The organism is Micromonospora andamanensis, from assembly GCF_016863495.1.
Lineage (GTDB): Bacteria > Actinomycetota > Actinomycetes > Mycobacteriales > Micromonosporaceae > Micromonospora > Micromonospora andamanensis.
Map to the genome: position 1 here is coordinate 1 of NZ_BOOZ01000036.1, position 56,136 is coordinate 56,136.

Sequence of the window (56,136 nt, forward strand, 5' to 3'; positions counted from 1 at the left end):
AGGGATAGTGCGGCCTCCGGGTGCGTCGAGGCGACACTATCCCCGAAGTTGCTCACGGCACGGCACGGCACGGCACGGCCCGGCGGGGTGGGCGGGGTGGGTCAGGCGGCGGCGGACCAGATGGCGCGGAAGGCGGCGGCCTCGCCGGCGAGCCAGCGTTCGATCTCGTCGGGCTTGGCGTTGTCGGGCATCCGGTGGGTGATGCCCCGGCGTACGTCGACCAGGACCGGCTCGGCGTGCGGCAGGACTGCGTCCATGTGCCGGGCGGTCAGATGCAGGGCGGCCAGCAGCGCTTCCTCGCTGGGCGGGGCCTCGTCGAAGTGCAGGCGTACCGCCTCGGCGCGGCCGTCGGCGTACCGGATGCCGAAGTGGGGGTTGATCTTGATGGGAAGGTCACCGAGCATGGCCAGTGCGTCGCGGGTCTGGGCGAGCTCGACGCCGGCCGGCTCGCCGAGCGAGTGCAGCCACGCCGTCGCGCCGGGCACGAGCGCCTGGTAGAGCGGGCGCCACCGGGGCTTGACCACGTCGACCACCTGCGCCAGGTGGGTGCCGCCGGTGTGGAAGGCGATGTCGGCCTTGAGTGCCTTGACGAACTGGCCGTGCGGGTTGAACCCGGAACGGCTGGCCCGCTGTCGACGCAGGCCGCCGACGAAGCTGGCCTTGGTCGGGCCGGTGCGGTCGACGTACCTGGTGAAACCGAGGAGGGTGGCGTACGGCGTGAGGGGGGCGGAGATGGGTGCGGTCACGAGCATCCTCCCAGGTCAGGAACTCGATTAGTACATACATTCTAATCGACGACCCTGACATCGCCCAGGGCACGAAAGGGGCCGCCCGGGCATCCCGGACGGCCCCCGTAGGAAAATTCTCAGAGCTGACCGACGTCGGTGATCCGCACGATGGCGGCGCCCGCCTCGTCGGAGGCGGCCAGGTCGATCTCGGCGCTGATGCCCCAGTCGTGGTCACCCTCCGGGTCGTCCAGAATCTGCCGCACCGTCCAACGCTCCCGACCCTGCTCGATCATCAGCAGCGCCGGGCCGCGGGCGTCCGGGCCGGTCCCGATCCCGTCGTACGACTCGAAGTAGGGCTCCAGCGCGTCGGCCCAGGCGTCGGCGTGCCAGCCCGATTCCGCGTCCAACTCGCCGAGCGCGTCCCACTGCCGTAGCGCGGCCAGCTCGACCCGCCGGAACAGGGCGTTGCGCACCAGTACCCGGAACGCCCGCAGGTTGCGGGTGACCGCCGCCGGTCGGTCGTCCAGCGCGGCGGCGACCTCGGGCAGATCGGTGGGGTTGCGCAGCCGTTCCCACTCGTCGATGAGGCTGGAGTCGACCTGGCGCACCAGTTCGCCGAGCCACTCGATCAGGTCGACGAGTTCCTCGGTCTTGGCCTCCTCGGGCACCGTCTGCCGCAGCGTCTTGTACGCGTCGGCGAGGTAGCGCAGCACCAGGCCCTCCGAGCGGGACAGCCCGTAGAACTGCACGTACTCGGTGAAGGTCATCGCCCGCTCGTACATGTCCCGGACCACGGACTTGGGGGAGAGCTGGTGGTCGGCCACCCAGGGGTGTCCCCGCCGGTACATCTCGTAGGCGTTGCCCAGCAGTTCGGCGAGCGGCTTGGGCCAGGTCACCTCGTCGAGCAGTTCGAGGCGGGCCTCGTACTCGATGCCCTCGGCCTTCATCGCGGCGACCGCCTCGCCACGGGCCTTGAACTGCTGCGCGGAGAGCACCTGGCGCGGGTCGTCGAGGATCGACTCGATCACCGACAGCACATCCAGGGCGTACGACGGCGATTCACTGTCCAGCAGCTCGATGGTGGCCAGCGCGAGCGGTGACAGGGGCTGGTTGAGCGCGAAGTCGAGTTGCAGGTCGACGGTGAGCCGGACCCGCCGCCCGGTCTCGTCCGGCTCGGGCAGTTCCTCGACCACACCGCCGGCCCGCAACGCCCGGTAGATGGCGATGGCCCGGCGGATGTGCCGGCGCTGGGCGGCGGCGTCCTCGTGGTTGTCGGTGAGCAGGTGCCGCATGGCCGCGAACGCGTCGCCGGGGCGGCCGATGACGTTGAGCAGCATCGAGTGGCTGACCTGGAAGCTGGAGGTCAGCGGCTCCGGCTCGGCATCCACCAGCCGGTCGAATGTGGGTTTGCCCCAGCCGATCGAGCCCTCCGGCGGCTTCTTGCGCACCACCTTGCGCCGCTTCTTCGGGTCGTCGCCGGCCTTGGCGAGCGCCTTCTCGTTGTCGATGACGTGTTCGGGGGCCTGCACGACGACCCGGCCGAGGGTGTCGAACCCGGCCCGCCCGGCCCGGCCGGCGATCTGGTGGAACTCGCGGGCCTTGAGCAGCCGGGTGCGTACCCCGTCGTACTTGGACAGGCCGGTGAACAGCACGGTGCGGATCGGCACGTTGATGCCGACGCCGAGGGTGTCGGTACCGCAGATGACCTTGAGTAGCCCGGCCTGGGCGAGGGTCTCCACCAGCCGGCGGTACTTGGGCAGCATCCCCGCGTGGTGCACGCCGATGCCGTGCCGGACCAGTCGGGACAGGGTCTTGCCGAAGCCGGAGGTGAACCGGAACCCGCCGATCGCCGCCGCGATCATGTCCTTCTCGGCCCGGGTGCAGACGTTGACGCTCATCAGCGCCTGGGCGCGTTCCAGGGCGGCGGCCTGGGTGAAGTGCACCACGTACACCGGGGCCTGCTTGGTCTCCAGCAGTTCTTCGAGGGTCTCGTGCAGCGGCGTCATCGCGTACGAGAAGAGCAGCGGGACCGGCCGCTCGGCCGTGCGCACGACGGCTGTCGCCCGGCCGGTGCGCCGGCTCAGGTCGTCGACGAACCGGGTGGTGTCGCCGAGCGTCGCCGACATCAGCACGAACTGCGCCTGCGGCAGCTCGATCAACGGCACCTGCCAGGCCCAGCCCCGGTCCGGTTCGGCGTAGAAGTGGAACTCATCCATGATCACCTGGCCGACGTCGGCCCGGCTGCCCTCGCGCAGCGCCAGGTTGGCCAGGATCTCCGCGGTGCAGCAGATGATCGGGGCGTCGGCGTTGACGCTGGCGTCGCCGGTCAGCATGCCGACGTTCTCGGCGCCGAAGACCTCACACAGCGCGAAGAACTTCTCCGACACCAGCGCCTTGATCGGCGCGGTGTAGAAGGTCGTCCGGCTGTCCGCCAGGGCGGCGAAGTGGGCGGCGATGGCGACCAGGCTCTTGCCCGAGCCGGTCGGCGTATTCATGATCACGTTGGCCCCGGAGACGATCTCGATGACCGCCTCCTCCTGGTGGGGGTAGAGGTCCAGGCCGCGCTCGGACGCCCAACTGGCGAACGCGTCGTAGAGGGTGTCGGGGTCGGCGGTCTTCGGCAGCGCGGCGGTGAGTGTCATGGCCGGTCCATGGTGCCTGGGTCACGCGCCGGGACGCCAACCGGGGAGGGCCGGGCAGCGGCCAGCCGGGCATCGTCGGGCGGTTGGCGCGTGCCGGCCTGCCGGCGACGCACCACCTCAGCGGCGGCGGTAGATCAGGTCGGCGACCGGGCGGCCGGCGCGCAGCGCCCGCCGTTCGAACCGGGTCACCGGCCGGTACGCCGGCCGGGGAGCGTACCCGTCGTACGCGTTGACCAGGCCCGGGTCGGCGTCCAGGGTGGTCCGCATCGACTCGGCGTACTCCGCCCAGTCGGTGGCGCAGTGCAGCGTGCCGCCGACGGCCAGCCGGGAACGCAACCGGGCGACGTGCGTCGGCTGGATCAGCCGCCGCTTGTGGTGACGGGACTTCGGCCACGGGTCCGGGAAGAAGACGTGCACCGCGTCCAGCGAGGCGGGCGGCAGCAGATCGAGCAACTCCATCGCGTCGCCCTCGACGATCCGGACATTGCCCAGGTCACGAAGGTGGATCAGGTCCAGCAGGTTCGCGATTCCCGGGGTGTGCACCTCGACCGCCAGATAATCTCGATCCGGGTCGGCGGCGGCCATCTCGGCGGTCGCGTCGCCCATGCCGGAACCGATCTCGACCACCAGCGGGGCCCGGCGGCCGAAGAGGCCGACGGGGTCGAACGGGTCGGCGTCGGCGACGCGCAGGCCGTACCTCGGCCAGAGCTGCTCCAACGCCGCCACCTGCCGGCCGCTCATCCGGCCGCGCCGTGGGTGGTAGGTGCGGATCGCCCGCGCCAGGTACGGCGCGGCGACGGCGGGAGTCGGGTCGGTGGAGGTCACCACCAACCGAGCCTACGCGAGCACCGCGCCGGACCGGATGTGATGTACGCCCGGTGGTGAGAACATCATCGGTGGAAGCAGTACCGGGTGTCCGGCAGTGCCCGGCTACCGCACCGGCGCACCGGGAGGGGGGCATCGTGTCAGCAGCGACCCAGACTCGTCAGGCCCTGTCCGTCGCTCCGCTGCGTACCCTCGTGGCCGTCGCGCCGCTGCTCGCGATCGCCCTCGCCACGCCGCTGCTGACGGCGGCGCCGGCCGTCGCGGCACCCCCGCCGGCCGGCGCGGAGTCGGTGGCTTCCGCGCTTACCGCCGTCGCGCCGGTCGTCGCCGGGCAACCCGGCGGTGGGCAGCCAGCTCCGCCGCAGGGCGCGCCGCAGCCGGGCCCGACCGTGTTCGTCGAGGTCTCGCCGAGCATCGTCGAACCGGGCCACCTGGTCGGCCTGCGGGCCAGCTGCCACGACAACTCGGTGGGGGCGATAGTCGTCTCGGACGCGTTCGGCCGGGTCGCCGTGCAGCCCCAGCGCGGCCTGCTCACCGGGACAGCGATGGTGAAGGACCGGGTGCTCCCCGGTAACTACCGGGTCAAGCTGGAGTGCCGGGGCGGTGAGACCGCCTCCACCATGATCCAGGTGGTACGCCACATGAAGCCCAGCCGGGGCCCGGCGACCGGCTTCGGTGGTAGCGCCGGTGCCGTCACCTCCAACCTGCTGCTTCCCGGCGGGCTGGCGTTGACAGTCACCGGAATGGTCCTCTGGGTCACCGCGACGCGCCGTCGCGGTACCCGACGGTGAGCCGTCATGTCCGCCGCCCGCGCACCCCGCCCCAGCGGCTCGGCCGGTACGCCCGGACGCACCGGCGTCGGCCGGGCCACCCCGCGAACCGGCGCCGGCCTACCGGCCCGCCCCGCCGGTAGCCCACCCCGCCCCAGCTATCGACAAGACCTGTTCGTACCGCAGGACAGCCCGCCCCCGCATCCCGGCGACCGTAGGGCCGGAGCCGGCTCCATGCCACGTCCCGGCGACGGTGCGGCGGGCTCTGGTTCCGGGTCGGGTCGCGGCGGCCGTGCGACGGGCTACGGCTCGAAGCCGCTCCCGCACGGGTGGGCGGCCGTACCCGGCACCGGCTCGCGCCGTGCCCGCGCCGTAGCACCGTTCACCGATCGGCGCCGGGCGCCGAGGAATGCCGGAGCGTCCGGCCGCCCACCGCGCTCCGGGCGCAGCCCGTGGTCGCTGCCGCTCGCGGTGGTGCTCGTGCTGGCCGGCGTCTTCGCCACCGGCGCTGGGCTGGGGCACACCGTCGGAGGACCGCTGGACTGGGCGACCACCGGTGGCGAAGGGGGCTCCAGCGGAGCGTCGACAGTGCCCGTCGGGCGCACCGCCGCGCGGCCGGTGAGCCTGTCCATCCCGTCGATCGACGTCTCGGCACCTGTGAAACCGGTGGGCGACGCACCGGACGGCTCGATCGCCGTGCCGCCGCTGAGTCGGCACGAGGAAACCGGCTGGTACGACCGTGGGCCCGCGCCGGGTGACCCGGGTCCGGCGGTCATCGTCGGCCACGTGGACACGAAGAGCGGCCCGTCGGTCTTCTACGACCTCGGCAAACTGAAGGTGGGAGACACCGTCGAGGTGGCCCGGGAGGACGACTCGGTGGCCGTGTTCACCGTCAACTCGGTGGAACACTTCCCGAAGGAACGGCTGCCCGCCGACCGGGTCTACGGCCACGAGGGCCCGCCCGGGCTGCGGCTGATCACCTGCGGCGGCGAGTGGCTCGGCGGCGGTACCGGCTACGCCGACAACGTCATCGCCTTCGCCACCCTCACCACCACCCGACCCGCCTGACCACCCGCCGCCCCTGCTCTCCGCCGGCGGTGGCCGGGTGACCGTCAGGGGACCTGCTGGACCACCTCGAACTCCAGGAGGGTGGCGCCGGAGGCGACGGGTGGCCGCCGCTCGGCGCCGGGCGGGGTGGCGTGGGCGGCTCGGGCGGGCCCGGCGGCCCAGTCCTGGTACGCCTGCTCGGTCTCCCACCGGGTGTAGACGAAGTAGCGGTTCTCACCGGCCACCGGGCGCAGCAGTTCGAAGCCGAGGAAACCGGGGGAGTTCTCCACCGCGCGGGCCCGGGCGGCGAACCGCTTCTCCAACTCCTCGCCACCACCGGGCGGAACGTCGATCGCGTTGATCTTCACGACTGCCATGGCCTCACCCTAGCCCGTGACCTCCCCACCAGGGCGGGCACCGGCGCGGACGCCGGTGGTCGCCGGCCGGGGTCGCCGGTTGCGGTAAGTGGGGCTTTCCGGGCGGCGGGAAAGCCCGAGTTGCGGCATCTCGTGAGGCTGGGCGAGTGCGCCGGGTGGGCTAGCGCGCCGGGTGGGCGAGTGCGCGGGGTGGGCGAGCGTGCCGGGTGGGCGAGCGTGTGGGGCGGGTCGGCGTGCAGGTCAGAAGGACTCGACGGCGGGGACGAGGTCGGCGTCGACCACGACGGGGGCGTGGTCGGAGGGGCCCATGCCCTTGCGGGCCTCCCGGTCCACGTACGCCGACCGGACGGCGCGGGCCAGCGGGGCCGAGGCGTACACCAGGTCGATGCGCATGCCCTTGTTCTGGTGGAACATGCCGGCCCGGTAGTCCCAGTAGGTGAACGGGTGCGGGCCCTTCATCGGGGTGGGCACCACGTCGGTGAGACCGAGATCGCGCAGCGCCGCCAGGGCGGCCCGTTCGGGCGGGGTGACGTGGGTGGAGTTGACGAACAGCGCCGGATCCCACACGTCGTCGTCGGTGGGGGCCACGTTGAAGTCGCCGCAGACGGCCAGCGGCGCGCGTTTCGTCAGTTCGGTGTCCAGCGCGTCCCGCAGCCCCGCCAGCCAGGCCAGCTTGTACGCGTAGTGCGGGTCGTCGGGCGTGCGGCCGTTCGGCACGTACACCGACCAGACCCGCAGCCCGCCGCAGGTGGCCGAGATCGCCCGGGCCTCCGGGTCGGGGAAGCCGGGCTCTCCGGGGAACCCGACGGTGACGTCGGCCAGACCGACCCGGGACAGGATGGCGACCCCGTTCCAGCGGCCGTCGCTGTGACTGGCCACCGTGTACCCCAGTTCACCCACCTCGGTCGCCGGGAAGGCGCCGTCGGGGCACTTGGTCTCCTGGAGGCAGACCACGTCCGGCGCGGTGCCGGCCAGCCAGTCGAGCAGCCGGGGCAGCCGGGCCTTCACCGAGTTCACGTTCCACGTCGCCAGGCGCATGCTGACCAGCCTGCCCCATCTCGGCCGGCTCCGCGCGCATCGGCGTGCCGTGGTGGCCCAGGGCCGCCGACACCACCGTGCCGGCTCTGGAGACCTCGGCCACCGGGAACGCCGCCGGGCGGCCCCGGTGCGTCAGGTGCGGCCGGCCGCCTCGCCGAGTACCCGGCCGAGCAGGGCCGCCAGTTCCTCGGCGCCGGGATCCTCGATGCAGGCGTGGCTGGCGCCGTGCAGCGTCACGATCTCGGTGGGACCGGCGATGCGGTCCAGAAAGGGGCGGCTGATCTCCAGCGGCGTCCAGGTGTCGGTGTCAGGCTGGGCGAGGATCACCGGACAGCTCTGGAACCGCTCCGGCGGCACCGCCGGTTCGGACTGGAGGAACGTGCGGATCCAGCCGGCCGGCATCCAGGTGCCGCCGCCGTACGGATCGGCGGCGATGCTGTCGGCCAGCTTCGGATCGGCGGCGATGGCGTTTATCGGCGCGACGAACCGCATCGGAACGCCGAGCCGGTCGGTGAGCCGGGCGGTCCGGCGCAGCAACGGCTCCGCCAGCCGACCGATCAGGGCGGTACGCGAGATCTGCTGACGCACCTCGGGCCGCGACGGGTCGAGCAGGCACGAGGCGACGACCGCGGCGATGTCACCGCGACGACCGGCGACGTCGTAGGCGAGCATCCCACCCATGCTCAGCCCGAGCAGGACCACCGGGCGCGGATCGTTCGCCGTCTCGTGCTCGACAAGTGCGGTGGCTGTCTCGGCCCAGTCGGAGTAACGCAGCCCGCGCCGGTCCGGTACCTGGGTGCGGCCGTACCCGGGCAGGTCCGGCAGCACCGCCTCGTAGCCCTGCCGCTGCACCATCACCCCGAACGGGGAGAGGAAGCCGCCGTGCGTGCCGCCGCCGTGCAGCACGATCACCCGGGCCGGTGCCGGCCGATCCGGCAGGTAACGGTCGAGGTGGAGGAGGGCCGCACCGACAGGTAGCCACTCCTCCTTCGGCGGGTTCGCGGGATCGACCCGCAGGCGTGGCGGCACGAAGGCCTGCACCGGACGCCAGTGACCGGACCAGGGCGACGCTCCAGCGGACACGGGCTCCGCTCAACTCCCCGGGGTGTCGTTGTTCGGGCGGGTCTGTTCGGCGAGGAACCGCTCCAACTCGGCACCGAGTTCCTCCGCCGTGGGCAGGGGACCGTTCTCCGCGGCGAGCAGGTTCTTCTCACCCCGACCCCGGGCGTACGCGTCGTACTGCTCCTCGAGCGCCTGGACCAGGGTGGTGGCCTCGTCGCTCTGGGCGACCTGCCTGTCGATCTCCACCCGCACCACCTCGGCGGCCGAGCGCAGCCCGTCCCGGGGCAGCAGCAGCCCGGTGCTGCGGGACACCGACGCCAGCAGCACCTCGGCGGCGGCCGGGTACTCGGCCTGCGCCACGTAGTGCGGCACGTGCGCGGCGAAGCCGAGCGCGTCCCGGCCGGCCTCGCCGAGGCGGAACTCCAGCAGGTGACCCACGCTGCCGGGGACCTGTACCCGTTGCAGCCACGGTTCGTAGCCGGCGATCAGATCACGTCGGGTGGCGTGCGCGGTCACGCCTGTCGGCCGGGTGTGCGGCACCGCCATCGGGATCGCGTTGAGCCCGACGGTGAGCCGTACGTCCAGTCGGGCGGCGAGCCCGGCGACGGCGGCGGTGAACCGTTCCCACTGAAGGTCGGGCTCCGGCCCGGTGAGCAGCAGAAACGGGGTCTCGTCGTCGTCGTGGAGCAGGTGCAGCTCCAGCACCGGATCGTCGTAGCTCTCCCAGTGGTCCTCGACGAAGGTCATCACCGGACGGCGGGAGCGGTAGTCGAAGAGCTGGTCCAGGTCGAACCGGGCGACCGGGCGGGACTCCAGCGATGTGAGCAGCTGCTCGCGGGCGAGCCGGCTCGCGTTACCGGCGTCGACGAAACCGGTGAGCGCCTGGATCAGGACCGGTTGACCGAGGTCGGGCAGATCGTCGGTGAGTTCGTAGAGCTCGTGTGGGTCGAGCACCGGTGCGGCCTCCCTGCAAGTGCGTAACGGGTCACCGGAATGACAGCGACCCGATCGCCAGAACGTACCTGCCATCCTCGTGCATTCCTGTCGCGCCGGTCCGCCCGGGCCGACGTCGTCGGCTGATCGGCCGACGGTACGCCGTTGCCACAGCGGGGTACACATGGATGGGCCCCACCGAGAGGAGAGGTGATGAGCGATCCCGTGCCCGCCGAGGGCCAGCCCGTCACCCCGGCCCCGCCCGCCCCGGGCGGCCGGGTTGCCGAAGCGCCACCGGCCACGCTCTGGGACCGGATGCGCCAGGACCCGCAGTACGCTCCCGAACATCTGGCCCTGGAGGCGGTGCGCCGGCTCGGACCGGAGGCCGCGCAGTGGGCGCAGCGGATCCGCGCCGCCCAGCCCGGGATCAGCGCCGAGGTCCTGGCCGAGCAGGCGGTACGTCGGTTCGTCAACCAGGCCCGGCTCTCCGGTGCGGTCTCCGGTGCGGCCGGACTGCCCGGCGCGGTGATCGACGTGGGCGTGCTGGCCTGGACCCAGTCCCGCATGGTCCTGCACGTCGCCGCCGCGTACGGCGTCGACCCGACGCATGCCGACCGTGCTACCGACCTGCTCGTGCTGCAGAAGGTGCACAAGGTCGCCGCGAGCGCCCGGGTGGCGCTCGGCGTGGCGGCCGGGCGGGAACGGGCGGGTGCGCTGTTCGGCGGCGGTGGGCAGGCCCCGCTCGGCCGGGTGATGCTGCACCTCGGGGTGCGCCTCGCCCAGATGGCCGGGGTACGCGCGGCGAAGCGACTCTTCGCCAAGGTGGTCCCCGGGGCGGCGATCGTCCTCGGCACCTGGGCGAACTCCTCGGCCACCAAGAAGGTCGCCGAACGCTCCCGGGCGCTCTACCGCCAGCAGAGCGGGCCCCACATTCCGTCGCCACGTCGTCCCGACGAGCCGGGCGATCAGTCGGCGTAGCCGGAGGAGCGCCAGGTCACCTCGGCGAGCCGGGACTGACCGGCGGTGTTGGGGTGGAAGTAGTCGAGCGCGTTGACCAGATCCAGGTCGAAGCGGACCCGGTGCGCGGCGCCGCCGTCGTAGCGGCATCGGGAGCCGTACGCCCGGCACGCCGCCTTCAACTGCCCGTTGTACGCGGAGACCCGTTCCCGGAAGGCCGCGCGGCGGCTCCGATCCGCGGGTGCGGTGGATGTCGCCTCGGCCAGCAGGGCCGGACACACACCCCGTCGCCAGGCGCGTACCGCCCGGGGCTCGTCGTGGCCGACCTCCCAGAGCCGGTACAGGTTGGGGATGCTGACGACCAGGACCCGCGCCTTCGGACGCCCCTCGCGCAGCACCCGCAGCCCTCTGTCGATCTCGGCGCGGAACTCGGTCACCGGGGTCATCGCCTCGATCGTGGCGCGGCAGGCGTCGTTGGCGCCGACGAGCACCGTTACGTAGTCGGCTCGGTCGCGTACCGCCGCCTCCGCCTGCCCGGCCAGCGCACCGGCCCGGGCCCCCGGCCGGGCGTGGTTGTGGGCCTTGCCGCGCAGCGCCGGGTTGCGGTCGAGCAGGCGACGGTAGTGGCTCTCCACCCGCAGGCCGTCCCCCGTCGACCAGGAGTTGCGCTGGCATGAGCTGAGCAGCAGGCACGACCCGAAGCCCGTGGTGATGGAGTCGCCGAGGGCGGCGACGACCCGGGGGGAGCCGGGCTGGGCCGTGCCACCCGACGGTCGGGGCGCCGCGTCCCCGCCCGCCTCGCAGGCCAACGCGACGAGGGCGAGCAGGCAGACGGCGGCGGTGGTCCAGCGTCCAGGCATGACTTCCCCAGCCTCACAGCGCAGAGCGACGGCACGGTGACTCTACGCGCGTAGGCCGTGCTGGTCACGCGCTGCTGTCGGAGATGCGGCAGTGCCCTGTCGTACCACTCGCCGCCGTGCTATACGGCCCGGCCGCTCGCTACCGGTGCCAGGGTGTCCGCTGGCCGTGCAGCCACCAGTGCAGCGCCCGGGTGATCCGGGGCAGCACCAGGTAGGTCATCAGCGGTGTCAGGGTGAGTGTCATGAGAAGTACCCGCGCCGCCGTCGGCAGTCCGGGCAGGAGTTGGCCGGTGAGCAGGGTGGCGGTCAGGCTGAGCGGGAAGAACGCCAGCCAGATCGTCACCGCCTGCTTCCAACGGGGAGGCGACGGAGGCACTGTCGGTTCCGCGTCGAGCGGCTCGATGTCCGCCGCGCGCGGCGGATCGAACCAGCCCTCGATGCCGGTCCGTCGCTCGACGTGGGTGTGCTCGACGATGCCCTGCGCCGACGTCAGCCACCAGTGTCGCTGCGGCGATTCCTCCCAGCGGCGCAGAGTGTCCGGGTCGGCGAACCGGTAGAGCATGTGCCAGTCGCCGGATCCGGGGGCGCGGCGCACCCAGCCCGCCCCCAGGAAACCCGGGAACGCCTCGGCCAGCGCCGTGCCGGCCCGCATCCACGCCACCATCTCGTCGGTACGGGCGGGGTCGGCGCGTCGGGCGACGGCGACGGTCACCGGCTCGGCCTGGCTCACGGTCATGGGTCCATGTTCCCCGCCGATGCCCGGATCGGCCGGGTCTGGCCGGGCCGGTGTAACGCAACGCACGGCCGGAACCGATGGGCTCGGGCGGCTGGCGGCGGCGGGCCATTGTCACAGGCGGCTGCTCGACTGGACGGATGACGACCCAGGACATGATTCTCGTGCTCGGCGCCACCGGTACGACAGGTAGGCCGCGTCGTCCGCCGGCTGCGGGACGCCGGCCACGCGGTCCGGCCCGCCTCCCGTTCCGGAGAGCCGCGCTTCGACTGGACCGATCCGAGCTCCTGGCGGGCGTCCCTCGCCGGGGTCACCGCGATGTATCTGATGGCGCCGCACGACCGGCCGGTCGAGTCCGATTTCGTCCGGCTGGCCGTGGAGCACGGCGTGGGCCGGGTGGTGCTGCTCTCCAGCCGGGCGATCGAGGCGATGGGCGACGCCCGCCAGTGCTTCGTCGACGCCGACGACATCGCAGATGTAGCGGTCGCCGCCCTCACCGGTGCCGGACACGCCGGCCGGACGTACGAGATCACCGGCCCGGAGGCGCTCTCCTTCGGCGATGCCGCGGAGATCCTCACCGAAACCGTCGGCCGCCCGGTGCGTCACCTCGGTACGGCCGACGACTACCGGGCGGTGATGCTCGCGCTGGGGGTACCGGCGGAGCAGGTGGCGGGCGAGATCGCCGCGTTCGGGGCACTACGCGACCTGGGCGACGGGCAGCCGACCGGGACGGTGCGGCTGGTCACCGGCCACGACCCGAAGAGCTTCGCCGCGTACGCCGCCGACGCGGCCGCCCGTGGCGCCTGGCGTTCCTGATCGGCCGGTACCGGAACCCCCGGGCGACGGTTAGCTCCGGCGGCGCGGGGTAGGTGGAGGTGATGACGAGATCACAGCCCCGGCGTGCCCGTGGCACGGTCGGTCACGCGTACAGCGCGCTGAACCTGCGGCTGGCGCTGGCCAGCTTCGGGCTCGTCACCATGATCGTTTTTGCGGTGTTGGCGTTCCGTGCCGACGTGGCCTGGTTGGGCGTCGTCTGTGCCGTGTTCGCGGTGGTCGCCGTCGTCGACCTGATCGTCATCCAACGTCGTCGCGCCGCCCGCCGTCGGGAGGAGCCCGGCGTGCGGCACTCACTCTTCGAGTGACGGGAGTAACCCTGATGACCATCGCCACCACCAATCCGGTGACCGGCCAGGTGCTCAAGACGTACGAGGCGATGTCCGACGAGCAGATCGACGGCGCGATCGAGCGGACCGACCTGGCGTACCGGCAGCTGCGCGGCACCACGATCGAGCAGCGCGGGCGGTGGCTGAACGTGGCGGCGGACCTGCTGGAGGCGGAACGGGACGAGATCGCCAGGCTGATGACCACCGAGATGGGCAAGACGCTCGCCGCCGCCAAGGCCGAGGTCACCAAGTGCGCCACCGCCTGCCGCTTCTACGCCGGCCGGGCCGCCGAGTTCCTCGCCGACGAGCCGGCCGACGCCGCGGCGGTCTCGGCGACCCGGGCGTTCGTCCGCTACCAGCCGATCGGGCCGGTGCTGGCGGTGATGCCGTGGAACTTCCCCCTCTGGCAGGTGATGCGGTTCGCCGCGCCGGCCCTGATGGCCGGCAACACCGGGCTGCTCAAGCACGCCTCCAACGTGCCGCAGACCGCGCTGCTGCTGGAGGACCTGTTCCGGCGGGCCGGTTTCCCCGAGGGCGCGTTCACCACCCTGCTTGTCGGCTCCGAGGCGGTGGACCGGATCCTCAGCGATCCCCGGGTACGCGCCGCCACGCTCACGGGCAGCGAGGTCGCCGGCCGGTCGATCGCGCAGATCGCCGGCCGGGAGTTGAAGAAGACAGTGCTGGAACTGGGTGGCAGCGACCCGTTCGTGGTGATGCCCTCCGCCGACGTGGACCTGGCCGCGCAGGTGGCCACCACCGCCCGCTGCCAGAACAACGGCCAGTCCTGCATCGCGGCCAAGCGTTTCATCGTGCACACCGACGTCTACGACGCCTTCGCCGAGGCGTTCGCGCGGCACATGTCGGCGCTGCGGGTGGGTGACCCGATGGACGACGGCACCGACGTCGGCCCGCTGGCCTCCGAGCGGGGCCGCGACGAGGTCGACGCGCAGGTCCGCGACGCCGTCGACAAGGGCGCCACGGTGCTCTGCGGTGGCGAGAAGCCAGCCGGGGCGGGCTGGTTCTACCCGCCGACGGTGGTGACGGATCTGAACCCGGGCATGCGGATGTGGGCCGAGGAGGTGTTCGGGCCGGTCGCCGGGTTGTACCGGGCCTCGTCGTACGACGAGGCGATCGAGCTGGCCAACGGCACCAGCTTCGGGCTCGGCTCGAACGCCTGGACCCGCGATCCGCAGGAGCAGCAGCGGTTCGCCACCGACCTGGAGGCCGGCGCGGTCTTCATCAACGGGATGACGACGTCCTACCCCGAGTTGCCCTTCGGCGGGGTGAAGAACTCCGGCTACGGCCGGGAACTTTCCGCCCAGGGCATGCACGAGTTCTGCAACGTCAAGACGGTCTGGGTGGGGGAGGGCGTGGCCACCGCCGGCGCCGGCGCCCACGCCGAGTAGCAGCTGCTTACAACGCTGCCCGGCTGGGTAGTGAAGCGCGGCATGACGGCGATCGCGTTTCACGCTTCCCACGAGCAGATCCACCCGGGTGAGCTGCTGGAGGCGGTGGTCCACGCCGAGCAGGTCGGCTTCGACGCCGCCATGTGCTCGGACCACTTCGCCCCCTGGAGCGAGCGCCAGGGTCACTCCGGATTCGCCTGGTCCTGGCTCGGGTCGGCGTTGCAGGCCACCGGCCTGTCGTTCGGGGTGGTCAACGCGCCCGGGCAGCGCTACCACCCGGCGATCATCGCGCAGGCGATCGGCACCCTCGCCGCCATGTATCCGGGCCGGTTCTGGGCGGCCCTGGGCTCCGGTGAGGCCGCGAACGAGCACATCACCGGGGAGGTGTGGCCGCGCAAGGACGTCCGCAACGCCCGGCTGCGCGAGTGCGTGGACGTCATCCGGGCCCTGCTCGCCGGCGAGGAGGTCAGCCACGACGGTCTGGTCCGGGTGGACCGGGCGAAGCTGTGGAGCCGCCCGGAACAGCCGCCGGCACTCGTCGGCGCCGCGGTAAGCGTCGCCACGGCCCGCTGGTGCGCCGAGTGGGCGGACGGCCTGATCACTGTCAACGCGCCGACCGACCACCTGCGTCGCATGATCGACGCCTACCGGGACGCCGGCGGTCGTGGACCGGTGCACCTACAGGTGCACCTGAGCTGGGCACCCGCTCAGGCGGAGGCCGAGGCGATCGCCTACGACCAGTGGCGCAGCAACGTCTTCGCCCCGCCGGTCTGCTGGGATCTGGCCACCCCGGAGCACTTCGACGTGGTCTCCGCCGAGGTGCCGATGGCCCGGCTCGCGGAGGTGGTCAACATCTCCGCCGACCTGGGCCGGCACGTCGGCTGGCTGGAGGAGTACGTCGACCTCGGCTTCGACCAGATCGCCCTGCACCACGTAGGCCAGGACCAAATCCCCTTCCTGGACACCTTCGCCGACCAGGTCCTCCCCAAACTCCGCCCCTGACCCGCCCGACCCCGACAGGCCCGTTGATCATGAGGTTAGCGGCACCCTTAAGATCGACAACTGCCGCTAACCTCATGATCAACGCGAGCGGGGTGGGGACTGGGGGTGGGGGTGGATGGGGCGGGTGAGGATCTGGCCGGGCCAGGGCTGACGGTTGGGGCGGGGCACGGTGAACGGGTCGGTGGGGGTGAAGCCCTGGCGTTCGTACCAGCGCACCAGCGCGCCGTCGTCGCCGGCGTAGCAGTCCACCCGCAGCAGCCCGACCCCGCGTTCCCGGGCCAGGTCGGCGGCGTGCGCCAGTAGCCGCCCACCGATTCCCCGCCCGGCGGACGCCCGGTCGGTGACCAGCAGGTTCACGTACAGCTCGGGTTCGGTCGCGGGTGGCACGTACTCGGTGGCAGACCCCACCACCAGCGCGCCGACCGGACGTCCGTCCACCTCGGCCAGCCACAGCCCGCCGCCGGTGGCCCACACGTCGGCCTGGGCGATGCGGCGGGGATCCGTCGAGGCGGGATCCGCGCCCCACTGTCCGGTCCGACCCTGCCTCACCAGCCAGGCGGTCGCGTCGTCGAGCAGCCGCAGCACCGCCGCCGCGTCCGCCTTCCCACCGCTGCGCACCACCACCCCGTCGAGATCATCCACCACCCCATCCTCCCGCACGCCGCCGGACCAGCCAGCCCCGACGATCAAGAAGTTCTGGTCCGGATCCTGACGGAACCGGACCAGAACTTCTTGAACATTTCGTGGGTTGGGGGCCGGGTGGGGCGCCGGTCGCCGACGGCACCCCACCCGGGGTTCAGGACACGGTGCAGGCTGCGCCGTTGACCGTGACCAGGTTGGGGGCGGGGTTGGCGCCGCCGCCGGTGGTGGCGTTGAAGCCGAACATCACCGAGCCGCCCGGGTTGATCCGCGAGTTGTACGACTCGCTCTTCGCGGTCACCGTGGCGCCGGACTGCGTCACGGTGGCCATCCACGCGTCGCGCACCTTGGCGTCACCGGTGAAGGCGAACCGGGCGGTCCAGCCGTTCACCGCGGCGGTGCCGGTGTTGCGGATGTTCACCTGGGCGGTGAAGCCGGTACCGCCCTGCCACGAGCCGTAGTTGGTGTACGACACCGAGCAGGTGGGTGCCGGCACCGCGCCGGAATCGCCCTGGTCGGCCAGGAACGAGGAGAGCCAGGCCAGCGCCGAGTTCCAGTTGATGGCCACCTCGTTCGTGGAGTACGAGGCGATGTCGTCGACGAAGCAGAACATCGGCGCGCAGCCCTCGAGCAACTGCTCCACGAACGGGTCCTGGAGGGCGGCGTTCGGTCCGCCGGCGATCGAGCCGGCGGGCGGCTTCGGCATGCTCGGGTCGAGCTGGAAGCCGAAGATCCGGCTGTGCTGGTTCTCCGCCGCGTGCTCGCCCCACCCGGTGACGTACGAGATGTTCAGCGCGTTGCGGCCGAGGATGTAGTCCATCGTCTGCACCGCGCCGTCGCGGTACTTCGCCGCTCCGGTCAGGTCGAACGCGGTGGCCAGCACGACGGCGTTGTTGATGATGGCGCCGTTGCCGCCCCAGAAGTAGCTGTTCGGGTCACCGGGCATGGGCAGCCCGTACGCCTGCCGGCCGATCTCGGCGAGGTACCTGTCGGCGGCGGCGGTGACCGAAGCGCGGATCCGGGTCAGCTCGGCCGCCGGCAGCCCGCTCGGCACGGTCGCCAGGTCGAGGCGGCCCAGCGCCGCCACGCTCTGCCAGCCGAAGCCACGGGGGTCGAAGACGTCACCGGTGTGGTGCGGCGAGGCGGTCAGGTCGGTCAGGTAGGTGCGTTCGCCGGTGGTCAGGTACAGCTCGGCGGCCGCCCAGTAGAACTCGTCGGTGACGTTCGTGTCGTCGTACGGGCCACCGCCGTTGCCTGTCGACGGGGCGTACCGGGCCGGGTTGGCCTTGGCCGCCGCGTAGGCGGTCTTCGCCGCCTTGCCGCAGCGCTGCGCGAACTCCTTGTCGTACGGAGCGAACAGTCGGGCGCACTGGGCGGCCGTGGCGGCGAGGTTCAACGTGGCGGCGGTGGACGGCGGGTGCAGCTCGCGCGGCTCCGGGTCGTCCTCGGGCTGCATCGGCAGGCCGGTCCAGTTCCGGTCGTGGATCTTGTGGTGGGCCATTCCGGCCAGCGGCTTGCCGGCCGGCACCTGCATGCGCAGCAGGAACTCCAGCTCCCAGCGGGCCTCGTCGAGGATGTCCGGCACCCCGTTGTCGCGCTCGGGCAGCCGCAGCGTGCCGTCAGCGAGGTCGGCGCCGAATCCGCCGGTGGCGGCGTTCTTGGTCCGCTCGAAGCTGTTCAGCAGCTGGTAGGTGGCGATGCCGCCGTTGACCACGTACTTGCCGTGGTCACCCGCGTCGTACCAGCCGCCGCGCACGTCGAGTCGGTAGTCGCAGGTCCCGGCGACACAGGGCACGTCGGTGTCACCCTGGTTCGGCGCGACGCCCAGGTGTCCGGCGGGGCGTGCGTACTCCTCGCCGACCAGGTCACCGTCGATCTCGATGCCGCTGCGCTGGATGTAGAAGAACTGCAACGCGTCCGACCGCAACTGGTCGTAGAGCGTGCCGGAGATGTCGAACGGGTGGCTGACCTCGCCGTCGACGGCCAGCGTCAGCCCCTGCCCCGGCGTGCGGTACGAGGAGAAGTCCACCGAGTGCACGTTCTGTGCCGACGCCTCGTCGACCCCGCGGGGAGTGGTGGTGCCGCTGGCCAGCACGGCACCGGAGGCGGAGTGCAGCTGCCAGGGCAGCGCCTCGGTGGCCTCGGTGACCACCGTGGCGTTCTTCGGCCCGCCCGGCAGGTAGCCGACCTGGTTCACCCGGACCCGGGGGCCGGTGTCCGGCACGTACGGCTCGGGCGGGTTGCCGCCGCGCAGCGAGATGTTGTCCAGGCAGACGGTCCGCGCCTCGGCGCTACCGCCGATCTGGAAGATCAGCTGGGCGCGGCTGTCGTCGGTCGGGGCGACGAAGGTGCGCTCGACGCGCTGCTGGGTCGGAGTCGCGGCGGCGGTGACCGAGTAGTAGCCGGTGTAGGGCTCGCTGCCGAGTTGCAGCACGGCGGCCACCGGGCCACCGGGGGCGGAGGTGACGTCGAAGCCGAGGGTGTACTCGGCGCCGGCGATCAGCGGAAGCGCGTCGTGACCGATGCCGGCGTCCCAGGGGTTGGCCAGGCCGGCGGACACAGTGGCGCAGAGCTGGCCGTCGACCACATCGAGGGAGTTGGTGCCGTAGGAGAACCAGGGCGACGATCCCTCGCTGAAGTCACCGTTGCGGATCTGTTCGGGGGCGTCTGCGGGTGGATCGGCGAAAGCGGTGCCGGCACTAACACCGACCAGCGCCACGGCGGTCGCTGCGGCGAGCACCGCGAGGCGACGTCGGGATGGCGTCACGGGGGAGTCCTTCCGACGAGCGGGACGGAACTGGCGAAGTGGGGGTACGAACCTGGGAGCGCTCCCAGGTATCGGGCATGTTTCCAGGGCTCGCAGGACATGTCAATCGATCGCATCCGATGAGAATTCATGTTCACCGTCAGTGAGATTCACCGCGCCACGCCGGCTGGTCCTGATCTCCTAGAGACAACCGCGCCCTACTCCTGGCAGGCTGCGTGCCATGACCCTGAAGCTGCGTTCCGCCGGGACGAGCGACCGTGGGCTGATCCGTAGCGGAAACCAGGACGCGTTGCACTCCGGCACCTGGCTGGTCGCCGTCGCCGACGGCATGGGCGGCATGGCCGCCGGGGATCTGGCCAGCGCCATCGCCATCGGGGCGGTGGCGCCGCTGGACGTGGAGACGCCGGAGGACGTGCTGGTCGCCGCGCTGCAGAACGGCATCCGGCTGGCCACCGAGCGGATCCGCCAGGCGGTCGCCGAGGATCCCCAGCGGCAGGGGATGGGCACCACGCTCACCGCACTGCTGTTCGCGCGTACCGGCAGCTGCCTGGCGCTGGCCCACGTCGGTGACTCCCGGGCCTACCTGTTCCGGGACGGGGTGCTCAAGCAGATCACCCGGGACGACACCTTCGTGCAGATGCTCGTCGACCAGGGGCTGATCACTCCCGACCAGGCCGGCAGCCATCCCCGCCGGGCCGTGGTGACTCAGGCGTTGCAGGGCGACGACGTCTCCCCGACGTACGCGACGATGGTGCCCCGGGCCGGCGACCGCTGGCTGCTGTGCAGCGACGGGTTGTCAAACGTCGTCCGCGCCGACACCCTGGCCGAGGTACTGGCCAGCCAGCCGGAGCGGGACGCCTGCGGGCGCAGACTCATCGATCTGGCGTTGCAGGCCGGGGGACCGGACAACATCACAGTCGTCATCGCCGACGTGGTCGACGAGCCGTGAGCACTCAGGAGCGCCGCCCGGCCCGCCGGGTCGGCGCGGCAGTGGTGGGGTCCTCCGGCCAGGGGTGGCGCGGATAGCGTCCGCGCAGCTCGGCGCGGACCTGGCGGTAGCCGGAGCGCCAGAACGAGGCGAGGTCGGCGGTGACCGCCACCGGTCGTCCCGCCGGGGAGAGCAGGTGCAGCAGCACCGGCACCCGCCCACCACCGACCCGGGGCGCCTCCGGCCAACCGAAGGTCTCCTGAAGCCGGACCGCGAGGACCGGCGCGGTCGGGTCGGCGTAGTCGACCCGGATCCGCGAACCGCTGGGCACCGTGATTCGCTCCGGCGCCAGTTCGTCCAGCCGTCCGGCCAGCGGCCAGGGCAGCAGCCGGCGTAGCGCACCGGCCACGTCGATCCGGGCCAGGTCGGCCCGGCGTCGGGCGTGTGCCAGCTCCGGCCCCAGCCAGTGCGGCGCGCCGGCCAGCAGCGCCTCGTCGGAGACGTCGGGCCAGTCGTCGCCGAGTGCGTACCGGCAGAACGCCAGCCGCTCCCGCAGCGCACTGGCGCCCGGCGTCCAGGTCAGCAGATCGAGGCCGGTGTCGCGCAGCCCGGTCAGCAGGGCGGCGGCCACCTCGTCCCGGTCGGGTCGAGCCAGTGGTCGGTCGGTCAGCCCGATGGCGCCCAACCGGAGCACCTCCCGGGCCACCACGTCCCCACCCGACCACCCGATCTCCCGCTGAGTGCGGAGCAACGGGCCGGCCACCTCGCGGGCGGTCGCCTCGTCGATGACAGCGGCGAGCCGGATCCGGGCGGCCGGTGCGCCCGGAGCACGGTCGGCCACCGCGATGGCCAACCATTCGACGCCCACCAGCCCCGACCCGGGCGGCAGCTCCGCCGCGGTCCCGCCGCTCATCAGGTACGCCGAACCGCCCGCCCGGCGCGCCCGGGCCAGCCGTTCCGGGTACGCCAACCCGACCAGCAGCCCCGCGGCGAGGTCATCGGGCAACCATGCTTGCTGATCGCCGACCGGCCGATGCCCACGCCGTCCATTCCGCTCGTCTGGTTCGCCTGGCCCCTCGGGGCGCTGCGGTCGGTCGGGCAGGGCGGCGCGCAGCCGGCGTACCTCCGCTCGCCAGCGGGCGGTGGCGCCCGGGTCGGTGCCGGCGCGCAACCGACGCCAGGCGGCAGCGAGATCGTCGCCGGCCCCGACAACCGTCGACTCGGCGAGCAACGCCATCACCTGCGCGGCGCGGTCGGCACCCACCCGGTCGGCCCCGTCGAGCAGGGCGCGGGCGAGCCGGGGATGCGCTCCGGCGGCGACGACGGCCCGGCCCCGCTCGGTGATCCGCCCGTCCGCGTCGATCGCGCCGAGTGCGCTCAGGGTCTCGGACGCCACAGCCATCGCCGCCGCCGGAGGCGGATCGGGAAGCGCGAGCCCGGCTCCGCCGGGTGCGCCCCAGGCGGCGAGTTCCAGGGCGAAGCCGGTCAGGTCAGCGGTGGCGATTTCCGGTTCCGGCTGCGCGGGCAGCCGCTCGTGCACTCCCGGCGACCAGCAGCGGTACACCTGACCCGACGCCTCCCGACCGGCCCGGCCGGCTCGCTGCGTCGCCGCCGCGCGGGACACCGGCACGGTGACCAGCGCGCCCAGCCCTCGAGCCAGGTCCAGCCGAGCGACCCGGGACAGGCCCGCGTCCACCACCGTCCGTACGCCCGGCACGGTCAGGCTGCTCTCCGCCACCGCCGTGGCCAGCACGACCCGCCGGCGTTCTCCCGCCCGCAGCGCGGCGTCCTGCTCAGCGCCGCTCTGGCGGCCGTGCAGGCGTAGCACGTCGACGCTGTCGCGCAGGTCTACCAGCCGGCCGGCGACGGCGGTGATCTCACCCACGCCGGGCAGGAAGACCAGCAGATCACCGTCCTGCTCGCGCAGCGCCCGCCGGACGGTGGCCGCGACGTGGTCGAGCAGTACCCGGTCCACCGGTCCCGCGCCGGGCGGTGGCACGGGCCGGGTCGGTGGTGCCCAGATGCGAGTCACCGGATGCAGCGCCGACGACGCCCGAACCACGGGCGCCGGCGCCGGACCGCCGATCAGGGCGGCGAAACGGTCCGCCTCCGGCGTCGCCGACATGGCCAGCAGCCACAACTCGGGACGCAGCGCGGCCCGGGACTCCACACTGAAGGCGAGCGCCAGATCGGCGTCGAGCTGACGTTCATGGATCTCGTCGAGCAGCACCGCGTCGACGCCGGCCAACTCCGGGTCGTGGTGCAACCGGCGGACCAGCAGACCGGTGGTCACCACCTCCACCCGGGTACGGGGTCCGGCCCGCCGCTCACCCCGGACCGCGTAGCCGATCCGACCACCGACCGGCTCGCCGAGCAGGTCCGCCATCCGTCGGGCGGCCGCCCGGGCTGCCACCCGACGGGGCTGGGCGACGATCACCCGCCCGGCCACCGCCTCGGCCACGGCGAGCGGGGCGAGGGTGGTCTTACCGGTGCCCGGCGGGGCGACCAGGACCGCGCTGCCCGCCGAGCGCAGCGCCGCCACAAGCGTCGGCAGCACCGGCCGGACCGGCAGGTCAATTGCCACCTCGGAGAGCACGCCTCCAGTCTCGCACCGCGCCTGCTCCGCCCCGTGCCCCTGTCCCTGTGCGCTGCCGCCAGGTGCGCTCGGCCGTCGTTGGCCCAGGTACGCCGTCACATCTCGTAGCCGCGCGGGGGTCCAACCATGAACTCCCTCGCCACCTTTGCTCTGCTTCAACCCACGCAACGGTTACGTTCCGCGACAGTCGGTCTGCCGATGCGTCGGGCAGACGTCAGTACCTCAGCAGCTCAGAGGGGGAGTGCGTGGGTTGAAGCAGAGCAAAGCGCGGAGGGAGGGAACGAGGGTGGGAGGTATCGTGGTCGCGGACAGTAACCTGCCGTGGGTGGATCTGTAGGTCACAGATGGTGACGGGTCTGAGGGGAGCTCTGGAGGTCGTGCCGGGAGAACCGGTCGCGACTGTGGACGCTGGCGACGAAGCTGCGCCAGGTCGACGGGGGGAAGGTCAGCACGGGGCCGCGACGGTCCTTGCTGTCCCGTACCGCGACTCCACAGTCGACGGTGGCCACCTCGACGCAGTTGCCATTGCCCACACTGCGCGTGCTGGTGCGCCACTCCGCCCGGGACAGGTCGAGCGCGGTCATCGCGATCCCTTCGTCGATACCGACAGTGACCGCGATGCAGCGGTCACGTAAAGTAGCGAGAAGCTTCCTTCAGGCGGATCAGGGACGCCGCTGGATCGAGTGCCAGACTGCACAGCCTCTCGTGCACAAGGCTATACGAGCGCACTTGCGCGGCCTCCTCCAGTGCCAGGCCGGTGGAGAGATTTTCCAGGTAGACGACGGCCGCGTCGGCCGCGTCGGCGAAGGTGAGGAGCACGTACGGCGAGTTCATCGCCGGATGCCCGCCGACGTTGAAGGGAAGTACCTGGATAGTGACGTTCGGTAGTTGAGCGATGGTCTCCAGGTGGGCCGTCTGCCCCGCCATGACGCTGCGGTCGCTGACAGGGCGTAGTAATACCGCCTCGTTCAGCACGACCGACAGCTCCACCGGATCGTCGCCGCGCAGCACATCCTGCCGGCGTAGCCGGGCAGCCACCTTGCGGTCCAGATCGTCCTCGCCGGCGGTGAGCCGGTACACCTCACGGGCGTACGCCTCGGTCTGCAACAGACCTGGCACCGCCTCGGCTTCGTACGTGCGCAGGGTGGCGGCCTCGGCCTCCAGTCCGACGTAGAACTCGAACCAGTCCGGGAGCACGTCGCTGTAGTGCTGCCACCAGCCACGTTGCTGGGCGCCCCGGGCGATCTCGATGAGCGCCTCGGCGTCGTTCCCAGTGACCTGGTACAGCGCGAGCGCGGCTCGGACATCGCGGGGCTTGATGCCGATCTGCGCGTTCTCGATGCGCGACAGGTTGCTCTTGGACATGTCCAGCTGCCGGGCGGCGACATCCAGGGTCATCCCGGCACGTTCCCGCAACTGGCGTAGTTCGCGGGCGATACGGCGGCGTCGGACGGTGGGGCTCGCGGTCACCCTCCGAGTCTGTCACGGGAAAAGGCGCAGGTCGCACCACCACGGAGTGCAACTGCCGAAAACGGGAGTTGCGTTGCAGTTGCGCTCGGTGCATCCTTTCCCGGTTAGCGATCACTGTGGACGGCCGGCTCGGGAGGACGTGTGCTCACCGCCGACGAGTTCTTTCTGATCGCGCACAACGACACCCGGGGCAAGGCGAAGCTGCACCCGGCGGCGACCAGCCTCGGGCTGGCCGGGGGACTCCTCGGCGAGCTGATCCTCTATGGACACATCACGGTCACCGCCGGCCAGGTCGGCGTGATCGACCGTCGACCTCCGGCTGACGCGTTGGCGCACACCGTGTTGGACCAGTTGGTCGGCGAGGCACAGCACCAGTCGGTACGGACCTGGCTCAGCTTCCTCGCCCAGACCTCGGTGACCTCGGTCGGGGAACGGCTGTCCCGGGCCGGCGTGCTGCGGCGGCAGGAGAGCCGGCGGCTGCTCCGGACCAGCGTCACCTACCAGCCGATCGACCTCAACGTGGTGGCCTGGCCGGCCACCCGGCTGCGGGCGCTGCTGGAGCGGGCCGAGCCGCCGAGCGTGCCCGACGGGACGCTGCTCGGGCTGGTCGCCGCCGCCGGGCTGACCCGAGAGGTGCTGTGGAGCGCTGGTCCGCGCGCACACCACCGACTCAATCTGATCATCCCGGCTCTGCCGGCCCCGCTGAAGGAACTCGTGGCGCACACCGAGGCCGCCGTCGGTGCGGCGGTGCTGCGCGGCGCCCCCTGACCCGGTACACCCCCTTCCCCTCAGACCGGAGCAGTACATGTCCTCGACAGCGACAACCGAACGACCGAGCAACGTCTCCGAGGCGCTGGCCCGTGGCCGGCTCGGCGTACCCTCGGTGATCTTCTTCGTCCTCTCCGCGGCGGCCCCGCTGACAGTGGTCGCCGGTGTGGTCACCACCGGCTACGGGGTCATCGGAGTGCTCGGCATTCCGCTTGCCTTCCTGGCGGTGGCCGCGGTCCTCGCGGTGTTCTCCGTCGGCTACGTGGCGATGGCCCGTCGGATGGCCAACGCCGGTGCCTTCTACGCGTACGTGGCCCGTGGGCTGGGCCGCCCGGCCGGGGTGGGCACGGCCTGGGTGGCTCTGATCGCCTACAACGCCCTTCAGGTCGGGCTCTACGGCACCATCGGCGCGGCGGCGGCACCGGTGCTGGACCGGCTGTTCGGGATCACCCCGCAGTGGTGGGTCGTGGCGCTTGTGGCCTGGGCGCTGGTGGCGATGCTGGGCCTGCTCCGGGTGGACATCAACGGCATGGTGCTGGCGGCGCTGCTCTGCGCCGAGATCGCCATCATCGTGGTGTTCGACCTCGGCCAGTTGGGCAACCCGGCCGCCGGCGGCATGAGCTTCGCCGCGTTCTCGCCGGAGAACTTCTTCGTGCCGGGGCTCGGCGCGGTGCTGGTGCTGGCGATCCTCGGCTTCGTCGGTTTCGAGGCAGCTGTGGTGTTCAGCGAGGAGAGCAAGGACCCCAGGCGTACGGTGCCGATGGCCACGTACCTGTCCGTGGCGATCATCGCGGTGGTCTACGCGCTCTCCTCGTGGAGCATGACGGTGGCCGTCGGACCGGACCGGATCGTCGAGGAGGCCGGCACCCAGAGCGTCGAACTGATCTTCAACCTGGCCGGGGCGCATCTGGGTGACACCGTCCTGACCATCGGGCAGGCGCTCTTCCTGACCTCGGTGCTGGCCGCGATGATCTCGTTCCACAACACCACCGCGCGCTACACCTTCGCGCTGGGCCGGGAGCGGGTGCTGCCGGCGGTGTTCGGGCGGACCTCACCGACCACCGGCGCGCCCCGGGCCGCCTCGCTGGCGCAGAGCGCGCTCGGCCTGGTGGTGATCATCCTGTACGCGGTGAACGGCTGGGACCCGGTCCTGCAGCTGTTCTTCTGGCTGGGCACCAGCGGTGGCTTCGGCGTGCTGTTGATGATCGCCACCACCGCGGTCGCGATCATCGCGTACTTCGCCCGCAGCGGTGAGCGGGAGACGCTGTGGCGGCGGGCGATCGCGCCCGGCATCGCCGCCATCGCGCTGGTCGCGATCATCGTCCTGGCGGTGCAGAACTTCGCCAACCTGCTCGGGGTCGAGCCGGACTCGCCGCTGCGCTGGGCGATTCCGGTGGCCTACCCGGTGGCGGCGCTGCTGGGCGGGCTGTGGGGCCTGTCGCTGCGGCGACGGCGCCCTGACACGTACGCCCGGATCGGCCTCGGCGCGGAGAGCGCGGCGGCCGTCGTGACCCCCTCGCCGGTCACCGAGCCGGTACCGACGGCGGAGGCGCGGCGGTGACCCGGCCGGAGATCGGTCAGCTCGGCGAGGGCGACGCGCGCTGGGTCGCCGCGCGGATCGCCGAGGCGTTCATGGTGCTGGACCAGCCCCGCTGGCTGGTCCCGGACGAGGCCAAGCGGGAGGCGGTGCTGGCCGGGAACTTCGAGATCATCGTCGAGCACGCCCTGCGGCACGGTCTGGTGTTCGGCACCGAGGATCGCACCGGGGTGGCGGTCTGGCTGCCGTCGGTCGGCGAACCGCTGCCACCGCCTGAGGACTACGACGCCCGGCTGGCCTCGGCGTGCGGGGAGTGGACCCCGAACTTCGTGCACCTGGACGAGTTGTTCGCGGCCAACCATCCGCATGCCGACCATCACCATCTGGCGCTGCTGGCGGTGCGTCCGGACCGCCAGGGCCAGGGTGTCGGCACCGCGCTGCTGCGCCACCATCACGCCTGGCTGGACGCCAACGGCATGCCGGCGTACCTGGAGGCGAGCAGCGAGACCAGCCGCGACCTGTACGCGCGGCACGGCTACCGGGTCGCCGAGCCGTTCCGGTTGCCCGACGGTACGCCGTTCTGGCCCATGTGGCGGGAGCCCGTCGCCGGCTGAGCCGGCCCGCACACGATGGTGGCCGGGCCCGACGGGCCCGGCCACCAACACCACCCCTCAGCGGGTCTAGTACGTACCGTCGAGCTGCCCCCGCAGCTTCGTCAGGGCCCGGGCCAGCAGCCGGGACACGTGCATCTGCGAGACGCCGATCTGCTCGGCGATCTGCGACTGCGTCAGGTTGCCGTAGAACCGCAGCGTGAGAATCTTCTGCTCCCGCTCGTCGAGCGTGGCCAGCGCCGGGCCCAGCGCCACCCGCAGCTCGGCCAGCTCGAACTCGCTGTCCTCACCGCCGAGCATGTCGCCCAGCTCGGTCGCGCGGTCGCCGTCACCGGTCGGGGTGGACAGCGACACCGCGTTGTACGCGCGGGCGCCTTCCAGGCCCTCCAGCACCTCTTCCTCGGTGAGCTTGAGGTGGGCGGCGATGTCGGCGACCGTCGGGGAGCGGCCCAGGGTCTGCAGCAGGGAGCTGTTGGCGTCGGAGATGGCCAGCCGCAGCTCCTGCAACCGCCGGGGTACCCGGATGTCCCACGTCCGGTCGCGGAAGTGCCGCTTCAGCTCGCCGATGATCGTGGGGATCGCGTAGCCGGCGAAGTCGACCCCACGGGAGGGGTCGAACTTGTCGATGGCCTTGATGAGGCCGACGGCGGCGGTCTGCGCGAGATCGTCGGTGGGCTCGCCCCGACCGCTGTAGCGGTGGGCGAGGTGGTTGGCCAGCGGCAACCAGGCCTCGATCGCCCGGTCGCGCAGCGCGGCCCGGGACGGGTGCCCGGCCGGCAGCGCGGCCATGGCGTTCAGCAGCTCGGCGGCGCTGTCGGTGAGCGAGCGCGGGTCGAGCTTCGGGGCGGTGGTTGCCGAGGTGGTCGCCGATTCGGTGATCGTTGACGCGGTCATGGTGGTCCTCCCTGCACCTCGTCCGCGGATATAGACGTGACGCTTTGGTTAGTTCTGTTAGTACGTTCGGGAGTCACCTTAGCCCGATCGTCTCCCAGAAATCTAGCCGAACGGACGATGTACTTACGTTATTTCTGGGCAGGAAAGCGACAAAGCGGTGCAGTGTGGCGGGCCGATGGCAGGGAGATCGTCACGGATGCGCCGACGGAATGACCAATCGGACCAGTCCCAGATGTCCGAACGACTCTCGCTCCCAGGCTGTGCGAGGGCGGCAGGACGCCGAACGGACGATGTCCGCCGCAGAGGGCAAGCGGAGTGTCACCAATCCGTCGTTGTCCCGTGAACGGGACTGGGCCTAGCGTCGCGGGTACATCCCTGATCCGGAGGTGCCGTGCTCGATCCTGCCGTTCCCCACCTCGTCGTGAACTGCCGGACGCTGTACTTCAGCTGGCTGCCGGCGGATCCGGACGCGGTGGCGTCGCTCGTTCCCCCGGGGCTGCGACCCCACCCGGACCGGGAAGTCTTCATGAACCAGTACGTGGTGGACGACGCGAGCCAGACCTCCGGCTTCGGCTCGTACTCCCTGACCTATCTCGGCGTCACGCTCGTCGGCATGGACGCGCCGGACGGGGTGACCCCGGGCGGCTGGTGGACCGACTACGTCACGTCCAGCGAGCGGGTACGCGGCTATGCCCTGGCCCGGGGCGCGCCGGCGGTGTCCGGCCGGACCAGCATCACCGAGCAGGGCGACACCATCGTCACCGAGACCGGTATCGACGGCGTGCCGGTGATCCGGGCCCAGGTGCGGGTCGGCGACACCGGGCACGCGGTGCACAACGGCCACCACCGCTATCTGACCGAGCTGCACGGTCAACTGATCAGCAGCATCTACCCGGTGGTGGCCGAACCGTCCAACTCGTTCGAGATCGAGTCGGTCGAGTTCCTCGATCCGGACCACCCGGTGTACGCGTTGCGCCCGGAGAACCCGCTCACCATCGCCTGGGGCTACTACTCACCGCGCTCCTCGTTCGCGTACCCGGGCGGGCTGACGGTGCTCGGCCAGGTGGAACCGGGTTACCAGGTGCCGGACCGGCGGGCGCGCAGCGGTCTGCCGTCGGGGTCGTAGACCAGGCGGTACACCGGCAGCGCCCAGGCCCGGGTCCACCAGGGCAGTCGCCGGGTGCGGTGTGGGCGCAGCCGGCCGGGCGGGCGTGGGCCCACCTTTCCGCCGTCGTGCCAGCGCTGCAACGCCTCCGCCGCGGCGGTGATCGCGGCGACCGCGTCGTCCGGGTCGATCAGGTCCGCGTCGTCGCCGCCGTCCGGATCACGGTCCAGGTGCTCGCGGAGCAGGCGCAGGCGTAGCTCCCGGGCGAACCGCCGCGCCCCGTCGCCCTGACCGGCCGGATCGAGTGGGTGGCGGCCGTCAGGAGTCTCGTCAAGCACCGCGCAGGACAGCTCGCTGTCGTGGGTCCAGGACCGCCTGTTGAAGTTGTCGCTGCCGACACAGGCCCACACGTCGTCGACCACGCATGCCTTGGCGTGCACGTAGACAGGCGTGCCGGCCTGGTTCTCCACGTCGAAGACGTGCACCCGCCCGGCGGCGGCCCGCTCGCACAGGGCCAGCGCCTGCTCGCGACCGACGGTGTTCGGTGGCAGGGCCAGCCGGCCGTCCACGTCGGGATGACGGGGTACCACCGCGACCAGGTGCAGCTCCGGATTGTCGCGCAGCGCCGCGGCGAAGAGGTCGGCCACCTCGGTGGACCAGAGGTACTGGTCCTCCAGGTAGATCAGCCGACGGGCCCGACGTACCGCCTTGGTGTAGCCCCGGGCCACCGTGCGCTCGCCGTCCGGGGCGAACGAGTACCGGGGCCGGACCGCCGGATAGGTGCGCAACACCTGAACGTGGTGCGGCCCGCAGACCGGCGGATCGGCAGGTTGCTCCGGCAGCGACCCGGGCGAGAGGTCGCTGCCGCGGAGCCGGTCGCGCAGATAGGCGAGCGGGTTCTCCGAGTCCAGCGGCATCGGGTCGGTCCACCGCTCGCGGAACGTGGTGTCCAGCGCGCCCACCACCGGCCCCCGCAGCGCGAGCTGCACGTCGTGCCAGGGCGGATGGTCACCGTAGGCGGCGGCCATCCGTACCGCCTGCGGGTCGCCGTGGTGCGTGTCGTCGTCGCGGCGGCTGTGGCACAGGTCGATGCCGCCGACGAAGGCGATGTCCCGGTCGGGGGCGGCCGGGCGGCGCAGCACGACAAGCTTCTGGTGGTGCGATCCGCCTCGCCGGACCCGCTGGTCGAGCAGCACCTCGCCGCCGGCGGCGGAAACCGCCTCGCTGAGGTTGCGGTTCTCCTCGTGGCTGTAGGACAACACGTCCAGGTGTGAGCGCCAGATCAAACCCTTGACCACCACGCCGCGCTCAGCGGCGCGGGCGAACAGCTGGGCGACAGTCGGCCCGTCCGGGCGCAGCCGCTCGTCCGGGTCACCCCGCCAGTCGGCGAAGAAGAGGTGGTCGCCGGCGCCCAGCTCCTTCACCTCGGTGACCAGACGGTCGAAGTACGCGGCACCGTGAATCAGCGGCTCGGCGAGGTTTCCGCTTGTCCAGACGGGTAACTCAGAGACCGGGTTGGCGCGTTCCGGTGCGGTGAGGAACCAGTCCTGCAGCGGCACGCTCCCGCCCTCGGAGAGGTCGTTCACGTCCTCACGATACGAACCCAGGGTCGGGCTCGCACGCCGGTGAGCTGTCGGGTGACGGTGACCGACCCCACCCCGAGCAGCGAGGGAGCCGCAGCATGTCCGGCGAGCCGACGAACTCCGTGACCGAAAACCGCGAGCAGGCGGTGGAGGGGGAGCGGGGGGCGCTGTTGACCGTACTGGTGATGGTCCTGCTCGGCCTGGCCGGCATCTTCGCCGTCTCCTGAGCCGGGCAGGGCGGCCCCGGAACCGGAGCCGCCCCCTGCGCACAGTTGTTGGTCAGGGACGCTCGCCCTGGCCGCCGGTGTGCGGCAGTCGCTCCGCCGGGATCACACCGAGTCGGCCGGCCTGGAAGTCCTCGAACGCCTGGATCAGCTCGTCGCGGGTGTTCATCACGAACGGCCCGTAGTGTGCCACCGGCTCCCGGATCGGCAGGCCGCCCATGATGTAGAGGTCCAGGGTCGGGGTGCGGCTGTCCTGGCGGGCGTTGGCCTTGAACCGCAACGCGTCGCCCGGCCCGTGCACGGCCAGCTGACCGGTGCGTACGCCGCGCCCGTTGGCGCCGACAGTGCCTCGACCGCCGAGCACGTACACAAGCGCGTTGAAGTCGGGCCGCCAGGGCAGGTCGACCTGCGCCCCGGGCTCGACAGTCACGTGGGTGACGGTGATCGGGGTGTACGTGGAACCAGGCCCCTGGTGGCCGGCGATCTCACCGGCGATCACCCGGATCAGCGCGCCACCGTCCGGGGTGGTGAGCAGCGCCGCCTGGTTACCGCGGATGTCCTGGTACTTCGGTGGGCTCATCTTGGCGTCCCGGGGCAGGTTCACCCACAACTGGGTGCCGTGGAACAGCCCACCGCTGACCACCAGGTGCTCCGGCGGGGCCTCGATGTGCAGCAGGCCGCTACCGGCGGTCATCCACTGGGTGTCACCGTTGGTGATGGTGCCGCCGCCGCCGTGGCTGTCCTGGTGGTCGAAGATCCCGTCGATGATGTAGGTGACGGTCTCGAAGCCCCGGTGCGGGTGCCAGGAGGTGCCCTTCGGCTCGCCCGGGGCGTAGTCAACCTCGCCCATCTGGTCGAGCATGATGAACGGGTCCAGCTCGCTCATCGGCACCCCGGCGAATGCCTTGCGTACCGGGAAACCCTCGCCCTCGAACCCGCTGGGCGCGGTGGTGAGCCGGCGGACCGGCCGGAACGCGGTGGACTCGTCCAGTCGGGGCAGCCGGGGCAGGACGAGGACGTTGTCGACGGTGATGGCGGGCATCGGAGCTCCTTCAGGTGTCGCCGGGGGTGGCGTCGTCGCCGTCGGCCCCTCGCAGCCGTCGGCCGAGCCGAGTGAAGATCCTGTTCAGTACGGCGACCTCGGCGTCGTCAAGGTCGTCCATGAGATGGGTACGCACGGATCGCAGGTGGTGTGGTGCGGCCTCCCGCAGCGCCAGCAGCCCGGCGGCGGTGAGCACCGCCTCGCTGCCCCGCCCGTCCTGGGGGCAGGGTTGGCGCGCGACCAGGCCCCGCCGTTGCATGGAGGAGACCTGATAGGTCAGCCGGCTGGGTGAGAAGACCAGGCGGTCGGCCAGCTCACCCATCCGTAGTCGCTGCCCGGGCACCTCGGAGAGCAGCACCAGCACGTGGTAGTCGGCGAAGCTGAGCCCGCTGGCGGCCCGCAGATCGTCCTCCAGCCGGGTGAACAACCGCTGACTGGCCTCGATGTACGTCCGCCAGGCGGTCAGGCGGTCGCGGTCCAGGCGCTCGGTCACGCCGCAACGGTAGCACCTCTTCAAAATTTGAACAAAGAGCCCCTGTCGTGCGCGAAGTGGAGCGGTGGGGAAGCCTTCGGCATCGGTGGTGAAGCTTTGAAGGACGTCTACCGGATCGGCTCCGGGAGGTGTCCGGTGGGTGCCCGGCACCGGCGGTGTGAGACTCTGCCGCCGTGGAACTGACCGCTCCCGGCCTGCTGCTGCGTCCCTGGCGGGACACGGACGCACCCGCCGTCCTGGACGCCTGGCGTGATCCGGCGATCGCCCAGTGGAACCCGCAGGGCGACTCGTTCGACCTCGACGCCGCCCTGCGCTGGCTACGCTGGCGGGCCGACTGGTCCGGCGGCGGGCACGTGTCGTTGGCGGTGGTCGACCCGACCGATCCGGAGACCCTGCTCGGCTCGGTCTCGCTGCACCGCATTCACGCAGGCGACGCCTCGATCGGTTACTGGACCGTGCCCGCCGCCCGTGGCCGAGGGGTCGCCACGGCGGCGGTCGTACGGCTCAGCGGATGGGCCTTCGCCCACCTCGAGTTGGAGCGGATCGAACTCTGCCACGCGGTGGCCAACCCGGCGTCCTGCCGGGTCGCCGAGCGCGCCGGCTTCCTGGCCGAGGGCACCTTGCGCCAGTCGTACCGCTACGGCGACGGTCGTCGCTACGACGAGCACCTGCACGCCCGCCTCGCCTCCGACTGACCGGCATCGCGGCAGCGGGCGGCCCCGCGCCCAGCGGGACCGCCCGAGTCTCACGCGGTGTCAGCTCGCTGTCTGTGGCGCGCGCCCACCCAGGTTCAGCCGGGCGAGCAACTGGCGGGCCTGGTCGGCCACGTCGGCCTCCACGGTTACCGCGTACTGGCTGGCCCGCAGCGAACTGGCGGAGGTGAAGTCCCGCTGCCCGCCGGTCATCGCGTGCGCGACGGCACCGAAGACGGCACCCCAGAGCGCACCGATGACCAGACCGGCGAGGATCACCGCCACCCAGTTTCCGACGGTGAAGATGCCGAACAACAGGCCGATGAACAGACCGAACCAGGCACCCGTACCGGCTCCGACGAGCGCCGCGCGGGCCGTGGTCAGCCGGCCCAGCACCGTCTCCACAAGGGTCAGGTCGGTGCCCACGATGGCTGTGCGCTCCACCGGGAACCTGTTGTCGGCGAGGTGGTCCACCACCCGCTGGGCGGCCGGATAGTCCGGGAACGCGCCGATCGTCACGGTCGGCGGCCCGGTCTGCGGCCCGTTCCCGTCGCCACTGGGAGCCGCCGGACGACCGCCGGGGCCCGACGGGAGCGTGCCGCCGCCGGTCACACCCGGCTGCCAGGCCGAGGGGTTCGACTGTGTGGTCATCTGTCTCCTCCTTCGTCATCAGCCGCCTTCCCGCGGCGGCGCGGCGGTAACACCCCGGCGACGTCCGGCTCGCCGGCCCCGCGCCGCCGCTGTCACCGTGGCGCGGCGGGACCGGTGCGGGTCGGACAGGGGTGGGCCCCCGGCCACCACAGGTACGGGTGGTGGCCGGGGGCCCCGGGACGGGTCAGGGGATCAGGCGCAGGCGGTGCCGTTCAGGCTGTAACCGCTCGGTGCGGACAGGCTGCTGCCCGTGTACGTGCCCTGGAAACCGACGCTGAGCGTGCCACCGCTGGACAGGTTGCCGTTCCAGGGGGCGTTGCGGACGGTGATCTGGTTTCCGGACTGGCTCCACTCACCGTTCCAGCCGTTGCTCAGCCGTACCCCGGAGGCGACGTTGAAGGTGAGGTTCCAGCCGTTCAGCGCCGAGCCGCGGTTGGTCACCCGGATCTCGGCGGTGAAGCCACCGGTCCACGTGTTCGGGGTGAACGTCACCGAGCAGCCTCCGCCGGGCGGGTTGGTGGTCGGCGGCGCGGTGGTGGGCGGTGCGGTGGTGGGCGGCGCGGTGGTCGGCGGCGCGGTCGTCGGCGGCGCCGTGGTCGGCACCGGGCCGGCCGCGATGGCCAGGTCGTACGCCCGCTGCGGCACGAACTGGCCCGCTGCCGCGATGCAGCCGTCCGCCTCGCCCGGCAGCTTCACCCAGAGGAACGCGTCGATGGCGGAGTCACCGGTGTTCGTGGTGCTCGGGGTGCCGATCGCGCGTCCCGGCGGGTCGCACCACTCGGAGCCGGCCGGACCGTTGCCGTTGCGGCTGGTGTCGACGACCGCCTTCAGCCGGGAGTTGCCGGTGGCCGCGATGATCTGCTTGGCGTACGAGACCTCGTCGGCGGTGCGCCGGTAGTTCGACACGTTCACCGAGATGCCGTCGGCGCTGTTGGCGATGTCGGCGGCGTTCAGCCGGGCGGCGGCCTCACCGGCGGAGAGCCAGCCGCCGTGGCCGATGTCGAAGTAGACCTTCGCCGCCGACGAACCCCGCTTGAGCGCCTTGCCGGCGTACGCCATCGAGGCCCGGACCTCGGCCTGCTGGCTCTCGTTCATGCAGCTGCTCATGATGGGGAGCACGTCGGGCTCCAGGATGATGCTGGCCGGGCGACCGCCGAGGCCCGCGGCGACCTGGTCCACCCACTGCCGGTAGGCCGAGTGGTTCGGCGCGCCGCCCGCGCTGTGGTTGCTGCAGTCACGGTTGGGGATGTTGTAGACCACCAGGATCGGGATCTTGCCGGCGGCGGCTGCCGCGCCGACGAAGGAGTCCACCTCGGCGCGTACGGTCGAGGTGTTCGTGGTGGTGTACCAGCGGGGCTGGGGCACGCTGGCGATCCGGTCCCGGATCACCGCGGTCTTGGAGTCGTTCGGGTTGGCCGCCACCCAGCGGGCGGCGCTGGTCTGCGGGTCGACGTAGAAGGCGGAGTCGGCGGCCGCGGCGGGCGCGGGGCGCAGCGCGCCCAGGCCGACGCTGCCGGCCACGGTCAGTGCCGTCGCCACGACGCCGACCAGAGCGAACGTGCTTCGGGTTCTCATGGTCTGCTCCTCGTACCCATCGAAGAAAGTGCGTGGAAGCGCTCCCACATGTCCGACAAGGTAACGGGCCGATTGCCGGCTTGTGAAGACCTTCCGGAAGTATCCAGCGATGTGCGGGCCACGACGTCGCCCGGTGGCGGTCCGCCACTCTACGATCACGGGATGCGTGCTGACCGTTCCGGCGTGGTGGTGATCGGTGCCGGCATCGCCGGTGTGGCCTGCGCCCGGGAGCTGTCCGACGCCGGCGTCCCGGTCCAGATCCGGGAGCGGGGACGGGTGGTCGGTGGCCGGATGGCCAGCCGGCGCTTCGACGGCCGGCCCGCCGACCTCGGCGCGGCCTACTTCACGGTGAGCGATCCCGAATTCGCCGAGGTGGTGCGCGGCTGGCAGACCGCCGGCCTGGCCCGGGAGTGGACCGACACCTTCGTCGCGTACGACGGTGGGGGCCGCCGCGAGGTTCGCGGGCCGATGCGGTGGGCGGCACCGCGCGGACTGCGCTCGCTTGTCGAACATCTCGCCCGGGACCTGCCGGTGGTGGTGAACCGGCTGGTGCTCGGGGTCGGGCCGGGACCGACAGTGGACGGCGAGGAACACGCGGCGGTGGTGCTGGCGACGCCCGGCCCACAGGCCGCGTTGCTGCTCGACCCGGAACTCGTCGCCGCCACCGAGGCGGTGGGACGGCAACGGTGGTCGCCGACACTTGCGGCGATGCTGCGGTTCCCCAGCCGGCGGTGGACCGAGTTCCGGGGCGCGTTCGTCAACGACCACTCACTGCTCACCCTGGTCTGCGACGACGGTGACCGGCGCGGCGACGGCGACGCTGTCCTGGTCGCGCACACCACCGACACGTTCGCGGCCGGGCACCTGGCCCAACCCACCGCGGCCGGGCCGGAGATCGAGGCGGCCGTGCGCGACCTGCTCGCCCTGGCCGACCCGGCGGAGCAGGTGCACGTGCACAGGTGGACGTATGCCAGACCGGCCGACGGAGGTGGCCCGGACACCGGCTTCCATCTCGACGACGACGGCATCGGGTTGGCCGGTGACGCGTTCGGCGAACCCCGGGTGCAGACCGCCTGGCGCTCCGGTCGCGACCTGGGCCGGGCCCTGGCCCGCCGACTGACCTGACGGACCCGGTCGGCCGCCACCCGGGTCGTCGACCAGGCCACGACGGCTGTGGGATAGCCATCCGGGGTGGACGTCCTGGTCCGCTGACCAGATGCGTCCAGCAGCCGCATGACCGGGGTCGCCGCGATGCCGTGCGTCACCACGGAGACGATCACCACCAGGGCGGTGGTGGCCCAGACCAGCTCCGCCTGGGGAAAATCCGCCTTCGTGGTGGCATAGGCCAGGTAGTAGAAGGAGCCGATGCCCCGGATGCCGAAGGCGGCGATCACCAGGTGCTCCGCTGGCCGTCCCGGCGCGCCGCGCAGTGCCAGCCAGCCGATGAGCGGTCGGACCAGGAACACCAGAGCCAGGCCGACGAGTGCTGCGGGCCAGGTCAGCTCAGCCAGCAGACCACCGATCACCGCACCGCCCAGCAACAACAGCATCAACACGGTGAGCAGCCGTTCCACCTGCTCGGCGAAGTCGTGCAGGACCGCGTGGTACTCGTGGCTCCGCTCCGCCGCCCGAATGGCGCGGGCTGCCACGAAGACCGCCAGGAAGCCGTAGCCGCCGGCCACCTCCACCAGCCCGTACGCCAGGAAGGTGGCGGCGAGCGCCAGGAATCCCTCCGCGTGCCGGGCCAGGCGCAACTCGCTGGGCGCCCGGAAGAAGAGTTTCCCGAGCAGCCAGCCGATCACGAGCCCACCGATCACCCCCGCCCCGACCTTGTAGAGCAGGTCGAACGTGATCCAGCGGACCAGCCAGTCGCCGGGGGCGAGGCCGGCGCCCGCGATCGCGATCGCCGCGTAGACGAACGGGAACGCCAGGCCGTCGTTCAGCCCGGCCTCCGAGGTGAGCGCGAACCGAACCTCGTCCTCGGCATCCTCATCGGCGTTGGGCTCGCCGACCTGGACGTCACTTGCGAGTACCGGATCGGTGGGTGCCAGTGCCGCGGCGAGCAGCAAGGCGCTGGCTGGTACCAGACCCGCCCACCACCACCCGAGCAGTGCGACGGCGACGATGCACAGCGGCATGGCCACGACCAGCAGCCGCCACGTCGACGACCAGCGCTGCCAGCTCAACGGACGGTCGATTTTCAGGCCGGCGCCCATCAACGCGACGATCACGCAGATCTCGGTCAGGTGGGTGGCGAGCGTCCGCTGGGTCAGGGGATCGGGCACGGGCAGGCCGATGGGCAGCGCGTAGATCAGCATCCCGAGACCGAGGAACGCCAAAGGCATCGACAATGGTCGCCTTTCCAGCAGCCTCGGCAGGATGCCAGCGAGCAGGGCAGCCACACCCACCACCGCGAATGCCACGTCGAACGTGTCCACCAGACCGCCCCTCGCCCCGCCGCCCCTGAAGGACAGGTGGCGCAGAACGTGCCCCCGCCGAGGTCCCGGTAATCCGAGGATGTGTCAACGGGGTGGCAACTCGTGTTCGACAGCGGGCGGGGTGGGCCCCGGGCCGGGTGCTCAGGTGGGCGGAAGCAGGATCTCGAACCAGACCGTCGAGCCGCGGACCGTGGGGTCGGTGCCCCAGGCGTCGCTCAGCTCCTCGATCAGGCCCAACCCCCGCCCCCGGCTGCTCAGCGTCTCCGTGCGGGCCCGGGTCACCGTACCCCGGGAGCCCGAGTCGGCCACCGACACGAGCAGGCGCTCAGGGCTCAGGTCGACCTCCACCCGGGCGGCGGTGCCCGCGTGCAGCAACGCGTTTGTGGTCAGTTCGCTCGTGCACAGTACCGCCGCGCCGATCACCGACTCGGCCACCTCCCACTCGGTGAGCTGGGCCGTCATCCAGTGCCGCACCCGGCTCGGCGCGGTCGGCTCGGCGGGTACCTCCATCCGCGCCGACCGGCTCGGACGCAACGCGTACTCGACGGCGAGCACCGCCACGTCGTCCTCGGTCGCGCCGGGCACGGCGGCGGAGGCGACCCCGCACAACGACCTCGGGTCGCCACTGGGGGCGCCGGCCACCGACTCCGCCAGGCGGGCCAGGCCGTCCGACAGCCCGCGCCGGCGTCGTTCCACCACACCGTCGCTGAACAGCAGCAGCGTGTCGCCGGGGGAGAAGGCGACGGTACGCGTCGCGGCGCGGTATCCGACCCCCAACGGGGCGCCGGAGGGCACGTCGACGTACTCGGCCCTCGGCTCGCCGGACGGGGCACAGCGACGCACCAGCGGCGCCGGATGCCCGGCGCTGGCCAGGGTCAGCTCCTCCCGGCCGACGTCGATGACGCCGAACGCCACGGTGACGAACAACTCGTACGTGCCGGCCTCGGCGCCGAGGCTGCCCACCAGGCGGTCGAGCCCGGTGAGCACCTGGTCGGGGCGGGGGTCGTTGAGCGCCAGCGCGCGCAGCGCGGCGCGTACCTGACCCATCCGGGCGGCGGCCTGCACGTCGTGGCCGGCGACGTCACCGAGAACCACCCCCAGTTCGCCGGTGGGCAGCACGAACGCGTCGTAGAAGTCCCCGCCCGCGGCGTTTCCGTCGACGCCCGGGTCGTACCGGGCGGCGATCCGCAGCCGGGGCAGAACCGGCAGGTTCTCCGGCAACATGCTGCGTTGCAGCAGTTGGGCGGTGCCGTGCTGGGTCTCGAACCGGCGGGCCCGCTCGGTCGCCTGCCCGATCAGCTCGGCGGAGGCGGCCAGCAGCGCCCGCTCCGCCGCCGACCACGGATGCGCCGAGCGGTAGCCGACGGTCAGCGCCCCCCGGACCACCGAGGCCCGCAGCGGTACCGCCGCCAGGGCGCGGATCTTCTGGTCGTGCCGGTCGACAGCGATCTCGTGCAACGGCTCGCCGTCGTCGATGAAGGTGGCCTGTCCGGTGCGGGCGCTGACCACCGCCGGGGCCGACCAGCCGGCCGGACCCCGCCGCCACAACGGGGGCAGCCGCTCGTCCGCTTCGTCCACCAACTCGCCCCGGACCCGTCGGACCATCCGCCATCCGGCGGCACCGCCCCCGTCGTCGACGGCGAAGGAGACCCGGTCGGCGTCGAACGAGGTGATCGCATAGCGCAGGGCGACCCGGGCCACGTCGTCCAGGGTGAGGGTGCCGGAGAGGGCGGCGGCGAAGTCGCTGAGGCCCTGCAACTGACGGGTCGCCGGGCTGGTCTCGGCGACCACGGACAGGACGCCGACGACCCGGCCCCGGCTGTCGCGTACGGGGGAGCACGCCCGGGTGTAGACGGGCTGGTCGAGGGCGCCGGCGGCATGGTGCAGCGGGAGCGGGATCTCCTTGTCCAGCAGGGGGGTGCCGGTGCGGTAGGCGTGCTCGATCACGTCACCGATCCCGGGACGCTGCCACACCTCGGCGAAGACCTCGGCGGCCGGCCGGGCCACGGCGTGGGGATGCCGGTCGCCGATCAGTTCGGCGTACGCCTCGTTGTAGAGCAGCAGCAACTCGGCGCCGAGGTGCAGGGCCATCGGAGCCGGCGAGCCGAGCACCACCTCAGCGGTCGCCCGGACGGCGGGGTCCCACGACTCGTACGGGCCGAGCGCTGTGGCACCCCAGCGGGGGTGGCCGGCGACGGCCGCCGTGCCCGGCACCGCCGTGCCCGGCAGCGGGCCTGCTGGCGTGGGTACTCGCCCGACCGTTCCTGGCATGAACGCAGCCTAGTCCGCCCGCTCGACAGGCGTTCCCGATCATCGGCCGGGCGCGTCGGCCCGAGACATCAGGGCAGGTCAGAGCCGCTCCGATGCGATCTGTCCAGAAAAAGGGGCGGATCGGAGCGGCGTGCTGGCCGGGGGAAGGGGTAAGCGCGCGGGGCAATCCATGCGACAGGAGGGACGTCATGCCGGAAACCCTCGCGGCCAGGCAGGTCAACATCGGTGACGCCGCGGCCGACATGTGGAGGTCGGTGCTGCTGTTCGTGCCGCGGGCCCTCGCGTTCATCGCGATCCTCGTGGTCGGATGGCTCATCGCCAGAGCCGTGCTCAAGATCGTCGACGCGGCTCTGGAACGGGTGGGGTTCGACCGGGCGGTCGAACGGGGCGGTATCAAGCGCGCGCTGGAACGGACGAAGTACGACGCCAGTGACATCCTGGCGAGGCTGGCGTACTACGCCGTGCTGCTGTTCACGCTTCAGTTCGCCTTCGGCGTCTGGGGACCGAACGCGATCAGTGATCTGATCGCGGGCGTGGTGGCGTGGCTGCCACGGGCCTTCGTGGCGATCGTCATCGTGGTGGTGGCCGCCGCGATCGCCAACGCCGTGCGGGACCTCGTCACCGGGGCGCTCGGCGGGCTGTCGTACGGCCGGTTCCTGGCCGACGTGACGGCGATCTTCATCATCGCGCTGGGCGTGATCGCGGCGCTCAACCAGGTGGGCATCGCCACCACCGTCACCCAGCCGGTGCTCATCGCGGTGCTCGCCACGGTGGCGGGCATCCTGATCGTCGGCGTCGGTGGTGGTCTGGTGCGGCCGATGCAGAACCGCTGGGAAGGCTGGCTCACCAGAGCCGCCGAGGAGTCGCGGGCGATCCGCGAGCAGCGGCAGGGTGCCGAGGCCGGTCGCGGCGACATGCAGCGGCAGATGGCCGACCGGACCGGTGCCGCCCAACCGGCCTCCCGGGGATCGGAGTCCTCGATGGCCGGCGGACGGGGTACTTACCAGTCCGGCACCGCCGGCGACGAGACCCAGCAGTTCCGTCCGTGACGGTCGGTCTCGTCGGCAGTCGTACCGAGGACGGGTGTCCGCCGCAGGGCGGGCACCCGTCGCCCTCACAGCGGCGGCGGCTGCGGGGCCGGCGTGTCCAGGGCGGCCGTCAGCGCGCAGACCGCGAGCAGGCGCACCAGCACCCAGTCCGCCTCCGCCCAGTCGACCGGGGCGTCGGCCGGCCGCCAGCCGTACTCCTCGGCGGCGGCGCGAAGGCCCTCGGCGTAGCCGGCGAGACCCGCGGCGGTCAACGGCCGTCGGTCCCCGTGCAGGCTGTCGCGCACCGCTGCGGCGTGCTGGTCGACGGCGGCGAGCAGCCCCGGCCGGCCGGTGGCGGCGGCAAGCCCGTCGAGGCCCACGGCATGGGCGAGCGTGACGAGGGTGGACCGCGCCGAGTCGACGGCGGTGGGGTGGGTGACCCGGTTCGGCGGCACGCGCATGGGGAACGAATGTAGCCAACCCGCGACGCCTCGACCTCGGCCGCTCGGTCCGTCACCGCCTCCCCGCGGTTGCCCGCCAGGTGTCCGGGGGGATCGAGTCGGACGCGGCGGGCGGCGGAAACCGGACGCCGTGGCACGGCCGGCACCAGGAGGTACGGATGGACTCCCGCGACGAACCCGACGAGCGGCACCGGCGACCGCCCGGAGTGAGCGACGACACGGTGGCCGCCCTCGGCAAGCTCAGCGAGGCCCTGGAGTGCGTGGAACGCGCCCGTGGGCAGCTCTACTCGCTGCACCAGCTCATCGGGCACGCCGACCTGATGCTCGACGACGCGGTACGGATGTTCCGCGACGCCGGCCACCCCGAGATCGCCCACCGCATCGCCGACGAGCTGGTGGGTCGCAACGTCATCGCCGGCCGGTGGACATTCCAGATCGTCGAGGACTTCGACGACGGCTACCATGCGCTGTTCCGCGACGTGGAACGGTCGGCACGCGAGCAGCTGGTCGGTGGTCGACGGCACCTCTACGAGGCGGAGATGAAGGAGCGCCGCCGGACGCACGGGCGGTCAGGCCACGAGGTGCGTCCGGCCGGCGAACCGTGACGCCTCGGCTCAGCCGAGGACTTCGGGCAGCCTCTACTCGGAGGAACGTACGTCCGCCGGGCGACGACGCGCGGCGTCGTCGGCGATGATCACGGTCGCCACCATCAGCGCGACGCAGAGGCTGAACAGCCATGAGCTGTCGTCGACCAGCCTGGCGGAAACGGGCGCCTGGACGGCGGCGAGGAGAAAGCCGAGCCATGCCAGGCGGCGCTGACGCGTGGAGAGGAAGCCGGAGCCCTGATGCATTCCGAAAGTCTTGCGCGCGATGCGGCCATTGCCGTCAGCCGAACGGCCGATTCTGGCTGAGCTGTCCGAATTCACCGTCCGTTCGGCGGACCCGTCGGGGCTGGCCGGCGCGGCGTTCCGGGTACGAGCGCGAAGCGCGGCACGAGCCGGAACGTACCCGGAGATGGTGTCAGAGAGTGTCCGGACCGGTGCGTCCGGTGGTGGACGGACGGTAGGCCCGGTCGGGGTCGGTGGGTTCACGGCCGGTGCCGGGCACCTCGCCGCCCCGGTCCGCCGCCTCGGGGCCGTGCCCGAAGGCGGCTTCCTCTCCGGCGTCGTTGCCCGTCACGTCGTCGGCCTGCCCGTCGAGCGTGGACCTGGCGACGGCCCGGTCCAGTTCCTCAAGCGGGAGTCGTTCCTCGTTACGCCACGTCCTGTCGTCGGTCATGCCTTCGCGGTACCCCGGCCCGGTCGTCGCAAACGACACCTTCCCAGGCGGCGGGTGACCGTCCGGCGGTGGCGGGCGCGACGCGACGACGGCCGCCGGCGGACCCGGCGGCCGTGGAAGATCTCATCGCGGGATCAGGGCTGGGGACGGTCGACCTGCCCGCGCCACGCACCGGTCTCCTGGCCACGTCGCTCGATGAACGTCTTGAACCGTTGCAGGTCTCCCTTTGCCCGGCGGTCGACCACGCCCAGCTTGTCGCCGGCCTGCTCGATCACGCCGTGCGGGTCGAACTCCAACTGGAGGCTGACTCGGCTGTTGTTCTCGTCCAGCCGGTGGAAGGTGACCACCCCGGCGTGCTGGGTGCCGCCGGTCGAGCGCCAGGCCACCCGCTCGTCGGGCAACTGCTCGGTGATCTCGGCGTCGAACTCGCGCTTGACCCCGGCGATCTCCACGGTCCAGTGGGTCATCGTGTCGGAGACTTGGCGAATCTCCTGCACACCCTCCATGAACTGCGGAAACTCCTCGAACTGAGTCCACTGGTCGTACGCCGTCCGGACCGGGACGGCCACGTCGACATGCTGCGTCACGCCACTCATCGTTGTCCTCTCCTGCGCTCGGTGCGGTTGCGGACCGGTCCGGTCCACCTACCAGCGCGTCGTCTCGTTGGTATGGCCGAGCGCCGCCCAGACCTCGGACACCGTCTGGTACCGGGTGTCCTCGGGCAGGCGCTCCAACGCCGCCAGCACATCGTCGGGGGCCTCGTTCGCGCGGGCGTTGGCGAGCAGTGCGGCCCGGTCACCGGGCAGGGCGGTCATGGTGATGAACCGTCCCAGCCGGCTACGTGCCTCGACGTCCTCGGAGGTCATGCCCTGTGGAGAGCCGCTGCGCAGGTCGCCGCCGGGCGCCGTGGTGGCCTCCGGCTGGTCCTCGCCCGCAGGCTCCGGGACGCGGAACTCGTCGACCCGCGAACCACCGGTCCCCGGCCCCTGCACGAGGCCGCTGACCTCCTGACTCATCTGGTCGTCGACCCTGGGTGAGTGCTTGCTGCTGCCGCGATCCATGTCTTCTGCGCTACCCGGCGGGACGGGGGGTAAACCGGCAACCGGTCACCTGTCGGCCGGGGACCGGGGTGGCAGGACCGGGTCGTCGGCGTCTTCCCGGCCGGACTGGAGCACCCGTCCCCGCTGGAGTTCGGCGTTGATCTGGACACCGAGCATGAGCGCGGAATTGGACAGGTAGAGCCAGACCAGGAACGCGATCACCGCACCGAGGCTGCCGTACGTGGTGTCGTAGGAGCCGAAGTTCGCCACGTACAGCCCGAAGCCGAAGGAACCGAGCGCCCAGGCGGTCAGGGCCACCATCCCGCCCGGGGTGAGCCAGCGGAACCGTGGCTGGCGTACGTTCGGCGCGACCCAGAACATCAGGGACATCAACAGCATCGCGATCAACGCGAGCGCCGGCCACTTGGCCACGGCCCACGCGGTGCGCGCCGCGCCACCGGCCCCGACCAGGTCACCGACCGCGTCGGCGACCGGGCCACTGACGATCAGACCGGCGGCCACGGTGGCGAGCAGCACCAACGACAGGGCGGCCAGCCCGATCTGCATCGGACGCAGCTTCCAGACGGGTCGTCCCTCGACCACGCCGTATATCGCGTTCGAGGCCCGGGTGAACGAGGCGATGAAGTTCGAGGCCGACCAGAGCGCGCCGAGCAGACCGAAGCTGAGCAACACTCCGGCGGAGCTGTTCTGGCTCACCACCTCGCGGACCACACCGACGAAGCTCTCGTTCGCCACCACCGAGCCGGCACCCACGTCCCGGGCCAGGTCGAGCACCGTGTCGACGGTGCGTTCCCCGTCGGAGACCAGACCGACCAGGGCCACCACCACGACCGTGGAGGGGAACAACGCAAGCACCCCGTAGTAGGTGAGGGCGGCGGCCCAGTCCGTGCAGTTGTCGCTCAGGTAGTTGCGTCCGGCGCGGACCAGCACGCCGCGCCAGGTCCGCCAGCGGAGCTGGCGTATCCCGGGGAGTCGCGGCACCGGCGGGTCGGCCGACGGGGCGTCGGGGTTCGTCGTCGTCATCACCGCTCCTGGGACACGGCGGGCACCTGCGGCTCGTCGATGGCCCCGGCGGTACCCGGCCCCGCCCGGCGGCAAACGCCGCGGCGTTTGCCGCCGCCGCACGGGGGTACGCCAATCCGAATCACCCGCAGACGGAGGAGGATCGAGATGCCCGGGCGCGAGGTACTGCCCAGCACGCTGCGGCGCTCCCCGGAGAAGGCCCAGCGCACCTGGGAGAAGACGCACGATTCCGCGGTCGAGACCTACGGCGAGGGCGAGCGGGCGCACCGCACCGCGTTCGCCGCCGTCAAGCATGAGTTCGAGAAGGTCGGCGACCACTGGGAGCCGAAGGGTCGCAAGGGCCCCAGCGACGAGCAGGCCGCCGGTGGTGGCCCGGCCCGGCGGGCACCGACCGCCGGAGGGGTGGACGCGAACGCCCCCAAGGAGCACCTCCTGGGGGTGGCCCGCGAACTGGACGTGCCGGGCCGGTCGAGCATGACCAAGCCGGAGCTGGTCAGGGCCATCCAGAAGGCCAACGACCGGGAGACCCGCAAGGCGCGTGGCGGCTGACCACGTCGCCGTTGCCCGGGGCCCGACCGGCGTACCCGCCGGGCCGGGCCCCACGGCTCACCTGGTCGCTGCCGATCGCGGTGGCCGCCGGGTCGGCAGCGGTTCACCAGTGGCCGCCGCCGGGTGCCTGGATGTGCACCGCCTTGGTGACTGTGAACTCGTCGAGCAGTTCCGGCCCGTAGCCGAAGCCCTGGCCGCTGCTCCGGCGCGGGTGCGCGGCGCCGGCCGGCGCGCCACCGAATACCGAGTTCACCTTGACGGTGCCGACCGGCAGCTCCCGCCAGGCCCGCTGGGCGTGGCTCATCGACCCGGTCAGCACCGTCGCGGCCAGCCCGTACGGCGAGTCGGCCGCGCACTTCAACGCCTCGGAGAACGAGTCGACCACCACCACGGCGGCGACCGGGCCGAACGTCTCCTCGCGGATCAACGTCAGGTCGTGTCGGCAGTTGTCGACGACAGTCGCGGGATAGAAGGCCCCCGGCCCCTCCGGCAGGGTGCCGCCGGTGCGCAGTCGGGCACCGTCGGCCACCGCCGCGATCACCTGCCCGTGCACGTGGTCGCGGTGCCGTCGGTCGACGAGCGGGCCGAGTTGGGTGTCCGGGTCCCGCCCCGGTCCGACGCGCAACGCGGCGGCCCGCTCGACGAGCGCCTCCACCACGTCCTCGGCGACGTCGCGGTGAGCGTAGATCCGCTCCACCGCGACACAGATCTGGCCCGCGTTGCCGAAGGCGCCCAGAGCGGCCTCGGTGGCGGCCCAGGTCGGGTCGACGTCGGCGTCGATGATCAGCGGGTCGCTGCCACCGTTCTCCAGCAGCACCTTGGCGCCGGTGCCGGCCGCCGCCGTGGCGATCGCCCGGCCGGTGGCGCTGGCGCCCACGTGGGCCACCAGATCCACCTCGGCGGCGGCGAGCGCCGCGCCGGTCGTGGGGTCGCCGCTGAGCAGCGACAGCACCCCGGCCGGCAGGACACTGTCGAACGCGCGGGCCAGCAGCCACCCGGTCGCCGGGGTGCGCTCGCTGGGCTTGTGCAGCACCACGTTGCCGGTTACCAGGGCCGCGCCGAGCAGTCCGCAGGACACCGCGACCGGGTCGTTCCACGGCGTGATGACGGCCGTCACGCCATGCGGCTGCGGCGTCATGAAGTCGATGGCGGCGGGGTCGCCGTGCAGCGTACGGCCGCCCCGGGCGGGCGCGAGTTCGGCGTACTGGCGCAGGGTGGCGATGCCCGCGTCGACGCCGCCCCGGGCGTCCGCGAGAGGCTTGCCCATCTCCGCTGTCGTCGCCTCGGCCAGCTCGTCGGCGACCTCGGTGACCGCGTCGGCGATCCGGTGCAGTGCCGCGGCCCGCGCCGCCGGGGGCGTCGCGGCCCACTCCGGCGCGACTCCCCGGGCCGCCGCCACCGCCTTGTCGACCTCGTCGGCCGTGGCGATCGGCGCGCTGGTCACCTGCCGGCCGTCAGCCGGATCGTGCACCAGCAACTCGCCGGCCTCCCCGCCGGCACCCCAGACTCCACCGATGAGCTGCGTGACCGTGTACATGGCGCGCTGCATGCCCGGGCCAGGCCGGGACAAACGTTTCGTCGGGACGACTCGGGGTAGCGTCCCCGGATGACTTCGCCAGGTTCCCTCGGCACCGAGCGGGCCGACGCCATCGTCGTCGGCGCCGGACACAACGGCCTGGTCGCCGCGAACCTGCTGGCGGACGCGGGTTGGGACGTGCTGGTGCTGGAGGCGACCGAGGTGCCCGGCGGGGCGGTGCGCTCGGCCGAGGTGACCGCCCCCGGCTACCTCAGCGACCTCTTCAGCTCGTTCTACCCGCTCGGCTTCGCCTCACCGGTGCTGCGCGGGCTCGACCTGACCCGGTACGGGCTCACCTGGCGGCACGCCCCCGACGTGCTGGCCCACCTGTTCCCCGACGACCGGGCCGCGGTGCTCAACCGCGACCCGATGGTCACTGCGGCGTCGCTGGAGACCTTCGCCCCCGGCGACGGCGAACGCTGGCTGACCGCGTACGAGCAGTGGCAGCAGGTCGCCGACCCGATGATGCAGCTGATCACCACTCCGTTCCCGCCGGTACGCGGCGGTCTCGGCCTGCTGCGCCGGCTACGGGTCGGCGGCTCGCTGCGACTGGCCCGGCGGCTGGTGCTGCCGGTGAGCCGGCTCGGTGAGGAACTGTTCGCAGGTGCCGGCGGGTCGGCGCTGCTGGCCGGTTGCGCCCTGCACACGGATCTGTCCACTGAGGAGGCCGGCTCCGGCGTCTACGGCTGGCTGCTCGCCATGCTCGGGCAGCAGGTCGGCTGGCCGGTCCCGGAAGGTGGCGCGCAGAAGATCACCGACGCGCTGGTGGCCCGGTTGGCCGAGCGGGGCGGTCGGATCCACTACGGCGCCCGGGTGGAGCGGGTGCTCGTCGCCCGGGGCCGGGCGGTGGGCGTCCGCACGGTCGGCGGCACCAACTGGCGGGCCCGGCGCGCCGTGCTCGCCGACGTGCCCGCGCCCGCGCTGTACCTGGACCTGGTCGGTGCCGCGGCGCTGCCGCCGCGACTGGTGGCCGACCTGGAACACTTCCGCTGGGACGGCTCGACGCTGAAGGTGGACTGGGCGCTGTCCGCCCCGGTGCCTTGGACCAACGGTCGCCTGTCCAGCGTCGGCACCGTGCACCTGGGGGCGGACCTCAACGGGCTCACCGGCTACGCCGCCACGCTGGCCCTGGGCGAGCTGCCACCGGATCCGTTCCTGCTGGTGGGGCAGATGTCGGTGGCGGACCCGAGCCACTCGCCGCCGGGCACCGAGTCGCTCTGGTCGTACACCCACCTGCCGTTTCGGCGGCACTGGCGAGCCGACGACATCATGGCCCACGTCGAGCGGATGGAGGCGGTGCTGGAGGCCGCCGCGCCCGGTTTCCGCGCCCTGGTGGTGGGCCGGCAGGTGGCCGGCCCGGCCGAGTTGGAGGAGGCCAACCCGAGCCTGGTCGGCGGCGCGCTGGGCGGCGGCACCGCCGCCCCCTACCAGCAGTTGTTCCTGCGACCGGTGCCGGGCCTCGGCCGCGCCGACACCCCTGTGGACCGGCTCTTCCTGGCCAGCTCGTCGGCACACCCCGGCGGCGGGGTGCACGGGGCGCCCGGCGCGAACGCCGCCCGGGCCGCCCTGGCCCGCGACCGGGCCCTCACCGGTGGGTTGTATCAACGGGCGGTGGCCACTGCCCACCGGGCCGTCTACTCGTGACCCGGCCGGGCCGACGGTGTCAGGGCGCGATGTTGCGGTGCCGGGTACGGAGCTTGAACGGCATCAGGGCGCTTTCGATTTTGGTGGCGGTGGTCATCTTCGAGGCGCCGTCGCGCCGCTCCTCGAAGCGGATCGGCACCTCCAGGATGGTGTGCCCCAGCTTGGTGGCCAGGTAATGCATCTCGACCTGGAAGCTGTAACCGTTTGACTGCACCCGCTCCAGCCCGATGTCGCGCAGCGCGTCGGCCCGCCAGATCTTGAAACCGGCGGTGAGGTCCCGGATCCGGACCCGCAGCAGCGTGTGCACGTACAGGTTGGCCCAGCCGCTGAGCGCCCGCCGGTACAGCGGCCAGTTCTCGTCCAGCTCGCCGCCCGGCACGTAGCGTGACCCGATGACCACGCCGGCCTGAGTGGAGAGCAGCGCGCCGAGCATGCCCGGCAACGCTTCCGGCGGGTGGGACAGGTCGGCGTCCATCTGCGCCACGTATTCGGCGCCGCCGTCGAGGGCCCGGCCGATCCCGTCCACGTACGCCCGGCCGAGACCCTCCTTACCCGGCCGGTGCACGACCTCCACCCGCTCCGGATGCTCTATGGCGAGCTTGTCCGCGACCTCGCCGGTGCCGTCGGGCGAGTTGTCGTCGGCGACAAGCACCTTCAGACCTGGTAGTGGCAGCGCGAGGAGGCGTTCGACCAGGACCGGCAGGTTGCCCGCCTCGTTGTAGGTCGGGACCACGACGGTCAGGCGCACGTCCCGCCACGGCGAGGGCAACTGGACGGGTTCGATCATGGGGGACATCCTCGGTCTGCGGACAGGGTTCCCCGAGAGCGTAGCTACTTGTCCCTTCCGGGGTGAAATGGCTCCCCGGCGTAGTGCCCCGCGATCACTGCTCCGACTTCTGTCGGCGGGCGATGTCGGAGAGCCGGTCCAGGGTCTCCTCGTTGCGCAGGTGCAGCACCAGATCGTTGATTTTGGTACGGATCCAGCGCAGCGGACCGGCGGCGAAGTCCTCGGCGAGTAGCACCCGGGTCGTGTCCGGGCCGACCGGTTCCAGGGTGAAGACCACTACCGCCTCTCCGGCCGGCCAGAGTTGCACGCGGAGCACCAGCCTGCGTTCCGGTTCGCAGGCCAGCACGGTCGAGCAGTCCTCCAGGGAGAACGGCCAGGGGCCGGCCCGGTGGTACAGCCGGGAGCCCACCCGGGGCCAGTCGTCGTCCACGTTGCGCATGTGGGCGGTACCCACCACCCAGTCGCTGTAGGTCCATCCGTCCGCCAGCACCGCCCACACCTGCCGGGCCGGAGCCTCGATCACCTTCTCCACAACCGCCACCGCCCCTCGGTACCCGGCCACCACCCCGGCTAACAGGGCGGTCGGGTTAGCTTCTCGGCGACCGCGGGTAAGGCCACCGCGGGCGGCCGTGCGGGTACCGCCGGTGCGCGGTGTCGTCGGCCGCGTCGCCGGTGACGTTTACTCATCGGGGCGCAGGGAACCCGCCGCCCGTGCGACAGGACCATGGGGAGCCGGATCAGCGCAGGTCAGCCGGGGTGCTGGCCGATCCCGGCCGGGCTGTGTCTCGCCCGGTCCTGTTCGACGCGGTGCTGCTGGACCGCGACGGCACCCTGGTCGAGGACGTGCCGTACAACGCGGATCCGGACAAGGTGCGCCCGATGCCGGGGGCCCGCGCGGCGCTGGACCGGCTGCGCGCGGCCGGGCTGAAGCTCGCCGTGGTGACAAACCAGTCCGGGTTGGCCCGGGGGCTGTTCACCGACCGGCAGATGCACCTGGTGCACCGCCGGATCGAGGCCCTGCTCGGGCCCTTCGACTCCTGGCAGGTGTGCCCGCACGACGACGGGGACGGCTGCGCGTGTCGCAAGCCGCGACCGGGACTCGTGCACGCTGCCGCCCGGGCGCTGGGTACCGTACCCGCTCGCTGCGCCCTGATCGGAGACATCGGCCGCGACGTCACGGCGGCGCTCGCCGCCGGTGCGGCCGGCATCCTGGTGCCGACGCCGGTTACCCGTGCCGAGGAGGTCGCGGCCGCCCCGTGGGTGGCCGCCGACCTGCCCGCCGCGGTCGCGGAGATCCTTCGACGCCAGGCGTCGCTGAGCCCGGCGAAGCCGATGTCGGGGGCCGGTGCCACGGGTGCCCGTCGATCTCGCAGGGGACGCCCCGGCGACGGTCGCACGGTACTTGTGGTGCGGTCGGACTCGGCGGGGGACGTGCTGGTGACCGGACCGGGCATCCGGGCGGTCGCCGCCGGTGCCGAGCGGGTGGTGCTGCTCTGCGGGCCCCGTGGGCGGGCCGCCGCCGACCTGTTGCCCGGCGTCGACGAGATCATCGAGCACCGGTTGCCCTGGATCGACCCGGCCCCCGCGCCTGTGGATCCGGCGGAGATGGCCGCCCTGGTCACCCGGCTGTCGGCGGTGGCCGCCGACGAGGCGGTCGTCTTCACCTCGTTCCACCAGTCGCCGCTGCCGCTGGCCCTGCTGCTGCGGATGGCCGGGGTCGCCCGGATCGCGGCGATAAGCGACGACTACCCCGGCAGCCTGCTGGACGTGCGGCACCGGGTGCCGGCCGGTGTGCCGGAGGCGGAGCGGGCCCTCTCGCTGGCCGCCGCCGCCGGCTACCCGCTCGGCGACGGCGACGAACCGCATCTACGGCTGCGTCCCGTCCCACCGCCACCCGGCGAGGCCGGCGAACCGGGTTACGTGGTGCTGCATCCCGGGTCGGCGGCACCGGCCCGGGGTTGCCCGCCCGAACTGGCCGAGCGGATCGCCGACGAGTTGAACGCCGCCGGGTACCGGGTGGTGGTCACCGGTGGTCCAGCCGAGCGGGACCTCACCGCACGGGTCGCCGGACGGCACTGCCGGGACCTCGGGGGCCGCACCGGGCTGGCCGAGCTGGCCGGGGTGGTGGCCGCCGCCGGTGCGGTGGTGGTCGGCAACACCGGGCCGGCGCACCTGGCCGCCGCGTACGGCGTGCCGGTGGTCAGCCTCTTCGCCCCAACCGTCCCCTTCGGACAGTGGGGGCCGTGGCGGGTGCCGACGGTACGCCTCGGCGACGCCACCGCCGCCTGCCGGGACACCCGGGCCGCCCGGTGCCCGGTGCCGGGGCATCCCTGCCTCAGCGGCGTCGAGCCGGGTGCCGTCCTGGACGCGTTGCGGCTGCTGGGCGTACCGCCGGACCGGACGCCCACCGGTTCGACCGGGTCGCGGCCGGTGCCCGAGGTGGCAGGCGTCGGTGCTGGGGGCACCCGATGAACATCCTGCTCTGGCACGTGCACGGCTCCTGGACCACCTCGTTCGTGCATGGCAAACACCGGTACCTGATACCGGCCACCCCGGACCGGGGGCCCTACGGGTTGGGCCGCGCCCGCACGTACACCTGGCCGGAGAGCGCTGCGGAGGTGAGCCCGGAGCAGTTGCCCGCCGCCGAGGTCGACCTGGTGATCCTGCAACGCCCCGAGGAACTCGACCTGGCCGAGGAGTGGCTCGGTCGTCGGCCCGGCCGGGACCTGCCGGCGATCTACGTGGAGCACAACACGCCGAAGGACGGTCAGGTCCCCAACAGCCGCCACCCGATGGCCGACCGGGACGACCTGCTCATCGTCCACGTGACGGCCTTCAACGAGCTGTTCTGGGACACCGGCGCCACCCGGACCACGGTCGTCGACCACGGCATCGTGCCGCCGACCGTGGAGTACACAGGCGAACTCGACAGGCTGGCCGTCGTGATCAACGAGCCGGTTCGCCGCTGGCGGGTCACCGGCACCGACCTGCTGCCCCGGTTCGCCGAGATCGCCCCGCTCGACGTGTTCGGCATGAAGGTGGCCGGGCTGGCCGAGCACCTCGGTCTACCGGCCGATCGACTCACCAGCCACGACGACGTGCCGCAGCACCGGATGCACGCCGAGTTGGCGCGCCGACGGGCGTACCTGCACCTGTGCCGGTGGACGTCGCTGGGGCTGAGCCTGATCGAGGCGATGACGATGGGAATGCCGGTGGTGGCGCTGGCCACCACCGAAGCGGTGGTGGCGGTGCCACCGGGCGCCGGTGCCCTCGCCACCCGGGTCGACACGCTGCTGGAGGCCGCCGACCGGTTCGTCACCGAACCGCAGCGGGCGCGGCGGGCGGGCGCCGAAGCCCGGGTCGCCGCTCGCGAACGTTACGGCCTCGACCGATTCCTCACCGACTGGGACCGGCTGCTGGAGGAGGAAGTATGCGGATAGCGATGATCTCGGAGCACGCCAGCCCGCTCGCCATCCTGGGCGGCGAGGACGCCGGTGGCCAGAACACGCACGTCGCGGAACTCTCCGCCGCGCTCGCCGCCGCCGGTCACGACGTGCGGGTCTACACCCGCCGCGACGCGGTGGACCTGCCGGTGACGGTACGCAGTCCGGACGGCTACGACGTGGTGCACGTACCGGCCGGGCCGGCCGAACCGGTGGCGAAGGACGCGCTGCTGCCGCACATGCGCCAGTTCGGCGCCTGGCTGATCGACAGGTGGCGGGGCGGGGACTGGACGCCCGAGGTGATCCACGCGCACTTCTGGATGAGCGGGCTGGCCGCGCTGGAGGCCGGCCGCCGGACCGGGGTGCCGGTGGTGCAGACGTACCACGCGCTGGGCACGGTGAAGCGTCGACACCAGGGCGTGCAGGACACCAGTCCGGCCCGGCGGATCAGCTACGAGCGCCAGCTCGGCTGCTCGGTGGACCGGGTGGTCGCGCAGTGCCGCGACGAGGTAGGCGAGCTGGTCCGGATGGGCGTGCCCAGGTCGGCGATGACTGTCATTCCGTCCGGGGTCAACCTGGCCACGTTCGCTCCGCTTGGTCCGGCCACCGAGCGGGAGCCCGGCCGGGCGCGGATCCTCACCGTGGGTCGGCTTGTGGAACGCAAGGGTTTCCAGACTGTGGTCCGGGCGATGGCACACGTACCCGAGGCCGAGTGCGTGGTGGTCGGTGGCCCACCGGCCGGCCTGCTGGAGACCGACCCGTACGCCCGGCGGCTGCGGGCCCTCGCCGGCAGTTGCGGCGTCGCCGACCGGGTCCGCCTGGTCGGCGCGGTGCCCCGGGAGGAGATGGGCCGCTGGTACCGCTCGGCGGACATCCTGGTCGCCGCGCCCTGGTACGAACCGTTCGGGCTGACCCCGCTGGAGGCGATGGCGTGCGGGGTGCCCGTGGTGGCCACCGCCGTCGGCGGCCTGCGGGACACGGTGGTCGACGGCGTGACCGGGGACCTGGTGCCGGCCCGGGATCCGCGGGCGCTGGGGGAGGCGCTGCGCGCGCTGCTCGACGACCGGATCCGCCGGTTCGCCTACGCGGGCGCGGCCCGGGCCCGGGCCCGCCGGCACTACTCGTGGGCGGTCACCGCCCAGCGCCTCGCCGAGGTGTACGACGAGGTGGCCGCGGTGCATCGGCCGACAAGGGTGGTGGCCTGATGAGTCTGCTCGACGCGCACCTGGCACACCTGACCGCGGCGCTGCCACCGTTCCGGCGCTGCGAGCCGCTGCTCGCCCGGTGGGGCGCGACGCTGGCCCGGCGGCTCACCGACGGCGGCCGGTTGCTCGTCGCCGGCAACGGTGGCAGCGCCGCCGAGGCGCAGCACCTGACCGCCGAACTGGTCGGCAAGCTGCGCGACGACCGCCAGCCGCTGTCCGCCATCGCGCTGCACGCCGAGACGTCGGCGTTGACCGCGATCGGCAACGACTACGGCTACCAGGAGGTCTTCGCCCGGCAGGTCCGCGCGCACGGCCGACCCGACGACGTGCTGCTGCTGCTGTCCACGAGCGGCGGCAGCGGCAACCTGCTCGCCGCCGCGCGGGCCGGGCGGGCGGCGGGACTGCGCTGCTGGGCGTTCACCGGGCCGGCGCCGAACCCGCTCGCCGAGGCGTGTCACGAGGTGCTCGCGGTGGATTCCCCGGACACCCAGGTGGTCCAGGAACTGCACCTGGTCTCCAGCCACCTGCTCTGCGAGTACGTCGAGCAGGCGATGGCCGAGGAACTGACCCCGCCGGCGCCGGCGGCAGGTGCGGTGCGGGCCGGCGTCGAGGTGGTGCTGGACGGCGGTGCCGTCCGGCCGGTGCAGGCGTGAGGAGGCAAGCGTGACGGGACCCGTGGTGGTGGTCGGCGACACCCTGCTCGACCGGGACGTCGAGGGTGTGGTCAACCGGCTCTGTCCGGACTCGCCGGTACCCGTGCTCGACGAGATCGCGCACGTGGATCGGCCCGGCGGCGCCGGGCTCTCCGCCGTCTTCGCCGCCGCACAGGGTGCCGAGGTGGTGCTGGTGACAGCGCTGGCCGACGATGCGGGTGGAGCCCGGCTGAGCGTGCTGCTCGCCGCCGCCGGGGTGCAGGTGTACCCGCTGCGGCTGAACGGCGCGACCCCGGAGAAGATCCGGCTGCGGTCCGGGGGCCGGGTGCTGCTGCGCCACGACCGGGGCGGCGGGGTGGGGGAGTTGGGCGACCCGGGCGACGCGGTGCTGCGCGTGCTGGACCGGGCGTCGGTGGTGCTGGTCAGCGACTACGGCCGGGCGGTGGCGCGGCAACCGGCGCTGCGGGCGGCCCTGGCCTCCATCCGCGCCCCGTTGGTGTGGGATCCCCACCCGCGTGGGCCCGCCGCCGTACCGGGGGCGAACCTGGTCACCCCGAACGAGGCGGAGGTGCGGGAGCTGATGGAGGCGCCTGTTGGTGCCACCCGGCTGGCGACCGCCGCCGAGGGAGCGCAGCGACTGCGGCAGCGGTGGCGGGCCGGAGCTGTCGCGGTGACGCTCGGTGCCGACGGGGCGCTGCTCAGCCACGCCGGCTCGACCCCGCTGATGGTGCCCGCCCCGGTCGCCGCCGAGGGGGACACCTGTGGCGCGGGCGATCGGTTCGCCGTCGCCGCGGGCCTGGCCCTGGCCCGTGGGGCGTTGGTCTCCGAGGCGGTACAGGAGGCGGTGGCGGAAGCCTCGGCCTACGTGGCGGACGGTGGGGTGGCCACCGCCCTGCCGGCGCCGGTGCGGCGTGCCCCGCAGGCGGTGCACGCCGCGGTGGCCGGCGACCGGGTCGGGGTGGCCGCGTCCGCCGCCGTGGTCGCCCGGGTTCGTGCCGCCGGCGGCACCGTCGTCGCGACAGGTGGCTGCTTCGACCTGCTGCACGCCGGCCACGTGGCGACGTTGCAGGCCGCCCGGCAGCTCGGCGACTGCCTGATTGTGTGCCTCAACTCCGACGCCAGCGTGACAGGGCTCAAGGGACCGGACCGGCCGGTGATGCGTCAGGCCGACCGCAGCCGGCTGCTGGCCGCGTTGAGCTGTGTGGACGCCGTGATGATCTTCGACGAGCCGACACCGGCGGCGGCGCTGTCCTGGCTGCGTCCGGACATCTGGGTCAAGGGCGGGGACTACGGCACCGGCGGTGGTGACGGTGACGCCCTCCCGGAGGCGGAACTCCTGCGGCGGTGGGGTGGCCACACAGTGGTGGTGCCCTACCTGGACGGACGCTCGACCACCGAGATGATCGCCGCGACGGCCAACCGGACGGAGGTTGTCCGGTGAGCGCGCCGGGTGCCGGCCGGACCGTGCTGGTCACCGGCGGCTCCAGCGGACTGGGCGCGGCAGTGGTGGCGGCGGTTGCCGCCGCCGGTGGTCGGCCACTGGTGCTGGACCGGCAGGCGCCGGCGGACGGGGTGCCCTGGGTGGAGTGCGATCTGGCCGA

At 72.4% G+C, this 56,136-nt stretch carries 54 protein-coding genes and 2 pseudogenes (1 of these 56 only partly in view); 25 read left to right on the forward strand and 31 right to left on the reverse strand.

From position 1 onward, the window contains the following. Positions 1–101 precede the first annotated feature (101 nt). The 3 genes from Van01_RS24430 to trmB form a co-directional block, all read right to left on the reverse strand. A complete protein-coding gene (locus Van01_RS24430) occupies positions 102–746 on the reverse strand; it encodes a hypothetical protein (RefSeq protein ID WP_204012120.1) in 645 nt (214 codons plus the stop codon). Positions 747–865: 119 nt separating this feature from the next. Beyond that, on the reverse strand, positions 866–3,370 hold the full coding sequence (locus Van01_RS24435; RefSeq protein WP_204012121.1) for a DEAD/DEAH box helicase: 2,505 nt from the start codon (positions 3,368–3,370) through the stop codon (positions 866–868). Positions 3,371–3,487: 117 nt separating this feature from the next. Beyond that, entirely contained in the window at positions 3,488–4,111 is a 624-nt protein-coding gene (trmB, locus tag Van01_RS24440) for a tRNA (guanosine(46)-N7)-methyltransferase TrmB (RefSeq protein WP_239099275.1), read from the reverse strand. 251 nt (positions 4,112–4,362) lie between these two features. Between trmB and Van01_RS24445 the strand changes: the two genes are divergently transcribed. Next, positions 4,363–4,986: a hypothetical protein gene (locus Van01_RS24445; RefSeq protein WP_373306290.1), complete on the forward strand. Its 624-nt coding sequence runs from the start codon at positions 4,363–4,365 to the stop codon at positions 4,984–4,986. 384 nt (positions 4,987–5,370) lie between these two features. After that, positions 5,371–6,033: pseudogene (locus tag Van01_RS24450) on the forward strand (class F sortase); the annotation flags it as partial. 44 nt (positions 6,034–6,077) lie between these two features. Here the strand turns inward: Van01_RS24450 and Van01_RS24455 are convergent. The 4 genes from Van01_RS24455 to Van01_RS24470 form a co-directional block, all read right to left on the reverse strand. Next, on the reverse strand, positions 6,078–6,389 hold the full coding sequence (locus tag Van01_RS24455) for an antibiotic biosynthesis monooxygenase family protein (protein ID WP_204012123.1): 312 nt from the start codon (positions 6,387–6,389) through the stop codon (positions 6,078–6,080). Positions 6,390–6,629: 240 nt separating this feature from the next. Next, on the reverse strand, positions 6,630–7,427 hold the full coding sequence (locus Van01_RS24460) for an exodeoxyribonuclease III (protein WP_204012126.1): 798 nt from the start codon (positions 7,425–7,427) through the stop codon (positions 6,630–6,632). A 132-nt stretch (positions 7,428–7,559) separates the two neighbouring features. Further along, positions 7,560–8,510: an alpha/beta hydrolase gene (locus Van01_RS24465; RefSeq protein WP_204012129.1), complete on the reverse strand. Its 951-nt coding sequence runs from the start codon at positions 8,508–8,510 to the stop codon at positions 7,560–7,562. Positions 8,511–8,519: 9 nt separating this feature from the next. After that, complete coding sequence (locus Van01_RS24470; RefSeq protein ID WP_204012132.1) at positions 8,520–9,443, reverse strand: proteasome assembly chaperone family protein; 924 nt, start codon at positions 9,441–9,443, stop codon at positions 8,520–8,522. Positions 9,444–9,635: 192 nt separating this feature from the next. Here Van01_RS24470 and Van01_RS24475 point away from each other — a divergent pair, with 192 nt between their 5' ends. Continuing rightward, complete coding sequence (locus Van01_RS24475) at positions 9,636–10,400, forward strand: EcsC family protein (RefSeq protein WP_204012135.1); 765 nt, start codon at positions 9,636–9,638, stop codon at positions 10,398–10,400. On the opposite strand, the gene Van01_RS24480 is transcribed toward Van01_RS24475, so the two are convergent. Further along, entirely contained in the window at positions 10,388–11,239 is an 852-nt protein-coding gene (locus tag Van01_RS24480; RefSeq protein WP_204012138.1) for a GDSL-type esterase/lipase family protein, read from the reverse strand. The two genes, Van01_RS24475 and Van01_RS24480, sit on opposite strands and share 13 nt — an antisense overlap. A 139-nt stretch (positions 11,240–11,378) precedes the next feature. Beyond that, positions 11,379–11,975 carry an antibiotic biosynthesis monooxygenase gene (locus Van01_RS24485; protein WP_204012140.1) on the reverse strand — a complete coding sequence of 199 codons (597 nt, stop codon included), beginning with the start codon at positions 11,973–11,975 and terminating at the stop codon, positions 11,379–11,381. 315 nt (positions 11,976–12,290) lie between these two features. Here Van01_RS24485 and Van01_RS24490 point away from each other — a divergent pair, with 315 nt between their 5' ends. The 4 genes from Van01_RS24490 to Van01_RS24505 all read left to right on the forward strand — a co-directional run bounded on the left by Van01_RS24490 (position 12,291) and on the right by Van01_RS24505 (position 15,543). Further along, on the forward strand, positions 12,291–12,788 hold the full coding sequence (locus tag Van01_RS24490) for a Rossmann-fold NAD(P)-binding domain-containing protein (RefSeq protein ID WP_204012143.1): 498 nt from the start codon (positions 12,291–12,293) through the stop codon (positions 12,786–12,788). A 62-nt stretch (positions 12,789–12,850) separates the two neighbouring features. Then, positions 12,851–13,114 carry a DUF6343 family protein gene (locus Van01_RS24495; protein ID WP_204012147.1) on the forward strand — a complete coding sequence of 88 codons (264 nt, stop codon included), beginning with the start codon at positions 12,851–12,853 and terminating at the stop codon, positions 13,112–13,114. Positions 13,115–13,128: 14 nt separating this feature from the next. Beyond that, a complete protein-coding gene (locus tag Van01_RS24500) occupies positions 13,129–14,541 on the forward strand; it encodes an NADP-dependent succinic semialdehyde dehydrogenase (protein WP_204012157.1) in 1,413 nt (470 codons plus the stop codon). Between the two features lie 42 nt (positions 14,542–14,583). Beyond that, entirely contained in the window at positions 14,584–15,543 is a 960-nt protein-coding gene (locus Van01_RS24505) for a TIGR03885 family FMN-dependent LLM class oxidoreductase (RefSeq protein WP_204012159.1), read from the forward strand. A 78-nt stretch (positions 15,544–15,621) separates the two neighbouring features. Here the strand turns inward: Van01_RS24505 and Van01_RS24510 are convergent, their stop codons facing one another. Beyond that, the gene (locus Van01_RS24510) at positions 15,622–16,185 is read right to left on the reverse strand and encodes a GNAT family N-acetyltransferase (RefSeq protein ID WP_239099270.1); all 564 of its coding nucleotides are present in this window, start codon (positions 16,183–16,185) and stop codon (positions 15,622–15,624) included. 154 nt (positions 16,186–16,339) lie between these two features. Beyond that, a complete protein-coding gene (locus Van01_RS24515) occupies positions 16,340–18,949 on the reverse strand; it encodes a glycoside hydrolase family 9 protein (RefSeq protein WP_204012161.1) in 2,610 nt (869 codons plus the stop codon). Between the two features lie 220 nt (positions 18,950–19,169). Here Van01_RS24515 and Van01_RS24520 point away from each other — a divergent pair, with 220 nt between their 5' ends. After that, positions 19,170–19,898 (forward strand): PP2C family protein-serine/threonine phosphatase, encoded by a 729-nt coding sequence (locus Van01_RS24520; protein ID WP_204012164.1) that lies wholly within the window; start codon positions 19,170–19,172, stop codon positions 19,896–19,898. Between the two features lie 4 nt (positions 19,899–19,902). Here the strand turns inward: Van01_RS24520 and hrpB are convergent, their stop codons facing one another. From hrpB to Van01_RS24535, 3 genes are all read right to left on the reverse strand, one after another. Further along, complete coding sequence (hrpB, locus tag Van01_RS24525; protein WP_204012167.1) at positions 19,903–22,473, reverse strand: ATP-dependent helicase HrpB; 2,571 nt, start codon at positions 22,471–22,473, stop codon at positions 19,903–19,905. Between the two features lie 338 nt (positions 22,474–22,811). Then, the gene (locus Van01_RS24530) at positions 22,812–23,057 is read right to left on the reverse strand and encodes a DUF397 domain-containing protein (RefSeq protein ID WP_204012170.1); all 246 of its coding nucleotides are present in this window, start codon (positions 23,055–23,057) and stop codon (positions 22,812–22,814) included. Positions 23,058–23,100: 43 nt separating this feature from the next. Further along, a complete protein-coding gene (locus Van01_RS24535) occupies positions 23,101–23,943 on the reverse strand; it encodes a helix-turn-helix domain-containing protein (protein ID WP_204012173.1) in 843 nt (280 codons plus the stop codon). A 141-nt stretch (positions 23,944–24,084) separates the two neighbouring features. Here Van01_RS24535 and Van01_RS24540 point away from each other — a divergent pair, with 141 nt between their 5' ends. The 3 genes from Van01_RS24540 to Van01_RS24550 are packed head-to-tail and all read left to right on the forward strand — an operon-like array spanning position 24,085 to position 26,862. Continuing rightward, on the forward strand, positions 24,085–24,711 hold the full coding sequence (locus Van01_RS24540; protein ID WP_204012176.1) for a GOLPH3/VPS74 family protein: 627 nt from the start codon (positions 24,085–24,087) through the stop codon (positions 24,709–24,711). Positions 24,712–24,748: 37 nt separating this feature from the next. Continuing rightward, complete coding sequence (locus Van01_RS24545) at positions 24,749–26,272, forward strand: APC family permease (protein WP_204012180.1); 1,524 nt, start codon at positions 24,749–24,751, stop codon at positions 26,270–26,272. After that, entirely contained in the window at positions 26,269–26,862 is a 594-nt protein-coding gene (locus Van01_RS24550) for a GNAT family N-acetyltransferase (protein ID WP_239099271.1), read from the forward strand. Before Van01_RS24545 ends, Van01_RS24550 begins: the two co-directional genes overlap by 4 nt. Positions 26,863–26,928: 66 nt before the next feature. On the opposite strand, the gene Van01_RS24555 is transcribed toward Van01_RS24550, so the two are convergent. Beyond that, entirely contained in the window at positions 26,929–27,753 is an 825-nt protein-coding gene (locus Van01_RS24555; RefSeq protein ID WP_204012181.1) for a SigB/SigF/SigG family RNA polymerase sigma factor, read from the reverse strand. Between the two features lie 391 nt (positions 27,754–28,144). On the opposite strand from Van01_RS24555, the gene Van01_RS24560 reads away from it, so the two are divergent. After that, a complete protein-coding gene (locus tag Van01_RS24560; RefSeq protein ID WP_204012182.1) occupies positions 28,145–28,879 on the forward strand; it encodes an acetoacetate decarboxylase family protein in 735 nt (244 codons plus the stop codon). Here Van01_RS24560 and Van01_RS24565 read toward each other — a convergent pair. Next, on the reverse strand, positions 28,828–30,417 hold the full coding sequence (locus tag Van01_RS24565) for a phospholipase D family protein (RefSeq protein ID WP_204012303.1): 1,590 nt from the start codon (positions 30,415–30,417) through the stop codon (positions 28,828–28,830). The genes Van01_RS24560 and Van01_RS24565 overlap by 52 nt on opposite strands. Before the next feature lie 122 nt (positions 30,418–30,539). Here Van01_RS24565 and Van01_RS33555 point away from each other — a divergent pair, with 122 nt between their 5' ends. Further along, positions 30,540–30,668 carry a hypothetical protein gene (locus tag Van01_RS33555; protein WP_275410390.1) on the forward strand — a complete coding sequence of 43 codons (129 nt, stop codon included), beginning with the start codon at positions 30,540–30,542 and terminating at the stop codon, positions 30,666–30,668. Positions 30,669–30,720: 52 nt separating this feature from the next. Here the strand turns inward: Van01_RS33555 and Van01_RS24570 are convergent, their stop codons facing one another. Beyond that, positions 30,721–31,707 (reverse strand): pirin family protein, encoded by a 987-nt coding sequence (locus tag Van01_RS24570; protein WP_204012183.1) that lies wholly within the window; start codon positions 31,705–31,707, stop codon positions 30,721–30,723. 10 nt (positions 31,708–31,717) lie between these two features. Further along, complete coding sequence (locus tag Van01_RS24575) at positions 31,718–32,200, reverse strand: MarR family winged helix-turn-helix transcriptional regulator (protein WP_204012194.1); 483 nt, start codon at positions 32,198–32,200, stop codon at positions 31,718–31,720. Positions 32,201–32,373: 173 nt separating this feature from the next. Here Van01_RS24575 and Van01_RS24580 point away from each other — a divergent pair, with 173 nt between their 5' ends. Beyond that, entirely contained in the window at positions 32,374–32,895 is a 522-nt protein-coding gene (locus tag Van01_RS24580; protein ID WP_204012195.1) for a GNAT family N-acetyltransferase, read from the forward strand. Between the two features lie 60 nt (positions 32,896–32,955). Here Van01_RS24580 and Van01_RS24585 read toward each other — a convergent pair whose 3' ends face one another. Both Van01_RS24585 and Van01_RS24590 read right to left on the reverse strand, forming a co-directional pair. Next, positions 32,956–33,543, reverse strand: coding sequence for a general stress protein (locus Van01_RS24585; RefSeq protein WP_204012196.1), 588 nt, complete (start codon positions 33,541–33,543; stop codon positions 32,956–32,958). Positions 33,544–33,735: 192 nt separating this feature from the next. Then, the gene (locus Van01_RS24590; RefSeq protein WP_204012209.1) at positions 33,736–35,118 is read right to left on the reverse strand and encodes a glycoside hydrolase family 6 protein; all 1,383 of its coding nucleotides are present in this window, start codon (positions 35,116–35,118) and stop codon (positions 33,736–33,738) included. 183 nt (positions 35,119–35,301) lie between these two features. Here Van01_RS24590 and Van01_RS24595 point away from each other — a divergent pair, with 183 nt between their 5' ends. After that, the gene (locus Van01_RS24595; protein ID WP_204012308.1) at positions 35,302–36,243 is read left to right on the forward strand and encodes an NAD(P)/FAD-dependent oxidoreductase; all 942 of its coding nucleotides are present in this window, start codon (positions 35,302–35,304) and stop codon (positions 36,241–36,243) included. A gap of 116 nt (positions 36,244–36,359) precedes the next feature. Here the strand turns inward: Van01_RS24595 and Van01_RS24600 are convergent. Further along, positions 36,360–37,556: pseudogene (locus tag Van01_RS24600) on the reverse strand (cation:proton antiporter); the annotation flags it as partial. Between the two features lie 141 nt (positions 37,557–37,697). Beyond that, the gene (locus tag Van01_RS24605; RefSeq protein WP_204012214.1) at positions 37,698–39,827 is read right to left on the reverse strand and encodes an ATP-binding SpoIIE family protein phosphatase; all 2,130 of its coding nucleotides are present in this window, start codon (positions 39,825–39,827) and stop codon (positions 37,698–37,700) included. Positions 39,828–40,015: 188 nt separating this feature from the next. On the opposite strand from Van01_RS24605, the gene Van01_RS24610 reads away from it, so the two are divergent. Beyond that, complete coding sequence (locus Van01_RS24610; protein ID WP_204012215.1) at positions 40,016–40,876, forward strand: mechanosensitive ion channel family protein; 861 nt, start codon at positions 40,016–40,018, stop codon at positions 40,874–40,876. A gap of 65 nt (positions 40,877–40,941) precedes the next feature. Here Van01_RS24610 and Van01_RS24615 read toward each other — a convergent pair whose 3' ends face one another. Continuing rightward, entirely contained in the window at positions 40,942–41,316 is a 375-nt protein-coding gene (locus Van01_RS24615; RefSeq protein ID WP_204012216.1) for a DUF6401 family natural product biosynthesis protein, read from the reverse strand. A 158-nt stretch (positions 41,317–41,474) separates the two neighbouring features. Between Van01_RS24615 and Van01_RS24620 the strand changes: the two genes are divergently transcribed. Beyond that, entirely contained in the window at positions 41,475–41,921 is a 447-nt protein-coding gene (locus Van01_RS24620; protein ID WP_204012220.1) for a hypothetical protein, read from the forward strand. 33 nt (positions 41,922–41,954) lie between these two features. Here Van01_RS24620 and Van01_RS24625 read toward each other — a convergent pair whose 3' ends face one another. The 5 genes from Van01_RS24625 to Van01_RS24645 form a co-directional block, all read right to left on the reverse strand. Next, positions 41,955–42,242, reverse strand: coding sequence for a hypothetical protein (locus Van01_RS24625; protein ID WP_239099272.1), 288 nt, complete (start codon positions 42,240–42,242; stop codon positions 41,955–41,957). A 94-nt stretch (positions 42,243–42,336) separates the two neighbouring features. After that, positions 42,337–42,594: a hypothetical protein gene (locus Van01_RS24630; RefSeq protein ID WP_204012222.1), complete on the reverse strand. Its 258-nt coding sequence runs from the start codon at positions 42,592–42,594 to the stop codon at positions 42,337–42,339. A gap of 134 nt (positions 42,595–42,728) precedes the next feature. After that, on the reverse strand, positions 42,729–43,190 hold the full coding sequence (locus Van01_RS24635) for an SRPBCC family protein (RefSeq protein WP_204012224.1): 462 nt from the start codon (positions 43,188–43,190) through the stop codon (positions 42,729–42,731). A gap of 48 nt (positions 43,191–43,238) precedes the next feature. Beyond that, complete coding sequence (locus Van01_RS24640) at positions 43,239–43,655, reverse strand: DUF2795 domain-containing protein (RefSeq protein WP_204012226.1); 417 nt, start codon at positions 43,653–43,655, stop codon at positions 43,239–43,241. Positions 43,656–43,700: 45 nt separating this feature from the next. Next, on the reverse strand, positions 43,701–44,678 hold the full coding sequence (locus tag Van01_RS24645) for a YihY/virulence factor BrkB family protein (RefSeq protein WP_204012228.1): 978 nt from the start codon (positions 44,676–44,678) through the stop codon (positions 43,701–43,703). A gap of 147 nt (positions 44,679–44,825) precedes the next feature. Here Van01_RS24645 and Van01_RS24650 point away from each other — a divergent pair, with 147 nt between their 5' ends. Then, a complete protein-coding gene (locus Van01_RS24650; protein WP_204012230.1) occupies positions 44,826–45,227 on the forward strand; it encodes a ChaB family protein in 402 nt (133 codons plus the stop codon). Between the two features lie 103 nt (positions 45,228–45,330). Here Van01_RS24650 and Van01_RS24655 read toward each other — a convergent pair whose 3' ends face one another. After that, positions 45,331–46,764: an aldehyde dehydrogenase family protein gene (locus Van01_RS24655; protein ID WP_204012232.1), complete on the reverse strand. Its 1,434-nt coding sequence runs from the start codon at positions 46,762–46,764 to the stop codon at positions 45,331–45,333. Positions 46,765–46,833: 69 nt separating this feature from the next. Here Van01_RS24655 and Van01_RS24660 point away from each other — a divergent pair, with 69 nt between their 5' ends. Beyond that, positions 46,834–48,447 (forward strand): phytoene desaturase family protein, encoded by a 1,614-nt coding sequence (locus Van01_RS24660; protein ID WP_204012235.1) that lies wholly within the window; start codon positions 46,834–46,836, stop codon positions 48,445–48,447. 19 nt (positions 48,448–48,466) lie between these two features. On the opposite strand, the gene Van01_RS24665 is transcribed toward Van01_RS24660, so the two are convergent. Both Van01_RS24665 and Van01_RS24670 read right to left on the reverse strand, forming a co-directional pair. Further along, positions 48,467–49,234: a polyprenol monophosphomannose synthase gene (locus Van01_RS24665; protein ID WP_204012238.1), complete on the reverse strand. Its 768-nt coding sequence runs from the start codon at positions 49,232–49,234 to the stop codon at positions 48,467–48,469. A 94-nt stretch (positions 49,235–49,328) separates the two neighbouring features. Continuing rightward, positions 49,329–49,775: an SRPBCC family protein gene (locus Van01_RS24670; protein ID WP_204012241.1), complete on the reverse strand. Its 447-nt coding sequence runs from the start codon at positions 49,773–49,775 to the stop codon at positions 49,329–49,331. Between the two features lie 170 nt (positions 49,776–49,945). Here Van01_RS24670 and Van01_RS24675 point away from each other — a divergent pair, with 170 nt between their 5' ends. The 6 genes in view from Van01_RS24675 to Van01_RS24700 are tightly spaced (at most 10 nt apart) and all read left to right on the forward strand, a layout consistent with a single transcriptional unit that may run on beyond the window. Next, positions 49,946–51,706 carry an HAD-IIIA family hydrolase gene (locus tag Van01_RS24675; protein WP_204012245.1) on the forward strand — a complete coding sequence of 587 codons (1,761 nt, stop codon included), beginning with the start codon at positions 49,946–49,948 and terminating at the stop codon, positions 51,704–51,706. Further along, entirely contained in the window at positions 51,703–52,674 is a 972-nt protein-coding gene (locus Van01_RS24680) for a glycosyltransferase (RefSeq protein ID WP_204012248.1), read from the forward strand. Before Van01_RS24675 ends, Van01_RS24680 begins: the two co-directional genes overlap by 4 nt. Next, complete coding sequence (locus tag Van01_RS24685) at positions 52,665–53,882, forward strand: glycosyltransferase (protein ID WP_204012251.1); 1,218 nt, start codon at positions 52,665–52,667, stop codon at positions 53,880–53,882. The genes Van01_RS24680 and Van01_RS24685 overlap by 10 nt, the downstream gene beginning before the upstream one ends. Further along, positions 53,882–54,535 carry a D-sedoheptulose-7-phosphate isomerase gene (locus Van01_RS24690; RefSeq protein ID WP_204012253.1) on the forward strand — a complete coding sequence of 218 codons (654 nt, stop codon included), beginning with the start codon at positions 53,882–53,884 and terminating at the stop codon, positions 54,533–54,535. The genes Van01_RS24685 and Van01_RS24690 overlap by 1 nt, the downstream gene beginning before the upstream one ends. Positions 54,536–54,545: 10 nt before the next feature. Continuing rightward, positions 54,546–55,976, forward strand: a complete 1,431-nt coding sequence (locus Van01_RS24695) for a PfkB family carbohydrate kinase (RefSeq protein WP_204012255.1) — start codon at positions 54,546–54,548, stop codon at positions 55,974–55,976. Continuing rightward, positions 55,973–56,136: the 5' portion of an SDR family oxidoreductase gene (locus Van01_RS24700; RefSeq protein WP_204012257.1), read on the forward strand. The gene runs 532 nt beyond the window's last position; only the first 164 of its 696 coding nucleotides appear in the window; the start codon lies at positions 55,973–55,975; the stop codon falls past the right edge of the window. Before Van01_RS24695 ends, Van01_RS24700 begins: the two co-directional genes overlap by 4 nt.

What these genes read in the sequence shown, in the direction of transcription:
- Van01_RS24435 (WP_204012121.1), bottom strand. Translation starts at nt 3,370, where the DNA reads ATGACACTCACCGCCGCGCTGCCGAAGACCGCCGACCCCGACACCCTC.
- trmB (WP_239099275.1), bottom strand. Translation starts at nt 4,111, where the DNA reads ATGAGCGGCCGGCAGGTGGCGGCGTTGGAGCAGCTCTGGCCGAGGTAC.
- Van01_RS24455 (WP_204012123.1), bottom strand. Translation starts at nt 6,389, where the DNA reads ATGGCAGTCGTGAAGATCAACGCGATCGACGTTCCGCCCGGTGGTGGC.
- Van01_RS24460 (WP_204012126.1), bottom strand. Translation starts at nt 7,427, where the DNA reads ATGCGCCTGGCGACGTGGAACGTGAACTCGGTGAAGGCCCGGCTGCCC.
- Van01_RS24475 (WP_204012135.1), top strand. Translation starts at nt 9,636, where the DNA reads ATGAGCGATCCCGTGCCCGCCGAGGGCCAGCCCGTCACCCCGGCCCCG.
- Van01_RS24480 (WP_204012138.1), bottom strand. Translation starts at nt 11,239, where the DNA reads ATGCCTGGACGCTGGACCACCGCCGCCGTCTGCCTGCTCGCCCTCGTC.
- Van01_RS24485 (WP_204012140.1), bottom strand. Translation starts at nt 11,975, where the DNA reads ATGACCGTGAGCCAGGCCGAGCCGGTGACCGTCGCCGTCGCCCGACGC.
- Van01_RS24490 (WP_204012143.1), top strand. Translation starts at nt 12,291, where the DNA reads ATGTATCTGATGGCGCCGCACGACCGGCCGGTCGAGTCCGATTTCGTC.
- Van01_RS24495 (WP_204012147.1), top strand. Translation starts at nt 12,851, where the DNA reads ATGACGAGATCACAGCCCCGGCGTGCCCGTGGCACGGTCGGTCACGCG.
- Van01_RS24500 (WP_204012157.1), top strand. Translation starts at nt 13,129, where the DNA reads ATGACCATCGCCACCACCAATCCGGTGACCGGCCAGGTGCTCAAGACG.
- Van01_RS24505 (WP_204012159.1), top strand. Translation starts at nt 14,584, where the DNA reads ATGACGGCGATCGCGTTTCACGCTTCCCACGAGCAGATCCACCCGGGT.
- Van01_RS24520 (WP_204012164.1), top strand. Translation starts at nt 19,170, where the DNA reads ATGACCCTGAAGCTGCGTTCCGCCGGGACGAGCGACCGTGGGCTGATC.
- Van01_RS24530 (WP_204012170.1), bottom strand. Translation starts at nt 23,057, where the DNA reads ATGACCGCGCTCGACCTGTCCCGGGCGGAGTGGCGCACCAGCACGCGC.
- Van01_RS24545 (WP_204012180.1), top strand. Translation starts at nt 24,749, where the DNA reads ATGTCCTCGACAGCGACAACCGAACGACCGAGCAACGTCTCCGAGGCG.
- Van01_RS24555 (WP_204012181.1), bottom strand. Translation starts at nt 27,753, where the DNA reads ATGACCGCGTCAACGATCACCGAATCGGCGACCACCTCGGCAACCACC.
- Van01_RS33555 (WP_275410390.1), top strand. Translation starts at nt 30,540, where the DNA reads ATGTCCGGCGAGCCGACGAACTCCGTGACCGAAAACCGCGAGCAGGCG.
- Van01_RS24570 (WP_204012183.1), bottom strand. Translation starts at nt 31,707, where the DNA reads ATGCCCGCCATCACCGTCGACAACGTCCTCGTCCTGCCCCGGCTGCCC.
- Van01_RS24585 (WP_204012196.1), bottom strand. Translation starts at nt 33,543, where the DNA reads ATGACCACACAGTCGAACCCCTCGGCCTGGCAGCCGGGTGTGACCGGC.
- Van01_RS24590 (WP_204012209.1), bottom strand. Translation starts at nt 35,118, where the DNA reads ATGAGAACCCGAAGCACGTTCGCTCTGGTCGGCGTCGTGGCGACGGCA.
- Van01_RS24605 (WP_204012214.1), bottom strand. Translation starts at nt 39,827, where the DNA reads ATGCCAGGAACGGTCGGGCGAGTACCCACGCCAGCAGGCCCGCTGCCG.
- Van01_RS24610 (WP_204012215.1), top strand. Translation starts at nt 40,016, where the DNA reads ATGCCGGAAACCCTCGCGGCCAGGCAGGTCAACATCGGTGACGCCGCG.
- Van01_RS24615 (WP_204012216.1), bottom strand. Translation starts at nt 41,316, where the DNA reads ATGCGCGTGCCGCCGAACCGGGTCACCCACCCCACCGCCGTCGACTCG.
- Van01_RS24620 (WP_204012220.1), top strand. Translation starts at nt 41,475, where the DNA reads ATGGACTCCCGCGACGAACCCGACGAGCGGCACCGGCGACCGCCCGGA.
- Van01_RS24630 (WP_204012222.1), bottom strand. Translation starts at nt 42,594, where the DNA reads ATGACCGACGACAGGACGTGGCGTAACGAGGAACGACTCCCGCTTGAG.
- Van01_RS24635 (WP_204012224.1), bottom strand. Translation starts at nt 43,190, where the DNA reads ATGAGTGGCGTGACGCAGCATGTCGACGTGGCCGTCCCGGTCCGGACG.
- Van01_RS24640 (WP_204012226.1), bottom strand. Translation starts at nt 43,655, where the DNA reads ATGGATCGCGGCAGCAGCAAGCACTCACCCAGGGTCGACGACCAGATG.
- Van01_RS24645 (WP_204012228.1), bottom strand. Translation starts at nt 44,678, where the DNA reads ATGACGACGACGAACCCCGACGCCCCGTCGGCCGACCCGCCGGTGCCG.
- Van01_RS24650 (WP_204012230.1), top strand. Translation starts at nt 44,826, where the DNA reads ATGCCCGGGCGCGAGGTACTGCCCAGCACGCTGCGGCGCTCCCCGGAG.
- Van01_RS24655 (WP_204012232.1), bottom strand. Translation starts at nt 46,764, where the DNA reads ATGTACACGGTCACGCAGCTCATCGGTGGAGTCTGGGGTGCCGGCGGG.
- Van01_RS24660 (WP_204012235.1), top strand. Translation starts at nt 46,834, where the DNA reads ATGACTTCGCCAGGTTCCCTCGGCACCGAGCGGGCCGACGCCATCGTC.
- Van01_RS24665 (WP_204012238.1), bottom strand. Translation starts at nt 49,234, where the DNA reads ATGATCGAACCCGTCCAGTTGCCCTCGCCGTGGCGGGACGTGCGCCTG.
- Van01_RS24680 (WP_204012248.1), top strand. Translation starts at nt 51,703, where the DNA reads ATGAACATCCTGCTCTGGCACGTGCACGGCTCCTGGACCACCTCGTTC.
- Van01_RS24685 (WP_204012251.1), top strand. Translation starts at nt 52,665, where the DNA reads ATGCGGATAGCGATGATCTCGGAGCACGCCAGCCCGCTCGCCATCCTG.
- Van01_RS24690 (WP_204012253.1), top strand. Translation starts at nt 53,882, where the DNA reads ATGAGTCTGCTCGACGCGCACCTGGCACACCTGACCGCGGCGCTGCCA.